Source organism: Cyanobium sp. CH-040 (assembly GCF_024346135.1).
GTDB lineage: Bacteria > Cyanobacteriota > Cyanobacteriia > PCC-6307 > Cyanobiaceae > NIES-981.
On the sequence record NZ_JAGQCJ010000012.1, the window covers coordinates 1 to 54,873 of the forward strand.

55 protein-coding genes and 1 tRNA gene (1 of these 56 only partly in view) are annotated in these 54,873 nt (G+C 70.4%); 31 read left to right on the forward strand and 25 right to left on the reverse strand.

What is annotated here, in order from left to right:
• Positions 1-112: 112 nt before the first annotated feature.
• Positions 113-361, forward strand: a complete 249-nt coding sequence (locus KBY90_RS11045) for a hypothetical protein (RefSeq protein ID WP_254968691.1) — start codon at positions 113-115, stop codon at positions 359-361.
• A gap of 28 nt (positions 362-389) precedes the next feature.
• On the opposite strand, the gene KBY90_RS11050 is transcribed toward KBY90_RS11045, so the two are convergent.
• Positions 390-821, reverse strand: coding sequence for an AraC family transcriptional regulator (locus KBY90_RS11050; protein ID WP_254968693.1), 432 nt, complete (start codon positions 819-821; stop codon positions 390-392).
• 232 nt (positions 822-1,053) lie between these two features.
• Between KBY90_RS11050 and KBY90_RS11055 the strand changes: the two genes are divergently transcribed.
• Positions 1,054-1,536 (forward strand): DCC1-like thiol-disulfide oxidoreductase family protein, encoded by a 483-nt coding sequence (locus tag KBY90_RS11055; RefSeq protein WP_254968694.1) that lies wholly within the window; start codon positions 1,054-1,056, stop codon positions 1,534-1,536.
• Here the strand turns inward: KBY90_RS11055 and KBY90_RS11060 are convergent.
• Positions 1,526-3,694 (reverse strand): glutamine synthetase III, encoded by a 2,169-nt coding sequence (locus KBY90_RS11060; protein WP_254968695.1) that lies wholly within the window; start codon positions 3,692-3,694, stop codon positions 1,526-1,528. The genes KBY90_RS11055 and KBY90_RS11060 overlap by 11 nt on opposite strands.
• 208 nt (positions 3,695-3,902) lie before the next feature.
• Between KBY90_RS11060 and KBY90_RS11065 the strand changes: the two genes are divergently transcribed.
• Positions 3,903-6,326 (forward strand): glycogen/starch/alpha-glucan phosphorylase, encoded by a 2,424-nt coding sequence (locus KBY90_RS11065; RefSeq protein WP_254968791.1) that lies wholly within the window; start codon positions 3,903-3,905, stop codon positions 6,324-6,326.
• Between the two features lie 228 nt (positions 6,327-6,554).
• Positions 6,555-7,238, forward strand: a complete 684-nt coding sequence (locus KBY90_RS11070) for a phosphoribosyltransferase (protein ID WP_254968696.1) — start codon at positions 6,555-6,557, stop codon at positions 7,236-7,238.
• A 2-nt stretch (positions 7,239-7,240) separates the two neighbouring features.
• On the opposite strand, the gene KBY90_RS11075 is transcribed toward KBY90_RS11070, so the two are convergent.
• Positions 7,241-9,130 carry an NAD-binding protein gene (locus KBY90_RS11075; protein WP_254968697.1) on the reverse strand — a complete coding sequence of 630 codons (1,890 nt, stop codon included), beginning with the start codon at positions 9,128-9,130 and terminating at the stop codon, positions 7,241-7,243.
• 152 nt (positions 9,131-9,282) lie between these two features.
• On the opposite strand from KBY90_RS11075, the gene KBY90_RS11080 reads away from it, so the two are divergent.
• The 5 genes from KBY90_RS11080 (at position 9,283) to KBY90_RS11100 (ending at position 16,776) form a co-directional block, all read left to right on the forward strand.
• Positions 9,283-11,799 carry a glycogen/starch/alpha-glucan phosphorylase gene (locus KBY90_RS11080; protein WP_254968699.1) on the forward strand — a complete coding sequence of 839 codons (2,517 nt, stop codon included), beginning with the start codon at positions 9,283-9,285 and terminating at the stop codon, positions 11,797-11,799.
• 31 nt (positions 11,800-11,830) lie between these two features.
• The gene (locus KBY90_RS11085; protein ID WP_254968700.1) at positions 11,831-11,956 is read left to right on the forward strand and encodes a hypothetical protein; all 126 of its coding nucleotides are present in this window, start codon (positions 11,831-11,833) and stop codon (positions 11,954-11,956) included.
• A 111-nt stretch (positions 11,957-12,067) separates the two neighbouring features.
• Positions 12,068-14,485, forward strand: a complete 2,418-nt coding sequence (locus tag KBY90_RS11090) for a phosphoketolase (protein ID WP_254968701.1) — start codon at positions 12,068-12,070, stop codon at positions 14,483-14,485.
• A 135-nt stretch (positions 14,486-14,620) separates the two neighbouring features.
• On the forward strand, positions 14,621-15,376 hold the full coding sequence (locus KBY90_RS11095; protein ID WP_254968702.1) for a phycobilisome rod-core linker polypeptide: 756 nt from the start codon (positions 14,621-14,623) through the stop codon (positions 15,374-15,376).
• 128 nt (positions 15,377-15,504) lie between these two features.
• A complete protein-coding gene (locus tag KBY90_RS11100) occupies positions 15,505-16,776 on the forward strand; it encodes an OFA family MFS transporter (protein WP_254968703.1) in 1,272 nt (423 codons plus the stop codon).
• 9 nt (positions 16,777-16,785) lie between these two features.
• Here KBY90_RS11100 and KBY90_RS11105 read toward each other — a convergent pair whose 3' ends face one another.
• The 5 genes from KBY90_RS11105 to KBY90_RS11125 form a co-directional block, all read right to left on the reverse strand.
• Positions 16,786-17,430 (reverse strand): hypothetical protein, encoded by a 645-nt coding sequence (locus KBY90_RS11105; protein ID WP_254968704.1) that lies wholly within the window; start codon positions 17,428-17,430, stop codon positions 16,786-16,788.
• 36 nt (positions 17,431-17,466) lie between these two features.
• On the reverse strand, positions 17,467-18,105 hold the full coding sequence (locus KBY90_RS11110) for a TMEM165/GDT1 family protein (protein ID WP_254968705.1): 639 nt from the start codon (positions 18,103-18,105) through the stop codon (positions 17,467-17,469).
• A gap of 19 nt (positions 18,106-18,124) precedes the next feature.
• Positions 18,125-18,571, reverse strand: a complete 447-nt coding sequence (locus tag KBY90_RS11115) for a universal stress protein (protein ID WP_254968706.1) — start codon at positions 18,569-18,571, stop codon at positions 18,125-18,127.
• Between the two features lie 90 nt (positions 18,572-18,661).
• Positions 18,662-20,746, reverse strand: a complete 2,085-nt coding sequence (locus KBY90_RS11120; protein ID WP_254968707.1) for a cation:proton antiporter — start codon at positions 20,744-20,746, stop codon at positions 18,662-18,664.
• Between the two features lie 58 nt (positions 20,747-20,804).
• The gene (locus KBY90_RS11125; RefSeq protein WP_254968708.1) at positions 20,805-21,461 is read right to left on the reverse strand and encodes a ParB-like protein; all 657 of its coding nucleotides are present in this window, start codon (positions 21,459-21,461) and stop codon (positions 20,805-20,807) included.
• Positions 21,462-21,889: 428 nt separating this feature from the next.
• Between KBY90_RS11125 and KBY90_RS11130 the strand changes: the two genes are divergently transcribed.
• Complete coding sequence (locus KBY90_RS11130) at positions 21,890-22,099, forward strand: DUF2811 domain-containing protein (protein WP_254968709.1); 210 nt, start codon at positions 21,890-21,892, stop codon at positions 22,097-22,099.
• A gap of 149 nt (positions 22,100-22,248) precedes the next feature.
• On the opposite strand, the gene KBY90_RS11135 is transcribed toward KBY90_RS11130, so the two are convergent.
• The 6 genes from KBY90_RS11135 to KBY90_RS11160 all read right to left on the reverse strand — a co-directional run bounded on the left by KBY90_RS11135 (position 22,249) and on the right by KBY90_RS11160 (position 26,794).
• Positions 22,249-23,952, reverse strand: coding sequence for a GMC oxidoreductase (locus KBY90_RS11135; protein WP_254968711.1), 1,704 nt, complete (start codon positions 23,950-23,952; stop codon positions 22,249-22,251).
• A 90-nt stretch (positions 23,953-24,042) separates the two neighbouring features.
• Positions 24,043-24,119: transfer RNA gene (locus tag KBY90_RS11140), tRNA-Met, on the reverse strand.
• An 83-nt stretch (positions 24,120-24,202) separates the two neighbouring features.
• Positions 24,203-25,174: an asparaginase gene (locus tag KBY90_RS11145; protein ID WP_254968712.1), complete on the reverse strand. Its 972-nt coding sequence runs from the start codon at positions 25,172-25,174 to the stop codon at positions 24,203-24,205.
• Between the two features lie 22 nt (positions 25,175-25,196).
• Positions 25,197-25,760 (reverse strand): CGLD27 family protein, encoded by a 564-nt coding sequence (locus tag KBY90_RS11150; RefSeq protein WP_254968713.1) that lies wholly within the window; start codon positions 25,758-25,760, stop codon positions 25,197-25,199.
• Between the two features lie 4 nt (positions 25,761-25,764).
• The gene (gene rsfS / locus KBY90_RS11155) at positions 25,765-26,166 is read right to left on the reverse strand and encodes a ribosome silencing factor (protein WP_254968714.1); all 402 of its coding nucleotides are present in this window, start codon (positions 26,164-26,166) and stop codon (positions 25,765-25,767) included.
• Entirely contained in the window at positions 26,159-26,794 is a 636-nt protein-coding gene (locus KBY90_RS11160) for a DUF3318 domain-containing protein (protein ID WP_254968715.1), read from the reverse strand. The genes rsfS and KBY90_RS11160 overlap by 8 nt, the downstream gene beginning before the upstream one ends.
• A gap of 118 nt (positions 26,795-26,912) precedes the next feature.
• Here KBY90_RS11160 and carB point away from each other — a divergent pair, with 118 nt between their 5' ends.
• From carB to KBY90_RS11175, 3 genes are all read left to right on the forward strand, one after another.
• The gene (gene carB / locus KBY90_RS11165; protein WP_254968716.1) at positions 26,913-30,236 is read left to right on the forward strand and encodes a carbamoyl-phosphate synthase large subunit; all 3,324 of its coding nucleotides are present in this window, start codon (positions 26,913-26,915) and stop codon (positions 30,234-30,236) included.
• Between the two features lie 26 nt (positions 30,237-30,262).
• A complete protein-coding gene (locus KBY90_RS11170) occupies positions 30,263-30,967 on the forward strand; it encodes a DUF3386 domain-containing protein (RefSeq protein WP_254968717.1) in 705 nt (234 codons plus the stop codon).
• A gap of 77 nt (positions 30,968-31,044) precedes the next feature.
• A complete protein-coding gene (locus KBY90_RS11175) occupies positions 31,045-32,373 on the forward strand; it encodes a sodium:alanine symporter family protein (protein WP_254968718.1) in 1,329 nt (442 codons plus the stop codon).
• On the opposite strand, the gene KBY90_RS11180 is transcribed toward KBY90_RS11175, so the two are convergent.
• Genes KBY90_RS11180 through KBY90_RS11190 form a run of 3 tightly spaced genes read right to left on the reverse strand, consistent with a single transcriptional unit; the run spans position 32,348 to position 34,714 of the window.
• A complete protein-coding gene (locus KBY90_RS11180) occupies positions 32,348-32,569 on the reverse strand; it encodes a DUF6447 family protein (protein ID WP_254968719.1) in 222 nt (73 codons plus the stop codon). The two genes, KBY90_RS11175 and KBY90_RS11180, sit on opposite strands and share 26 nt — an antisense overlap.
• A 22-nt stretch (positions 32,570-32,591) precedes the next feature.
• A complete protein-coding gene (locus tag KBY90_RS11185) occupies positions 32,592-32,939 on the reverse strand; it encodes a hypothetical protein (RefSeq protein ID WP_254968720.1) in 348 nt (115 codons plus the stop codon).
• Positions 32,940-32,950: 11 nt separating this feature from the next.
• Positions 32,951-34,714, reverse strand: coding sequence for an ABC transporter ATP-binding protein (locus KBY90_RS11190; RefSeq protein WP_254968721.1), 1,764 nt, complete (start codon positions 34,712-34,714; stop codon positions 32,951-32,953).
• A 34-nt stretch (positions 34,715-34,748) separates the two neighbouring features.
• Between KBY90_RS11190 and KBY90_RS11195 the strand changes: the two genes are divergently transcribed.
• Genes KBY90_RS11195 through folP form a run of 3 tightly spaced genes read left to right on the forward strand, consistent with a single transcriptional unit; the run spans position 34,749 to position 36,591 of the window.
• Positions 34,749-34,955 (forward strand): RNA-binding S4 domain-containing protein, encoded by a 207-nt coding sequence (locus tag KBY90_RS11195; RefSeq protein ID WP_254968722.1) that lies wholly within the window; start codon positions 34,749-34,751, stop codon positions 34,953-34,955.
• A 26-nt stretch (positions 34,956-34,981) separates the two neighbouring features.
• Positions 34,982-35,725, forward strand: coding sequence for a triose-phosphate isomerase (gene tpiA, locus KBY90_RS11200; RefSeq protein ID WP_254968723.1), 744 nt, complete (start codon positions 34,982-34,984; stop codon positions 35,723-35,725).
• 14 nt (positions 35,726-35,739) lie between these two features.
• Positions 35,740-36,591 (forward strand): dihydropteroate synthase, encoded by an 852-nt coding sequence (folP, locus tag KBY90_RS11205; protein WP_254968792.1) that lies wholly within the window; start codon positions 35,740-35,742, stop codon positions 36,589-36,591.
• On the opposite strand, the gene KBY90_RS11210 is transcribed toward folP, so the two are convergent.
• Positions 36,572-36,739, reverse strand: coding sequence for a hypothetical protein (locus KBY90_RS11210; protein ID WP_254968724.1), 168 nt, complete (start codon positions 36,737-36,739; stop codon positions 36,572-36,574). The two genes, folP and KBY90_RS11210, sit on opposite strands and share 20 nt — an antisense overlap.
• Positions 36,740-36,764: 25 nt before the next feature.
• Positions 36,765-37,553 carry an alpha/beta fold hydrolase gene (locus KBY90_RS11215; protein ID WP_254968725.1) on the reverse strand — a complete coding sequence of 263 codons (789 nt, stop codon included), beginning with the start codon at positions 37,551-37,553 and terminating at the stop codon, positions 36,765-36,767.
• 99 nt (positions 37,554-37,652) lie between these two features.
• Between KBY90_RS11215 and KBY90_RS15185 the strand changes: the two genes are divergently transcribed.
• Positions 37,653-37,895 carry a DUF3175 domain-containing protein gene (locus tag KBY90_RS15185; protein WP_396122575.1) on the forward strand — a complete coding sequence of 81 codons (243 nt, stop codon included), beginning with the start codon at positions 37,653-37,655 and terminating at the stop codon, positions 37,893-37,895.
• Positions 37,896-37,974: 79 nt separating this feature from the next.
• Here KBY90_RS15185 and KBY90_RS11220 read toward each other — a convergent pair whose 3' ends face one another.
• Complete coding sequence (locus tag KBY90_RS11220; RefSeq protein WP_254968726.1) at positions 37,975-41,991, reverse strand: magnesium chelatase subunit H; 4,017 nt, start codon at positions 41,989-41,991, stop codon at positions 37,975-37,977.
• A gap of 104 nt (positions 41,992-42,095) precedes the next feature.
• Here KBY90_RS11220 and dapB point away from each other — a divergent pair, with 104 nt between their 5' ends.
• The 5 genes from dapB to KBY90_RS11245 all read left to right on the forward strand — a co-directional run bounded on the left by dapB (position 42,096) and on the right by KBY90_RS11245 (position 45,513).
• The gene (dapB, locus tag KBY90_RS11225) at positions 42,096-42,992 is read left to right on the forward strand and encodes a 4-hydroxy-tetrahydrodipicolinate reductase (RefSeq protein ID WP_254968727.1); all 897 of its coding nucleotides are present in this window, start codon (positions 42,096-42,098) and stop codon (positions 42,990-42,992) included.
• A gap of 13 nt (positions 42,993-43,005) precedes the next feature.
• A complete protein-coding gene (locus KBY90_RS11230) occupies positions 43,006-43,653 on the forward strand; it encodes a hypothetical protein (RefSeq protein ID WP_254968728.1) in 648 nt (215 codons plus the stop codon).
• 103 nt (positions 43,654-43,756) lie between these two features.
• Positions 43,757-44,011: a high light inducible protein gene (locus tag KBY90_RS11235; protein WP_254968729.1), complete on the forward strand. Its 255-nt coding sequence runs from the start codon at positions 43,757-43,759 to the stop codon at positions 44,009-44,011.
• A 72-nt stretch (positions 44,012-44,083) separates the two neighbouring features.
• Positions 44,084-45,292 (forward strand): FAD-dependent monooxygenase, encoded by a 1,209-nt coding sequence (locus tag KBY90_RS11240; protein ID WP_315858733.1) that lies wholly within the window; start codon positions 44,084-44,086, stop codon positions 45,290-45,292.
• Between the two features lie 8 nt (positions 45,293-45,300).
• Complete coding sequence (locus KBY90_RS11245; RefSeq protein WP_254968730.1) at positions 45,301-45,513, forward strand: DUF2949 domain-containing protein; 213 nt, start codon at positions 45,301-45,303, stop codon at positions 45,511-45,513.
• A 13-nt stretch (positions 45,514-45,526) separates the two neighbouring features.
• Here the strand turns inward: KBY90_RS11245 and KBY90_RS11250 are convergent, their stop codons facing one another.
• Positions 45,527-46,045: an adenine phosphoribosyltransferase gene (locus KBY90_RS11250; protein ID WP_254968794.1), complete on the reverse strand. Its 519-nt coding sequence runs from the start codon at positions 46,043-46,045 to the stop codon at positions 45,527-45,529.
• Between the two features lie 125 nt (positions 46,046-46,170).
• On the opposite strand from KBY90_RS11250, the gene KBY90_RS11255 reads away from it, so the two are divergent.
• From KBY90_RS11255 to KBY90_RS11290, 8 genes are all read left to right on the forward strand, one after another.
• The gene (locus KBY90_RS11255; protein WP_254968731.1) at positions 46,171-46,710 is read left to right on the forward strand and encodes a DUF3038 domain-containing protein; all 540 of its coding nucleotides are present in this window, start codon (positions 46,171-46,173) and stop codon (positions 46,708-46,710) included.
• Between the two features lie 5 nt (positions 46,711-46,715).
• Positions 46,716-47,378 (forward strand): DUF4335 domain-containing protein, encoded by a 663-nt coding sequence (locus KBY90_RS11260; protein WP_254968733.1) that lies wholly within the window; start codon positions 46,716-46,718, stop codon positions 47,376-47,378.
• 67 nt (positions 47,379-47,445) lie between these two features.
• Positions 47,446-47,694: a hypothetical protein gene (locus KBY90_RS11265; protein ID WP_254968734.1), complete on the forward strand. Its 249-nt coding sequence runs from the start codon at positions 47,446-47,448 to the stop codon at positions 47,692-47,694.
• On the forward strand, positions 47,691-48,065 hold the full coding sequence (locus tag KBY90_RS11270; RefSeq protein ID WP_254968735.1) for a hypothetical protein: 375 nt from the start codon (positions 47,691-47,693) through the stop codon (positions 48,063-48,065). Before KBY90_RS11265 ends, KBY90_RS11270 begins: the two co-directional genes overlap by 4 nt.
• A 249-nt stretch (positions 48,066-48,314) precedes the next feature.
• On the forward strand, positions 48,315-49,151 hold the full coding sequence (ppk2, locus tag KBY90_RS11275) for a polyphosphate kinase 2 (protein WP_254968795.1): 837 nt from the start codon (positions 48,315-48,317) through the stop codon (positions 49,149-49,151).
• 243 nt (positions 49,152-49,394) lie between these two features.
• Complete coding sequence (locus tag KBY90_RS11280; protein ID WP_254968736.1) at positions 49,395-49,727, forward strand: hypothetical protein; 333 nt, start codon at positions 49,395-49,397, stop codon at positions 49,725-49,727.
• Between the two features lie 8 nt (positions 49,728-49,735).
• Positions 49,736-50,908, forward strand: a complete 1,173-nt coding sequence (locus KBY90_RS11285; protein WP_254968737.1) for a glutaredoxin domain-containing protein — start codon at positions 49,736-49,738, stop codon at positions 50,906-50,908.
• Between the two features lie 77 nt (positions 50,909-50,985).
• On the forward strand, positions 50,986-51,120 hold the full coding sequence (locus KBY90_RS11290) for a hypothetical protein (protein ID WP_254968738.1): 135 nt from the start codon (positions 50,986-50,988) through the stop codon (positions 51,118-51,120).
• Between the two features lie 42 nt (positions 51,121-51,162).
• Here the strand turns inward: KBY90_RS11290 and KBY90_RS11295 are convergent, their stop codons facing one another.
• From KBY90_RS11295 to KBY90_RS11305, 3 genes are all read right to left on the reverse strand, one after another.
• Positions 51,163-51,528, reverse strand: a complete 366-nt coding sequence (locus KBY90_RS11295; protein WP_254968796.1) for an AbrB family transcriptional regulator — start codon at positions 51,526-51,528, stop codon at positions 51,163-51,165.
• Between the two features lie 110 nt (positions 51,529-51,638).
• Entirely contained in the window at positions 51,639-52,160 is a 522-nt protein-coding gene (locus KBY90_RS11300) for a thermonuclease family protein (protein WP_254968740.1), read from the reverse strand.
• Positions 52,160-52,624: a hypothetical protein gene (locus KBY90_RS11305; protein WP_254968742.1), complete on the reverse strand. Its 465-nt coding sequence runs from the start codon at positions 52,622-52,624 to the stop codon at positions 52,160-52,162. Before KBY90_RS11305 ends, KBY90_RS11300 begins: the two co-directional genes overlap by 1 nt.
• Positions 52,625-52,911: 287 nt before the next feature.
• On the opposite strand from KBY90_RS11305, the gene KBY90_RS11310 reads away from it, so the two are divergent.
• Positions 52,912-53,619 carry a hypothetical protein gene (locus KBY90_RS11310; RefSeq protein ID WP_254968744.1) on the forward strand — a complete coding sequence of 236 codons (708 nt, stop codon included), beginning with the start codon at positions 52,912-52,914 and terminating at the stop codon, positions 53,617-53,619.
• Here the strand turns inward: KBY90_RS11310 and pta are convergent.
• Positions 53,594-54,873, reverse strand: the 3' portion of a protein-coding gene (gene pta, locus KBY90_RS11315) for a phosphate acetyltransferase (protein WP_254968745.1). 823 nt of this gene lie beyond the right edge of the window; 1,280 of the gene's 2,103 nt are visible here — the last part of the coding sequence; the start codon falls outside the window, past its right edge; its stop codon occupies positions 53,594-53,596. The genes KBY90_RS11310 and pta overlap by 26 nt on opposite strands.

Here is a 54,873-nt window from a genome sequence, read left to right on the forward strand (position 1 = left end):
GGCAGCTGCAGCTGCAGCTGCCGCCACAGGTCGTCGACTCCACGCACGCCCAGGGGCGACAGCGCGGCACTCGTTAGCATCGGGGCCTGCCCTTTCTCGATCTCCCCATTCCATGATCATCCTCAAGGTCACCAACGCCTCTGATGTCGTGGCCAGCAGGATCGGTCGCTTTCTTGCCGACCTCACCCCCAGTGGATTCGATCAGGGGAAGGTGGAGGAAGAGCTGATGAAACAGCTGGTCGAACAGATGCGGGCACAAGGATTGCAGGGAGAAGTCGCCTCGGTGCAGGGTCTCGATCTGCACAACAACGTGATCACCGTGGACGACAAGGTGAAGGTGCGGCGACACCGCACGATCTGATCAGGCCGATCTGATCAGGGCGATCGGATCAGGAAGGCAGCACCAGTCGATCGGCGCTGGGATGGAGCCGGCGGAAGGCCCGGTCTTCCGCGGCCCGCCTGCAGGTGAGCAGAAACAGCGGCATCTCGATCCCGAAGGTGCGCTCGAACAGCTCCACGGTTCTGCCGCCCTCACCCAGGCCGCAACTGCGGATGGCCTTCCGGAGACCCTGCTTCGGCTGTTCGGTGATCGTGTGGAAGAGGCGGTTGAGGCGATGCTGCAGCAGGGCTTCGGCGGGGGTCATCCCTCGCGTCTGATCAAAGCAGAAGTCCAGACAGTCCTCGCTGATGCCCAGATGGCCGGCCACATCGCTGATGGCGATGGGCTCGCGGAAGTGACGGGCGAAGTAATGGAGCGTGCGGCTCACCACCATGGGTCCGGAATGGCCGGCCTCCGGACAGTTTCTGGGTACGCTGCGCATCGCTCGACTCCACGACTGGGGATCACCCTCCCCAGCAGACCTCCCTGTCTTAGGTGCGCTGCGAGTGGCGCGATTCGGAGGGCGGGGTTTCGGCACAAATTGCACCATTCGACGTCGCCACGCAGCACCATCTGCAATCTTGCGCAGCAAAACAACATGCCGAGGTTGACGATCTGTCGCTCGCAGGCCGCTGGCGGGTGCTCCAGGATGGGCTTCATCCTGACTCCTCCCCATGCCGGACGCGGCGCCGCTGAGGCCTCCCGGCAGCCAGCCGGCGGCCAGCCCCAGCCCGGCTGCAGGCGCCGCTCCGGTACTGGTGTTCGACGGCGGTTGCCCCTTCTGCCGTCACTTCGCCGAGCTCAGTGAACTGCGTGGCGGCATCCCAAACCTGCAGATCCGCGACGGCCGCAGCGACCACGGCCTGAGGCTCGCCCTGGCCCGGCGCGGCTACCGGCTGGGCAACGGCGCGATGCTGCTCCCGGAGGGTGCGCCGGACGGCCAGGTGCTCCATGGCGCCGAGGCCATCCAGTGGATCTGTGCCCGCTTGCGGCCCAGCGACCAACTGCTGCGCCTTCTCGCCTTGCTGCTGGCCACGCCGCCGCGCTCCCGGGCGCTCTATCCGCTCCTGCTGATGGCCCGCCGTCTGGCCCTGGGGCTGAAGGGCCTGCCGGTGGAGCCCGAGGGTCCACCGGCAGGGACGGGCCTCAGCGGATGAACAGCATCTCCTGGTAGGAGGGCAGGGGCCAGCTGGCGTCGTCGATCAGCAGCTCCAGTCCGTCCACCGCCTCACGGATGGCGTTCATCCGCGGCATCAGCACATCGGCGCAGTAGCGCAGATGCGCTTCCACCCCGTGGGGAGCCTGCTCGATGGCGTCCTCGAGGCTGAGGCAGCCGCTCACCAGCTTCTGGTTGAGCTCGGCCATCTGGCTCACCAGCGAGCGGTCGGTGGGGATGCCCAGGGCTTCCTGGTTCTTCAACGACACCGCCAGCTTGTCCAGACAGGCCATCACCACCGGATACACCTGGGTGCGGGCGATGCGCACCGCCAGACGGGCCTCCACCTCGATGGCGAGGATGTACTGCTCGGCATACACCTCGTAGCGGCTTTCCAGCTCCGTGGGCGTGAGCACCCCGGTGCGCTCGAACAGATCCCGGATCTCCGGCCGCTTGAGCACCGGCAGGGCGTCGGCGGAGCTGGGCAGGTTCTCCAGTCCCCGCTCCTCCACGGCGAGGCGGTGCCATTCGGCCGAATAGCCATCACCGCCGAACACCACGGCCCCGTGGTCGTCCATGGTGCGCTTGAGCACGGCGAAGGCCGCTTCCTCCAGGGAGGAACCGCTGCCGAGCTGGTCTTCCAGCTGATCGGCGATCCAGGCCAGCGAGTCGGCCAGGATCGTGTTCAGCACCACCAGCGGGCCGGCAACGGACTGGCCGGAGCCCACCGCCCGGAACTCGAAGCGGTTGCCGGTGAAGGCGAACGGGGAGGTGCGGTTGCGGTCGCCGGGGTCCTTGTTGAGGTCGGGCAGGGTGTCGACTCCGAGCGACATCAGGGCCGCCTTGGCCGAACCCTCCAGCTTGCCGCTCTTGATCTGATTGAACACATCCTCGAGCTGGCTGCCCAGGTACACCGAGATGATCGCCGGCGGCGCCTCGTTGGCACCGAGGCGATGGTCGTTGCTGGCGGTGGCGATGGCGGCGCGCATCAGCGGGCCGTAGCAGTGCACCCCCCGGATCACCGCCCCGCAGAACAGCAGGAACTGGAGGTTTTCGTGGGGGGTGCTGCCGGGATCCAGCAGGTTGCCCTGGGTGGGATTGCCGATCGACCAGTTGACGTGCTTGCCGCTGCCGTTGACGCCGGCGAAGGGCTTCTCGTGCAGCAGGCAGGTGAAGCCGTGCTTCTTGGCCGTGGCCTTGAGCACGGTCATGGTGAGCTGCTGGTGGTCGGTGGCCACGTTGGCGGCCTCGAAGTAGGGCGCGATCTCGAACTGGCCCGGCGCCACCTCGTTGTGGCGGGTCTTGGCGGGCACGCCGAGGCAGTAGAGCTGGCGCTCCACGTCCTGCATGAACACCTGCACCCGCTCGGGGATGGCGCCGAAGTAGTGGTCGTCGAACTGCTGCCCCTTGGCCGGCGGTGCGCCGAACAGGGTGCGGCCGGCCAGCTGCAGGTCGGGCCGCAGCGCCGTGAAGGCGGCATCAACCAGGAAGTATTCCTGCTCGGCGCCGCAGCTGGAGTTCACCGGGGCGATCTCCACTTCCCCCAGCAGCCGCAGCAGCCGCTGGGCCTGCTTGTTCATCGCCGCGTTGGAGCGCAGCAGCGGGGTTTTCTTGTCGAGGGCCTCACCGGTCCAGGACACGAACACGGTGGGGATGCAGAGGGTGACGCCGTTGGGCGTCTCCATCAGATAGGCGGGGCTGGTGACGTCCCAGGCGGTGTAGCCGCGGGCCTCGAAGGTGGAGCGGATGCCGCCGTTGGGGAAGGAGGAGCCGTCGGGCTCGCCCTGCACCAGCAGCTTGCCGGTGAACTCGGTGATCGCCTTGCCGTCGCCCTGGGGGGAGATGAAGCCGTCGTGCTTCTCGGCGGTGAGGTTGGTGAGCGGATAGAAGACGTGGGCGTAGTAGAGGGCGCCCCGGTTGGTGGCCCAGTCCTTCATGGCCTGCGCCACCACGTTGGCCACCGATGCATCGAGCTTGCTGCCCTCGGTCATCGAGCGCTGGATCGACTTGAACACCTCCTTGGGGAGGGCCGACTTCATTTTGTCCAGGCTGAAGACGTCCCGGGCCCAGAGATCCTTGAGTTCGCTGCTGGGCTCCACCTCCAGGGGGGGACGGGCGATGATGTCGCCGATCGCCTGCAGGCGAGACTGCGATGGCATGGGTAGCGGTTGATGCTGAACCCATACCCAACTCCCCGGAGCGCCCTTCCTGTTGCCGCCGTTGTTACCGGATTGGGACGGAGGCGATACGGGCGAGCCGGCGGCTGGGCAGAACTGCTCAGGGGTGGATTTCGGTAGTGGTTCAGGCAGCGCGCAACCCGGTCGCGCGGGTGAAGCTGGCTGATTGTCCGCCGTCAGCCGCTGCGCCATGGCCCTGGAGAGTTCCCCGTCGCCGCAAGGCCCCGCATCGGCCGGTCTGCACACCGACCCCCTGGCCGAGGCCATCCGCCGGCACCTCTTCTACAGCCAGGCCAAATCCCCCTCGCTGGCCACCCGGCACGACCACTACCGGGCGCTGGCCCTGGCCGTGCGCGACCGGCTGCTGCAGAAATGGGTCGACACCGCCGAGACCTACACCCAGAGCCACGTGCGCACCGCGGTGTACCTCTCCGCCGAATTCCTCCTCGGCCCCCACCTGGAGAACAATCTGGTGAACCTGGGCATCCGCGAGGAGGCCCTCGCCGCCTGCGCCGAGCTGGGACTCGATCTCGACACCCTGCTGGCGGAGGAACCGGAGCCCGGCCTGGGCAACGGCGGTCTCGGCCGCCTCGCCGCCTGCTTCCAGGAGTCGATGGCCACCCTGGAGCTGCCGGCCATCGGCTATGGGATCCGCTACGAGTTCGGCATCTTCCGCCAGCAGATCACCCCCGGAGGACAGCTCGAGAGCACCGATCCCTGGCTGGCGCAGGGCAATCCCTGGGAGGTGATCCGGCCGGAGTGGAGCTATCCGGTGGAGATCGGCGGCCAGACCGTGATCGGCGTGGCCTACGACACGCCGATCCTCGGGTACGGCGTCAACACGGCCAACACGCTGCGGCTGTGGTCGGCCACCGCGCCCGACGCCTTCGATTTCGCCTCCTTCAACGCCGGCGACTACGCCCGTGCCGTGCTGCGCAAGATGCAGTCGGAAACGCTCTCCAAGGTGCTCTACCCCAACGACGAGTTCGATCAGGGCAAGCGCCTGCGGCTCTCCCAGCAGATCTTCTTCGTGAGCTGCTCCCTGCAGGACATGTTCCGCATCCTCAAGGGGCAGGGCATGAAGCCCGAGCAGTTCCACCTCAAATTCGCCGTTCAGCTCAACGACACCCACCCGGCCATCGCCGTGGCCGAGCTGATGCGGCTGCTGATCGATGTGCACCATCTCGACTGGGACACCGCCTGGGAGATCACCACCGCCAGCCTCAGCTACACCAATCACACCCTGCTGCCCGAGGCGCTGGAGACCTGGGGGGTGGACCTGTTCGAACAGTTGCTGCCCCGCCAGCTGGAGATCATCTACGAGATCAATGCCCGCTTCCTGCGCATGGTGCGCATCCGCTATCCGGGCCATCCGGAGAAACTCAGCCGCGTGTCGCTGATCGAGGAAGGTCCCCAGCGTCGGGTGCGCATGGCCCATCTGGCGGTGGTGGGCAGCCACCACACCAATGGAGTGGCCGAGCTGCACAGCAGGCTCCTGAAGGAGCACCTGCTGGCCGACTTCGCCGAACTCTGGCCGGAGCGGTTCACCAACGTCACCAATGGCGTCACCCCGCGCCGCTGGATGGCGGTGGCCAACCCGGCCCTGGCCGCCTTCCTCGACGACGAACTCGGGGAGCGCTGGAGGCATGACCTCGACGCGCTCGCAGGCCTGAACGATCGGGCCGGCGATCCGGCCTTCCTGGAGCGCTGGCAGGCCGTGAAGGACCGCGGCAAGCGCCGCCTGATCCAGCACGTGCATGACCAGCTCGGCCTGCTGCTGGATCACACGTCGCTGTTCGACGTGCAGGTGAAGCGGATCCACGAATACAAGCGCCAGCATCTGGCGGCCCTGCTGATCGTGGAGCGCTACCTGCGCCTGCGCAATGGTGAGGACCTGCCGCCGCGCACCTTCCTCTTCGGTGGCAAGGCGGCACCGGGTTACGCCATGGCCAAGCTGATCATCCGCCTGATCGTGGGCATCGCCGAGATCGTCAACATGGATCCGGCGATGGAGGGCCGGCTGCGCGTGGTGTTCCTGCCCAACTTCAGCGTCAAACTCGGCCAGCTGGTGTATCCGGCGGTGGATCTCTCCGAGCAGATCTCCACCGCCGGCAAGGAGGCTTCCGGCACCGGCAACATGAAGATGGCCCTCAACGGCGCCGTCACGATCGGCACCCTCGATGGCGCCAACGTGGAGATCCGCGAGCGGGTGGGGGACGAGAACTTCTTCCTGTTCGGCCACACCACCGAACAGGTGGCCGAACTCGACCGCCTCGGCTATCACCCGATGTCGTGGATCGAGCGCGATCCGATGGTGCGCGAGGTGCTGGCCCTGATCGGCTCCGGCCAGTTCAGCGAGGGCGACCGGGAGCTCTTCCACCCGCTGCTGGCCAGCATCACCAGCCACGATCCCTTCAAGGTGATGGCCGACATCGCCGACTACCGCCGCGCCCAGGAGGCGGTGGATCGGGCCTGGACCGACCGCCCGGGCTGGGCGCGGCGCTCCCTCGCCAACACCGCCGCCTGCGGCTTCTTCTCCAGTGATCGCTCGATCCGGGAGTACGCGGAGCGCATCTGGAAGGTGGAGCCCGTGCCGGTGCCCGGCCAGGGGTGATCCTTTCCCTTCGGGGGAACCTCTCGGGAAGGGACGCGGCGCTCCAGCCCCGCTGGCCCCAGGATGGGACCAGCGAGGACTGGGCCCATGGACACGGATGTGGTGCTGCCCCTGGTGGCCGGCGCGGGGCTGATCCTGCTGATCGTGGCGGGCACCGTGGCGGTGTTTCTGCGCCCCAGCGACACCCCGCGGGACCGCTGACGGGATTGATGCTGGGAGCTTGCGGCGATGCCCACGTCCTTCCCGTCCGGTGCTGATCGCCGGTTCGAGCCGCCCCTCTGGGCCGACCGTCATCAGGCCGGCCTGGAACTGGCCCGGGCCTGCGGCCGGCTGCGCAATCCGGTGCTGCCCGTCGCCCTGGTGGCCTTGCCGCGCGGCGGAGTGCCGGTGGCGGTGGCCATGGCCGGCGAGCTGGGTTGCCCCGTGGTCACCTGGTCGGTGCGCAAGGTGGCTGATCCCGCCTTCCCCGAGGTGGCGATCGGAGCGGTGGCACCCGGAGGCGTGGCCGTGTGGCGCGATGGCGGCGCCGCCCGCCGCCATGAGCAGGCCGCCCGCAGCCGCGGCTGGCTGGCGCAGCAGGAACAGGAGCTGGAACGGCGCCAGCGGCTGTTCGGCGATCCACCGCCCGAGCAGCTGCGGGGCCGCCATCTGGTGGTGGTGGATGACGGCATCGCCACCGGCATGACCGTGGAGGCGGCGCTGCTGTCGTTGCGCCGCCTGGAACCCTCCCGCCTGGAGCTGGCGGTGCCGGTGGCCGACCGCGGCGTGGCGAACTGGCTTGGATCGCTGGTGGATCGCCTCACGGTGCTGGCCCCGGTGCACGACCTCACCGCCGTGGGCCTGTGGTACCGCCGCTTCGAGCAGCTCAGCGACGCCCAGGTGATCGACCAGCTCGCCCGGCTGCGCGGCTGAGGTCAGGCCTCCGTTCTGGTGGCCCCATCCCCGGCCGCAGGCACCACCTGGCTGCGCACCCCCAGGTGATGCAGGTCCTGGGCCAGCAGCTCGCTGATGTCCAGGTCGAGGCGGGGAGTGTGGTGCTCCCGGCCGTCGAGCAGGGGCAGCACCTCGCCGGGCTGGCGGCCCAGCCAGCGCGCCAGGCACTGCTGCAGGTTGAAGCGGCGCTCGGCGTCGGGCGTGCCGATCACCTGCAGGCGCAGGCACCAGGCGGGCGGGCGGGCCCGGCCCAGCTCCACCCGCCGCAGGGCGTCCAGGTCGGCCAGCACCGTGAGCTGGTCCCCTGCCGCCACGATCGATTCGGCCCGGGGCAGGCCCATGGCCGCGGCGCTGCGGGAGCGCCGCAGGGCCAGGCAGGTGAGTCCGTAGCCGTGTTCCAGGCGGGCCACGCTGCGGCCGCAGAGGGTGTCGTCGGCAGTGATCCGGTAACGCACCAGCAGGAGGGTGACACCGCGCACCCGGCAGACCCCCAGCACCACTTCCCCGAAGGCCGTGGCCACGATGGCGTCGGCCACCAGGTCGGTGGTGGAGATCACGGTCATCCCCCCGAGCAGATCCCCCAGCTGCTCCGCAGCGCCCATCGAGGCGGCGAGCACGGCAAGGCGGGCCTGCGGCCAGCGCTGCTGCAGGGCCAGGGCGGTGTGCAGGTTGCCCAGCAGATCGGCTGACAGCACGCCCAGCGCCGCGGCCGGCCGCTGCTGCAGCAGGGCCAGACCCTCCGCCAGCCCCAGGGAGGGGACGCCGGCGCCGGAGTCCTGCTCGCTCACACGCACGACGGCGCAGCGCTCGCGCTCCAGATCCCGCTGCACCCGGTCGGCCAGCGCTCCCCCCTCCACCAGCAGCACCACGGGGCGGTCGCGCCGGGGCGGCCGCGGCCGGCGCACGCCGAGGCGATCGCGCAGCAGCCACTCCAGGATCACCGCCACCAGGGCGGAGGTCAGCAAGGTGCCCACCAGGGCGTAGAGGAGGGTGCCGCCGATCAGCCAGCCGCTGGCCTCGCCAATGCTGCGCTGCTCGGTGAGGAACACCGCCACGGCGTCCACGTACTCGCCCTTGAGCAGGGCCAGGGTCACGAACACCCCCTGCCGCCAGCCGTGGGGCCCGGCGAACAGCTGCAGCCCGGCCAGCAGCAGCGCCAGCACGGCGCCGGCCAGGATCCACTGCAGCCGGGAGCGGCGCCGCAGCCATCCCCGCACCCTCGCGGCAGCCAACGACCACTCGCTCCTGAGCCATCTCCGCCCTGCCGCCGGAGGCACCGGCGCCCCCGGCGCCACACCGCGGCCCACCAGGGCCAGGGGTGTCACCAGCAGCGGCGGCTCCGCGGCGGCTGCCAGCTGCAGCGGGCGCTGGTGACGGCGGTCGTCCAGACGGCCTTCGATCAGGCCGTAGGTCTGACCCTCCACCTGGAACAGGGCCGCCTGGCGGCTGGGCCGCAGGGCCGCGGTGATCGCCTCGGCCGTGAGCAGCACCGGATCCAGCACGGCGATGCCGGGCAGCTTCTCCTCCAGCAGCGCCGCGAACTCGGCCTGCTGGCTGGAGGAACGGGCGACGATCCGGGCCTGCGGATTGAGCAGCCGCACCTGCAGAGCTGCCTCGAAGTTCACCGTGCTCCGGGAGCTCAGCAGCAGCACGCTGCGCGCCTCCTCCGCACCGGCCGCCCGCAGCACATGGGGGAGGCGCATGTCACCGAGCACCAGGTGGGGATCGAGGCGCTGCTCCAGCTCGGGATCAGCCCAGCTGGGCCGCTGCAGGTCGAGGATGCGCAGGGGCACATCGAACCGGCTCAGGCGCCGGAGGCAGGCCTGGCCCAGGGAGCCGAGGCCGCACACCAGCACCGGTGGCGTCGCCATCAGGACCGCCAGCCAACGGCGTCAGGCTATGGCGCCAAGCCCGGCAGGCGGCAGGCCCCGGAGGTGACCGGGGCTACAGGCCGGCCCGGGTGCTGTTGATGCGCCCTTAACCCGGGCTGCACAGGGTGGGAGAAACGCCCTGCCATCCAGCCATGACCAGCACGCCTCAGCGCGCCGGCCTGCCCGTCCCAGCCAGCTACGGCGACCCCCAGCGCAACGGCCTCACCGCCGCCGATCTGTTCGACGGCATGACCGAGCACCTCTTCTACACGCTGGGCGTCCGGGCCCAGGGGGCCAGCGTGCACGACCTCTACATGGCCCTCAGCCATGCGGTGCGCGACCGGCTGATGACCCGGCACCTGGCCACCAAGGACCAGCTGCGCGTCGGTGAGGCCAAGGCGGTGGCCTACCTCTCGGCCGAGTTCCTGATCGGCCCCCAGCTGGGCAACAACCTGCTGATGCTGGGCATCCGCAGCGAGGCCGAGGAGGCGGTGCGGCGCTTCGGCGGCCCGGGCCTGGAGCAGTTGCTGGCCGTGGAGGAGGAGCCCGGGCTGGGCAACGGCGGCCTCGGCCGGCTGGCCGCCTGCTACCTGGAGTCGCTGGCCAGCCTGGAGTTCCCCGCCAGCGGCTACGGCATCCGCTACGAGTTCGGCATCTTCGACCAGCTGATCCGGGACGGCTGGCAGGTGGAGATCACCGACCAGTGGCTCAAGGGCGGCTGGCCCTGGGAGCTGGTGTATCCCGACCAGAGCCAGTCGGTGGGCTTCGGCGGCCATGTGGAGAGCTACCGCGATGAGGCAGGCATCGAGCGCCGGCGCTGGCTGCCGGCCCACCGGGCCCTGGGCATCCCCCACGACGTGCCGGTGCTGGGCTACCGGGTGAACAGCTGCGACCGCATCCGCCTGTGGCGCGCCGTGGCCGCCGAATCCTTCGACGTGCACGCCTTCAACGCGGGTGATTTCCAGCGGGCCGTGCAGGAGAAGGTGGCCAGCGAGACCCTCTCCAAGGTGCTCTACCCCAACGACGGCACCGACCAGGGCAAGCGCCTGCGGCTCGAGCAGCAGCACTTCTTCGTGAGCTGCTCGCTGCAGGACATGCTGCGCAACCTCGACCAGCGCGGCGCGCCGGTGCAGGCCTTCGCCGAGCGCTGGGCTGTGCAGCTCAACGACACCCATCCGGCCATCGCCGTGGCCGAGCTGATGCGCCTGCTGGTGGATGAACGCCTGCTGGCCTGGGACGAGGCCTGGGCGATCACCACCGCCGCGATCGCCTACACCAACCACACCCTGCTGCCCGAAGCCCTGGAGCGCTGGGAGCTGGGCCTGTTCGGCTCCCTGCTGCCGCGGCACCTGGAGATCATCTACGAGATCAATTCCCGCTTCCTGCAGCAGGTGCGCCTGCACGCCCCCGGCGACCTGGACCTGCTGCGGCGCGTGTCGATCATCGAGGAGAACGGCCCCAGGGCGGTGCGCATGGCCCATCTGGCCACCGTCGCCGCCCATCACGTCAACGGCGTGGCGGCGCTGCACAGCGAACTGGTGAAGAGCGATCTCTTCCCCGACTTCGCCGCCCTCTGGCCGGAGAAGTTCACCAACGTGACCAACGGCGTGACGCCGCGGCGCTGGCTGGCCCTGGCCAACCCGCCCCTGGCGGCCCTGCTGGGCGACACCATCGGCGACGACTGGCCGGCCCACGGCGAGCGCCTGCGCGACCTCGAGCCTCTCGCCGGCGACAGCAACTTCCAGCAGCGCTGGGCGGCCTGCAAGCTGGAGTGCAAGCGCCGGCTGGCCGGCGTGATCGCCGAGCAGTCGCAGGTGCTGGTGGATCCCACCTCCCTGTTCGACATCCAGGTGAAGCGGATCCACGAATACAAGCGCCAGCACCTCAATGCCTTGCAGGTGGTGCTGCAGTACCTGCGCATCAAGCACGGCGACACCGAGGGCATGGTGCCGCGCACCGTGATCTTCGGTGGCAAGGCCGCGCCGGGCTACTGGATGGCGAAGCTGATCATCCGCTTCATCAACGGCATCGCCGCCACGATCAACGCCGATCCCGACAGCCGCGGTCTGCTGAGCGTGGCCTTTCTCGCCGACTACAACGTGAAGCTGGGCGAGCGGGTGTACCCGGCCGCCGATCTCTCCGAGCAGATCTCCACCGCCGGCCTGGAGGCCTCCGGCACGGGCAACATGAAGTTCGCCCTCAACGGCGCGATCACCATCGGCACCCTCGACGGCGCCAACGTGGAGATCCGCGAGCGGGTGGGGGCGGAGAACTTCTTCCTCTTCGGCCACAGCACCGAGCAGATCGCCGAGCTGCGCCGCAACTACCGCCCCTGGGAATGGGTGGAGCGGGTGCCGCTGCTGCGCGAGGCCCTGGAGCTGATCGAGCGGGGCCATTTCAGTGACGGCGACACCGAGCTGTTCCGGCCTCTGGTGCAGAACATCGTCGGCGGCGACCCCTACCTGCTGCTGGCCGACCTGCCCGACTACCTGCGCACCCAGAGCGAGGCCTCGCGCCTGTGGGCCGACCCGCCGGCCTGGCAGCGGGCCTCGATCCTCAACACCGCCCGCAGCGGTTTCTTCAGCTCCGACCGGGCCATCCGCGAGTACGCCGAGCGGGTGTGGGGGGTGCAGCCCCAGCCGCTGGCCATGGGCTGTGGGGTGCATTGATGGCCGCACCCCGGCGGAGATCCGCTCCGAGGTGCCCGACCTGCTGGTGTTCCGCGATGGCTGCCCGGGTGGCGAATCACCCCAGGCCGTCGACGCCAGCGTGGACCGGATGATCGCGCGGGTGCGAGGAGTGGGGGAACAATGTCAGCCGCTCTGAGGTCAGCCGCCCCGCCGGTCTGGCTGCTGTGCGTTAACCCTCACCCACCGATCCATTAGGCCGCTCTTAATTCAGGGTGGTCAAGATGCGGACAGCAGGACGTACCACCCCATGACCTCCACCTTCCAGTCCGTCTCCCTGGTTGCCTCGACCCCGGCCAGCACCGAGGAGCTGCAGAACATCGACGCCTGGTGGCGGGCTGCCAACTACCTGGCGGTGGGGATGATCTACCTGCGCGACAACCCGCTGCTGCGGGAGCCGCTGCGCCCCGAGCACATCAAGAGCCGGCTGCTGGGGCACTGGGGGTCGAGTCCGGGGCAGGCCTTCATCTGGGCCCATGCCAACCGCCTGATCCGCCAGCGCGACCTGGACATGATCTACCTGTCGGGTCCGGGCCACGGGGCCCCCGGCGTGCTGGCCCCCACCTACCTGGACGGCTCCTACAGCGAGATCTATCCGGACAAGTCGCGGGACGCCGAGGGCATGCGGCGCTTCATGAAGCAGTTCTCCTTCCCGGGCCACATCGGCAGCCACTGCACCCCGGAAACCCCCGGCTCGATCCACGAGGGCGGCGAACTGGGCTACGTGCTCTCCCACGCCTGCGGGGCGGTGTTCGACAACCCAGAGCTGATCGCGATCGCCTGCGTGGGCGACGGCGAGGCCGAGACCGGGCCCCTGGCCACCAGCTGGCACATCAACAAGTTCCTCAACCCGATCAGCGACGGCGCCGTGCTGCCGGTGCTGCACCTCAACGGGTACAAGATCGCCAACCCCACCCTGCTGGCGCGCATCCCCCGCGAGGAGCTGGCCAGCCTGATGCGCGGCTACGGCTGGGAGCCCCTGTTCGTGGAGGGCCACGAGCCCATGGCCATGCACCAGGCCATGGCCGCGGCCATGGACGAGGCGGTGGGCCGCATCCAGCGGATCCGCGCCGAGGCCCGAGCCAGCGGTGAGGCGGTGCGGCCCGCCTGGCCGATGATCGTGCTGCGCTCCCCCAAGGGCTGGACCGGTCCCCAGGCCCTGGGCGAGAAGAAGATCGAGAACTTCTGGCGCGCCCACCAGGTGCCCCTGGCCGCCCCCCAGAGCGATCCGGCCCAGCTGCAGATGCTCGAGGACTGGATGAAGAGCTACCGGCCCTGGGAGCTCTTCGACGCCAACGGCACCCTGGTGCCGGAGCTGCAGGCGCTTTCCCCCGAAGGCCCGCGCCGCATGGGCTCCAACCCCCATGCCAACGGCGGCCTGCTGCGCCACAAGCTGCACCTGCCGCCGATCGAGACCTACGCGGTGCCGGTGGAGGCCCCCGGAGCCAGCGAGGCGGAGAACACCTACCCCCTGGGCGAGCTGCTGCGCGACGCCATCGGCCTCAACCCCGATTCGCTGCGGGTGTTCGGTCCCGATGAAACGGCCTCCAACCGCCTGCAGGCGATCTACGAGGTGAGCAAGAAGGTGTGGATGGAGGACTTCCTGCCCGAAGACCTCAACGGCAGTGAACTGGCCCGCTCCGGCCGGGTGGTGGAGATGCTCAGCGAGCACACCCTGGTGGGAATGATGGAGGGCTATCTGCTCACCGGCCGCTACGGCTTCTTCCACACCTACGAGGCCTTCGCCCATGTGATCGCCTCGATGTTCAACCAGCACGCCAAGTGGCTGGAGAGCTGCATCCACCACGCCCCCTGGCGGGCGCCGATCGGCCCCTGGAACTGCCTGATCTCCAGCACGGTGTGGCGCCAGGACCACAACGGCTTCACCCACCAGGATCCCGGCTTCATCGATCTGGCCGGCAACAAGAGCGGCGAGGTGGTGCGGGTGTACATGCCCGCGGACGCCAACTGCCTGCTGGCGGTGGCCGAAGAGGCGCTGCAGGAGCCGAACGTCTGCAACATCATCGTCAGCGACAAGCAGAAGCACCTCCAGTACCTCACCCTGGAGCAGGCCCGCGCCCACGTGGCCAAGGGCATCGGCCTGTGGAGCTGGGCCAGCAACGACGACTGCGGCACCGAGCCCGACGAGCCCGATGTGGTGATGGCCTGCGCCGGCGACATCCCCACCAAGGAGACCCTGGCGGCGGTGGAGATCCTGCGCCGGGAGATTCCCAGGCTGAAGATCCGCGTGCTCAACGTGGTGAAGCTCTTCGCCCTCACCACTCCCGAGGAGCATCCCCATGGCCTGAGCGATCGGGACTTCGACAGCCTGTTCACCACCAGTCGCCCGGTGATGTTCAACTTCCATGGCTATCCGTGGCTGATCCACCGCCTCACCTACCGGCGCACCAACCACAGCAACATCCACGTGCGCGGCTACAAGGAGAAGGGCAACATCAACACTCCCCTGGAGCTGGCGATGAACAACCAGATCGACCGCTACAACCTGGTGATCGATGTGATCGACCGGGTGCCGGGACTGGGCTCACGCTGTGCCCACGTCAAGGAGCGCATGAAGGAGGCGATCCTCCACCACCGTGCCTATGCCCACGAGCACGGCATGGACGATCCGGCCATCACCCACTGGCGCTGGGGCATCCACGGCTGATGCCGGTTTCTCCCCAGTTGCCGGTGAAGACCTCCGCATCTGCCGGTGAAGTTGTGTGAGGGATGACCGGGGTGGCGACCAAAAGGGCGGCGTCAGGTCGATACCGTCCGGCGTGATGGAGATCCTTGCCATTCCATGTCCCTGCCCCTGCTCGACAGCCGTCCGACGGCGATCAACGCCCGTGTGGCCAGCTTCCTGCCCGCGGGTGACGAAACCCCCCGCCAGGCGGGGGCCAGCCTGGCGGGAGGCACCGAGGCCAGCGACGGCCTGATGGAGCAGGCCTACCGCCAGATCTTCTTCCATGCCTTCAGCGTGGATCGGGATCCGGTGCTGGAGATGCGCCTGCGCAGCGGTCAGATCAGCGTGCGTGGCTTCATCCGCGGTCTGCTGCTCTCCGACAAGTTCCGCAACGACTTCTACCGCTGCAACAGCAACTACCGCGTCGTCGAGCAGATCGTCGGCCGCGTGCTGGGCCGGCCTGTGTATGGCGAACAGGAGCGCATCCGCTGGTCGATCGTGATCGCCGAACAGGGATTGCCGGCCTTCGTGGACGCCCTGCTCGATTCCCCGGAATACCTGGAAGCCTTCGGCGAAGACCAGGTTCCTTACCAGCGCTCGCGGGTGCTGGCTGGCCGGGCCGTGGGCACCATGCCCTTCAACCAGCAGGCCCCGCGCTACGACGCCTACTGGCGTGACGTGACCGCCCGGCGCGCTCCGGCCGGCGGCTCTCCCTGGACCGTGGGCGTGCCGCGGCCGGCCTGGCTGGCGGGCCAGCCCACCCCCCAGGTGCGCAGCCTCTGGCAGGGCATCGTGGCCACCGGTGGCTTCATCCTCACCGGCCTCGTGCTCTGGACCGCCGCCGCGATGCTCAGCACCGGCGCCCAGGGCTGAGCCCCGAGGGCCGTCCGTCAGCGGATGCTCTCCGGGCGTGGTGAGCGGCGAGCCCCATGCCTACGGTCCGGGCAGAGGGGTTCGCCGCGATGGGATCGTTCGCATCGGAAGCGGAATCCCTGCCTGCCATGGCCGCCGCTGGCAGCGGCCGGAACCGCCTGTTCGGCCTGCCGGCGGCCACCGGCCGCTGGCTGCTGCTGCCGCTCGGCACGGTGGCCCACCTGTGCATGGGCACCGTCTACGCCTGGAGCGTCTTCCGCCAGCCCCTGGAGAAGGCCCTGAGCCTCGGGGCCACCCAGAGCATGCTGCCCTACACGGTGGCGCTGCTCTGCTTCGCCCTGCTGATGCCGGCGGGTGGCCAGCTGATGCCGCGGCTGGGCCCTCGCCGCGTGATGCTCGTCGGTGGCGCGGTGATGGCGCTGGGCTATCTGCTGGCCAGCCGCAGCCAGTCCCTCGGCCAGCTGGTGCTCTCCTACGGCGTGATCGTGGGCAGCGGTGTGGGCCTGGCCTACGGGGTGCCCCTGGCCGTGGCGGCGCGCTGGTTTCCCGATCGGCAGGGCCTGGCGATGGGGCTCGTGGTGCTCGGCTTCGGGCTCTCGCCGCTGATCACCGCCCCGCTGGCCCATCGGCTGATCGCCACCCAGGGTCTGGGCAGCACCCTGCAGCTGCTGGGCGTGGCCTTCCTGATGCTGATGGTGACCGTGGCCCTGACCATGGTCCTGCCGCCGGCCGGCTGGCAGCCGCCACCGGCAACCCGGCGCCGGGACCGGTCCGCCGCCGCGGCTGGCCAGGCGTCCGCCTCGGCCATCACCGCACCCGCCGCAGCCGCTTTGCCCCTGCGCAGCAGAACGTTCGGGGGGCTGTGGCTGTGCTACGGGCTCGGCGCCCTGCTGGGCCTGAGCGCCATCGGCATCTCCAGTCCCGTGGGGCTGGAGGTGATCGCCATCGATCCGGCCACGGCGGCGGCCTGCATCTCCCTGTTCGCGGTGTTCAACGGCGCCAGCCGGCCGCTGTTCGGCTGGCTCTGCGACCGCCTTCGCCCCTGGCAGGTGGCCACCCTGGCCTACCTGCTGGTGCTGGTGGGCAGCCTGATGATGGCGGGCGCCGGTGAAGGCGACCTGCTCACGTATCTGGTGGCGTTCAGTCTGTTCTGGGCCAGCCTCGGCGGCTGGCTGGCGATCGCGCCGGCCACCACCCTGCGCTGCTTCGACCCGCAGCGCTATGCCCAGACCTACGGGCTGGTGTTCACCGCCTACGGGGCCGGTGCCCTGCTCGGCACCCTGATCACCGGTCAGCTGCGCGACTGGTTCGGCTGCTACACCAGCGCCTTTCTGCCGATGGCCGCCGTGGCCGCTGTCGGCATCGTGCTGGCCAGCCTGCTGCTGCGGGCCAGCCGCTAGCGCGGTTGCCTAGCTCTGCAGGGAGGGGAACGTGGCGCGCATGCGCTCGCCCAGTTCCGCCGCCACGCGGCTGCGGAACTCCGCCGCGGCCTCGGCGCCCAGCACCGGGTAGCTGCCGTCGGCGTTGCCCTCACCGCGCAGCGGTTTCCAGCTGCTGCTCTCGCGCTGCCGGAGGTCCTCCAGCGGCGCGTTGAAGTCGTACTCCAGGGTGCGGCCCCCGGCGGTCGCCGCGGCCACCAGCTCCTCCCGCACGGCCACCAGATCCCGGGCCTTGAGGGTGTCGGGCAGACCCAGCACCGGCTGCAGCTCCTCCAGCAGCCGCAGCTCCTCCTCCAGCAGGACCGGCCAGGCCCCCTGCTCGCCCTCCGCCAGCCCCTGCTCCTGGGGGCTGGCGCGCATCGCCTCCAGGTGGAAGGCCAGCCAGCGGTAGTGGGATTTCTCCTGGATGGTCTTCTTCATCCCACCCTTGCCCCCGGTGGGGCGCTTGGGCAGGGCCGCCTCGGCCCTGCGCAGGAAGGCCCGGTCCTCGGGTTCGAGGTTGATGGCGCCCCAGCGGTGGCGGTAGTCCCAGAGCTCGGCGTAGCGGCGCACGTCCTCGGGTGCCCAGCCCAGCCCCTGCAGCTCATCGGCTCTGCTGATCTCGTCCTTGGCCACCGCCGGGTCTCGTGTCGCTGGCAGGCAGCGTAGGGGTCAGCCCAGAGCCTGCCCCAGGGCCGCCAGACCGAACAGCAGGAACAGGCCGCCGCTGAGGCGGTAGAGCAGCCGTTCATCCACCCGCTGGCCGATCCAGCGGCCCGCTCCCACCGCCAGTCCCGTCACCAGGGCATGGCCGGCCAGGGTGCCGGCCACCAGCCCCGGGAAGGTGAAGGTGGGCGCCGCCGCCAGCACGACCGTGGCGAACTGGGTGCGGTCGCCCATCTCGGCGATGAACACCAGGCTGAAGGCTTCCCAGGTGACCGGCCAGGGGCGGCTGATCACCCGGCGGCGCTCGGCGGCGTTCACCGCCTGCTCGGCCTCCACGGCTTCGTCCTGGGCGGCATCACGCCCCAGGGACTGGGCCTCCAGCAGCAGCTTGACGCCGAAGCCCAGGAACAGCACGGCCGCCAGCCAGGGCAGCAGGGCTTCCGGCAGCAGCTCGCGCAGCCCGAAGCCCACGCCCAGCGACAGCAGGGTGACCAGGGCCAGGGCCACGAAACTGCCCAGAAACACCCAGCGGCGCTGATGGCGCGTCGCCAGGATCAGGGCCATGAAGAAGGTCTTGTCACCCAGCTCGGCCAGGGTGATGGCGCCGAAGCTGGAACCGAAGGCCGCCAGGGCGGGATCGCTCACGGATGCTGCCTCCGACGCCTCAGCGAACCACCAGCACCGGGCAGGTGCTGGCGAGCAGCACCCGCTGGGTCTCGCTGCCGATCAGCAGCCCTTCCAGCCCCCGCCGCCCGTGGGACCCCATCACGATCAGGTCGCAGCCGGCGGCGCTGGCCTCTTCGAGGATGGCCCTGTGGGGCAGCGGATTCATCAGCACCACCTGTTCCGCCTCCACGCCGGCCTTGGCGGCCGTGGCCATCGCGTCCTGCAGGATCGCCTCGGCCCGCCTGGAGGCTGCCTCCACCAGGGCCTCGATGGTGCTGGCCTCCACCATCTCGCCCACGCCCACCAGGCTGATCGGGTAGTTGTTCTGCACGTGCAGGAACCGCACCCGGGCCCCGAGCGCCGCGGCCAGATCCACGGCCTGCGCCACCGCCCGGCCTGAGATCTCCGAGCCGTCGGTGGGCACGAGCAACTGTCGGTAGGTCATCGCGGCACCAGCGTCCCACCCCGGTTTAGTCCAGCGGGAGGTCCCTGACAGCCATGGGCCGCGGGGCCCCGTTCGTAGGGCCGCAGGGTTTCAGTGCAGCGGATCGCTGATCACCAGCGTGGGTGTGCCGAGGTGGCGCAGCAGCCGGCTGGTGAGATCGCTGGCGGGTATCGGCAGACCGGCCACCAGACGCCGCTGGGAGCGCAGGATCACCAGGTCGTGGCTCCTGCTGGCGGCCTCGATCGCGCTCTCCACGCCCTGCTGGCTGCGCAGCACGATCTCGAGCGGCACCGGCGCTGCAGCCCCACTCCCGCCGGCGGAGGAGCCGGCGGGTTGCCACTGCCCCAGCTCCAGCTCCAGTTGCTGCCGCTCCTGGCGGCTCAGGCGCGGATCGTGCAGGTGCAGCAGCGTGATCGAGCCCCCCAGCGCCATGGCCAGGCGGTGGGCCAGCTGGAACTGCTCCATGGCCCCCGCGGTGAGGTCCTTGATCGGCACCAGCAGGCGGCGCAGCTCCGCGGGCGGGCGGGGCAGGTGGGCCACCACCACGGGGCAGGGAGCCTGCCGGCAGGTGGCGTCCACCAGGTCGCCGAAGAGCCAGCGGTCCAGGCCGCTGGGCGGTGTCATCCCCATCAGCACCAGATCGCTGGCCTGCTCCACCGCCACCAGGGCGATGCCACCGGCCACGTCCGGATCCACCCGCAGCAGCGCACGGCAGGGCACCCGCCAGGTGCCGGCGATCGCCTCGGCGCGCTGCAGCAGGCCACGGGCCTTGGCGATCGCGCTGGCCAGGGCGGGCAGACTCTGGCCTCCCGCCTCCGCCTGCCGCGGCGACACCACCGCCAGCGGCAGCAGCAGGCCGGACTGGTCGGCGTCGCCGCCGGTGAGCAGCCGGGCCAGCTCCATCAGGGAGGCTTCGGTGTCGGGATTGGACACCGGCACCAGCACGCGCAGGGCGCGGCGCACCAGGGCCCGCTGGCCGCCCTCGGCGATGGTGAGCCGGTCCGCCTTCGCCCGCCCCAGCCGGGGCATGGCCACCGCAGTGAGATAGGGCCCCAGGGTAGCGGTGACCACCATCATCGCCAGCACGCTGTTGAGCACCGTCTCGTCCAGCAGACCGGCGCGGAAGCCCACGAAGGTGGCCGCCAGGGTGGCCGCCACCTGGGGAATGGAGAGCGACCAGAGGGTGAGCACCTGGGGCCTGTTGTAGGCATAGAGCCGGCCGGCCCACCAGGAGGCCAGCCCCTTCGAGGCGATCAGCCCGCCGATCAGCAGCAGGGCGAAGGGCGAGCCGGTGAGCGTGCCGGCGAAGGCAGGCAGGTTGAGCAGCAGGCCGAGGCTGATGAAGAAGAAGGGGATGAACAGGGCCGCCCCCACGAAGATCACCTGCTCCTTCACCCGCCCCTCCGGCAGCACGCCGTTCACGGCCAGACCGGCCAGGAAGGCGCCGACGATCTTCTCCACCCCGGCCAGCTCCGCCCCCATGGCGGCCAGGAACAGGGCCATCAGCACCGCCAGGAACAGCTGGCTGTCGTTGTTCACGCTGCGCTTCACCAGCAGCCGGCCCAGGCGCCGCGTCAGCACCAGCACCAGCCCGCCGAACAGCATCACCCGCAGCGGCAGGGCCACCAGCTCCAGCGGCGAGGCCTCGCCCCGGTGCAGCCCCATGCACAGGGCCAGCAGCACCAGCGCAGCGATGTCGGTGAAGATCGTGCCGCCGATGGCCACCACCACCGACTCCTCGCGCACCTCCCCGTAGCCGCGCACGATCGGGTAGCCCAGGGGCGTGTGGGACGAGAGGATCGAGCCCAGCAGCACGCTGCTGAGCAGGGAGTAGCCGAAGCCCAGCCCCAGCAGCAGTCCCGTGATCAGCGGCAGGGCGAAGGTGAGCAGGCCGAAGCGCAGCGAGCGCTGGCGGATGCGGGCGAACTCCACCAGGTCGATCTCCAGCCCGGCGATGAACAGCAGATACACCACGCCCAGGTCGGCGAACAGGCGCACGATCTCGCTGCCGGGGCTCACCCAGCCCAGGGCGTGGGGGCCGATCAGCACCCCCGCCACCAGCAGGCCCACCAGGTCGGGCAGCCCCAATCGCCGGATCAAGGGTGGCACGAGCATGCTCAGCCCCAGCAGCAGGGCGAACAGCGCCAGGGGGTTGTCGGCGAGAAAGGCGGTCAAGCCGGCGGGGGGCGAGATCCGCCCAGCTTGGCTGGGCCGGAGAGGATCGTCCTGGGGCTCAGCGCAGGCCGGTCCAGCCGGCCAGATGGGAGGCGGCCGTGGAACGGGCCAGCGCCCGGGCCGAGGGCAGGGCCGGCTCCAGGCGGGCCGAACTGAAGGGCGGCAGGGGCCGCCGACGCAGCCAGGCGCCCCAGCGGAACTCATGGAAGGGGATCAGGGGGGCCGGCTGCACCACCCCTTCGCGCTTGAGCTTCCACACCAGGCTGCGGTAGGGGTCGTCCTGCAGCCCCAGCAACGTCTGCGGCAGCGCCTCGGGGTGCAGCGGACCGAGCCCGCGGCCGTCGTAGAGGTACAGCCAGCCCCGGCGCTGCAGCTCCGCCAGCACGGCACCGCGGTCGTCGCTCTCCAGCTGCAGGGCGACGTAGCCGAAGGCGGTGGCCTCCGGCATCAGTTCCAGCAGGGCCCGCAGGCGGTGATGGCGGTCCACCATCCACAGGGCGCCGTCAGCGCTGCGGACCAGGGGCACGGGCTTGCTGCCGAGGTAGTCGCGCCGCTCCCGGGAGGTCTCGGTGCGGAAGTCGGCCTGGCGGCTGCGCACCTCGGCCAGCCCCACGCACAGCTGGGTGGGCTGGAGGCTGGCGATCGGCACCTCCAGCAGGAGCTCGTCGTCGGGGGGAGGAGGGAGCGGCTGGAAGGGGGGAAGGCGTAGGGCCATTCCGCCATCCTCGCCTGCCCGGCCCAGGCAGCGCCGCCTGGCCGGTGCCGCCGTGCGCTGCGGCTGTTCGCCCGTCTCGCTGCCCTGGCCGGCGGCGACCGCACACCAATGATCAGGTCTGCTGATCATTTCTGGATTTCCCCATGTCGGCGGCGTTTTCCCCGGTGGTGCAGGGACTTTTCCCCAGGCGACCGATCCAGCGGGCCGGTGGCGGCGCCCGGGCTGGGGAAAGCCGGCCCCTGGCCTCCTCGGCCTTGACAGCCCCGGGGCGCGGCTTTGCGCCGCTCCCGGCTTCTACCCCGCCTGCCCTGAACCCTGATGCCGCAGCCAGTCTCAGGGATGACAGGGATGAGTCCGCGGTCGCGCCGCGGTTTTGACGACCCCCCCGGGGCTGTGGCGTACTGGGGCCTCCCCAGGACGGACCGCCGATGCCCGAGCCCACCCCCGACGTGGCCATCAGCCTCGAGGCCGAGGTTCCGGAGGTGCTGTTCGAGGGCATGCGCCGCTTCATCGACCAGCACCCCCAGTGGGATCAGTACCGGCTGGTCACCTCCGCCCTGGCCGGTTTTCTCTTCCAGCACGGCTGCAAGGACCCCTGCGTGCAGCAGCACTACCTCAACGGCCTCTTCCTGCGCTGAGGCCGGCGCTGCGGCGAGGCAAGAAAAAAGCGGGGGAGCCATCCCCCGCTCGTGTTCTCCCTTGCCCGACCCGTTGAAAGGTCGCCTCGCCATTGTGCGCACCACCCCCGGGGTGGTTTGTGGCCACCGACACCGGAACCGGGTTGCCGTCAGGGAGCGCTGACGCCGCCCGCATCCTCCAGGCGGTGACCATCCCCGCGCCGCAGCCGTTCGGCGGCGGCGGCGCAGGCCCGCCAGGCGATCGCCATCAGGGTGAGGGTGGGGCTCTGCCAGCCGGCGCTGGGCCAGCAGGCCCCGTCCACCACCAGCAGGTTGGGCGCCTGCCAGCACTGGTTCCAGCGGTTCACCACCCCGGCCTCCGGCCTGGCGGCCATGGGTGCCCCGCCCAGCTCGTGGATGTAGTAGCCGGGGGGCGGCGCCTCCGGGCTGACGGCGTGGCTGTTGCGGATCCAGGGCTCCAGCAGCGGCAGCACGAACAGCTCCTCCACCGGCCGGATGGTCCCTCCGGCCGCCGCCACCACCGCATCCATGCGCGCCTGCATGTGCCGCACCATGGCCCGTTCGTTCTCCCCCCAGGCCATGGCGATGTGGGGAACGGGCAGCCCCCAGGCGTCGACCCGGTCGGACTCAAGCGTGACCCGATTGTCGGGATGGGGCAGCACCTCGCCATGGCCGATCAGAAAGCCACTGGCCTCATCGGGCCGTCGCTGCAGCAGCCGGGGTGGATCGAAGCGCTGCACCGCCGCCCACAGCCCGTAGCCGCGATGGAATCCCTCGGCGCCGGAGTGCTCCAGGTTGACGCTGTTGGGGATGAAGCAGCTGCCGGCACCGGAGAGTTCCGCCGGCTGCGCCGGCGCCTCCACCCCGGGCAGGGAGAAGAAGCGGCTGGTGGAGACGTGGTCCATCAGGTGGCGGCCCAGGCCCGCGCCGGGATCCACCAGGCCACCGGCGCGCTGGCGCTCCTCGGAGTGCAGCAGCACGCGCAGGGTCTCGATCGTGGAGGCGCAGAGCACCACCAGGGGGGCTTCGAGCAGCTCCCGGCCGCCGCTGCGCCCGTCCACCACCACCACCCCGCGCACCCGCCGCTGGTCGCGATGGAGCAGCACATGGCTCACCACCACCTCGCTGCGCAGCTGGGTGCGGCCCGTGGCCAGGGCCCGCGCCAGGCTGCTGCCGGGGCTGGCGGAGCGGGGCCAGTGCCGGCCCCGGTGCAGGCGCACGCCGCGGGAGTGGATGAAGGGCAGCCCCAGTTGCTCACGCACCGCCACCGCCAGCCGGCGTTCGCCGGGGGTGAAGGGCAGCGGCGGGGCGTAGCGGCCGTCGGGCAGCTGGGGCAGGCCGTCGGCCGCACCGTGCACCCCCAGCAGGGCTTCCAGCCGGTCGTAGTACGGGGCCAGATCGGCGCCGCTGATCGGCCAGCCGGGGCTCTGGCCATCACCCTCGCCGGCCCTGAATTCGTAGTCGCTCAGCCGCAGGGTGATGCCGCCCCAGGTGAGGCTGCGGCCGCCCACCTGGCGGCCCCGCGTCCAGAGGAAGGGCCGGTCCGCCGGCGTGGTGTAGGGGTTGCGGCGCTCGTCGACGAACAGCTCCGGGTTCTGCTTCCAGAACCCCGGATGGTGGCGCTGCAGCCGCTGCTTGCCGCTGGCCAGGTTGGCGACGCGGCGCAGGCTGTTGAGCGGTTCGCTGCCGAAGGCCCGCTCAGGCTGCAGCCGCGGCCCCGCCTCCAGCACCAGCACCCGCAGCCCGGCCTCCGCCAGCGCCATGGCCGCCACGCCGCCGGTGGCTCCCGAACCCACCACGATCGCGTCGGGGGGTGGGGCCTGGTCCGACGCCGCGGCTGAATCTGGAGCCATGGCTGACGTTGTCTCAGCTGGAGAGGCTGGCATCCGGGCTGCGCAGCCAGCAAAAAACCCCGACAGCGGTGCTGCCGGGGTGGAGGTAAGTGGTGGCGGGGGCGAGATTTGAACTCGCGACCTTCGGGTTATGAGCCCGACGAGCTACCAGGCTGCTCTACCCCGCGGCGGCTGGTGAATCATACCAGCGAGGTGTCCCCCGCTACCGCTGCGTGGGCGGCCCCGCCCACGGCGCAGCTGCGCTGCCGGTTCAGTCGAAGCGCAGCTCGCCGAGCACCTCCAGCCGCAGGTGCGGGGCCGGCACCAGGAAGCGCTGGCGCAGCTCCTCGAGGGTGAGGGGCGTGAGCCAGTCGAGCTGCTCCAGCAGGTGCAGGGCCACGGCATGTTTGGCCCGGGCGGCGCCGTCCTCCACCTTGATCGCCACGCCCAGCCCCTCGCCCACGCGGCTGAGGCACTGGATGCCCTCGGCGCCGCCCTTGCTGAGCACCTGGCCGTGGCCGCGGCGCATCAGCTCGGTGTCGAAGCGCCCCTCGCCGGCCACCAGGTCGGGGTGGGCCAGCATGGCGCGGTTGAGGCGCTCCAGATCGGGCTGCTCGCCGGCGCCCAGGTGCGCGAACAGCAGGGCCATCTGCGCGAGCCGCAGGCGCAGGGTGGGGGCGCCGCAGTCGTCCCGGGCGGTCACCAGCTCGGCCGCCGGCAGGCCTAGAAACTCGGCCACACGCTTGAGCACCTCCCGCTGCAGGGGGTGGTCCACCTGCAGGTAGCTCTCGGTGCTCCAGCCCAGGCGACGGCAGGTGGCCAGAAAGGCCGCGTGCTTGCCCGAGCAGTTGTGCTCCAGCGGACTGGTGCACCCGTCCGGCACGGGGCACTGCAGCTGGTCGGGCTCCAGCTCGGCGCTCCAGAGCAGCTTGAAGGCCTCGCGGGCGTGTTCGGGCGTGCCCGCATGGGAGGCGCAGGCGATCGCCAGGCCCCTGGTGCCCACCTGGCCCTGGTCGGCGGCGCCGCTGGCCACGAAGGCGGTGGCCTGGAAGGGTTTGAGCGCCGAGCGCACGAAGCTCAGCCGCTGGGGGTCGCCGGCACGCATCAGCACGCGGCCGCGGGCGTCGCTCACGGCCGCGTGCACCCGGTGGTGCGACTCGGGGATGCCCTCGCGCAACAGCCGCACCTCCAGCGGCGGGATGTCGGTGCGGGTGGCGGCACCGAAGCTGGAGGAGAGGCTCATGGGCAGGGCCGGCAGCCGACGTTCACCGAGCCTGCCAGAGCTGGGTTCCCAGCAGCAGGGCTCCGCCCAGCGCCATCAGGCCGGAGGCGCCGGCCATGGCCCGCTGCAGCCGGGCCAGCACCGGCCGCACCTGGTGGCGGGCCACCAGCAGATCCTGCTGACGCCAGCTCAGGGGTTTCTCCCACACCTGGCCGTCGTACCAGCCGGATTCCTCGTATTCCACCCGCTCGCTCATCAGCCGCTGGTGGATGCTGCGCCAGCCCAGCCACTGGCGCAGCAGCATCAGGGTGGGCAGGACGATGGCCGCCACCGCCCCGGCGAGCACCATCTGCACGGGGTGGTGGCGCAACACCCAGCTGCCGCTGCCCACCAGCACGGTGAGCGGCAGGATCAGCAGCCAGCTCAGGGCCAGGGGGCGCAGCAGGCCGGCGGTGCTGCCGGCGGGCCAGGCGAAGAACCAGGAGTCGCGCAGTTCCTGGTATTGCTGCAGGGGCCTCTGGGCAGCAGGCACGGGACAGGAATCGGCCGGGGCGCCGGGAAAGTCACCGGTGGTGCCGGGGCCAGTGGTGCCGGGGGCGTCCCCCATGGGCTCAGCTGCTGGTGGCCTGGGCGGAGCCTAGGTAGCGCTCCTGCTGGCCGTGGCCCCAGAACGACTCCAGGTCGTAATACTCCCGCTCCTGGGGCATGAGCACGTGCACGATCAGCTCGCCGTAATCCAGCAGCACCCAGCGGCCCTCGGCCTGGCCCTCCCGCCGCAGCGGCAGGCGCCCGGTCTCCTCCTCGATGCGCTCCTCCACCGAGCGGGCGATGGCGCGCACCTGCACGTCGGACAGGCCCGAGCAGATCACGAACCAGTCGGCCAGGGTGCTCACCTCGTCCACCCGGATCAGGCGGATGTCCACGGCCTTGCGGTCGTCGCAGGCCTCGGCCGCCAGCCTGGCCAGGGCGGCGCTGGCCGGATCGGGCCGGCCGGCGGCGGGCGCCTCAGCCATAGACGTTCTCGCTGGTGACGGACTGGCGGGAGCCCTGCTGCTGGGCCATCTCGGCGCGGGCGCGGCTGGCGCTCTTGCGCAGGGCCTCGAGGCGGTCGTCGTAGAAGGCCCGCTTCTTCTTCTTGCGGGTCTGCTCGGCCAGTTCCTTGAGGGCGCCGCCCAGGCTCTTGTAGGCGTTGGGCAGGGTGTAGCCGAAGCGGCAGGCCAGATCGATCGCCCGCTCGTCGGCGGCGATGGCATCGGCCAGGCGCTTCTCGGAATTGTTCTTGAGGTAGAGGCGGTAGCCGGCGAAGCCCGAGAGCCCCAGGGCCATCAGCAGCAGGAGGCCGTCCTGCACCCAGAGCTCGCCGATGGCACCGCCCAGACCGATGGCCAGCGCGGCCATCTCCCAGCCGTCACGGGGCACGGCATCGTTCTGGATCCGGCCCACCTCGTGCCAGAAGAGGAGGTTGCGATGGTCGAGCGCCAGGCCGTCCCAGGTCTCCAGATCCACCTGGATCTCGATCTCATCGCGGCCGATCTCCTCGATGGTGATCAGGGGGGGATCGACCGAGGCCGCGGCTTCCACGAACACCCAGCTCTGCATTTCCGGTGGCAGCAGCCCCTTGAGGCGCTGGAGCTCGCTCATGGACGCGGGGGATACAACCCGACCACGTTAGCGACCCGGAACGGGGAGCCCGAGTCCCGCGCCACCTTGCGGCGCGGGCGATCGTGCCAGGCTGGGCCGGTTTGGCCAGCCCTCGCCCATGCCCCGCCGCACGGACCTGCGTCGCATCCTGCTGCTGGGATCGGGGCCGATCGTGATCGGCCAGGCCTGCGAATTCGACTACTCCGGCACCCAGGCCTGCAAGGCCCTGCGGGCCGAGGGCTACGAGGTGGTGCTGGTGAACAGCAATCCAGCCTCGATCATGACCGATCCGGACATGGCGGATCGCACCTACATCGAGCCGCTCACCCCCGACGTGGTGGCCCGGGTGATCGAAACCGAACGGCCCGACGCCCTGCTGCCCACCATGGGCGGCCAGACGGCGCTGAACCTGGCCGTGACCCTGGCCGAGAACGGCACCCTCGAGCAGTACGGGGTGGAGCTGATCGGCGCCAACCTGGCGGCGATCCAGAAGGCCGAGGACCGGCTGCTGTTCAAGGAGGCGATGGAGCGCATCGGCGTGGCCGTGTGCCCCTCCGGCATCGCCCAGTCGCTCGATGAGGCCCTGGCCGTGGGCGAGGCGATCGGCAGCTACCCGCGCATCATCCGGCCCGCCTTCACCCTGGGCGGCAGCGGCGGCGGCATCGCCTACAACCCCGAGGAATTCGAGGCGATCTGCAAGAGCGGCCTGGAGGCCAGCCCCGTCTCCCAGATCCTGATCGAGCAGTCGCTGCTGGGCTGGAAGGAGTTCGAGCTGGAGGTGATGCGCGACACCGCCGACAACGTGGTGATCGTGTGCAGCATCGAGAACCTCGACCCGATGGGGGTGCACACGGGCGATTCGATCACCGTGGCCCCGGCCCAGACCCTCACCGACCGCGAATACCAGCGCCTGCGCGACCAGGCGATCGCCATCATCCGCGAGATCGGCGTCGACACCGGCGGCAGCAACATCCAGTTCGCGGTCAACCCCGCCAACGGCGACGTGATCGTGATCGAGATGAACCCGCGGGTGAGCCGCAGCTCGGCGCTGGCCAGCAAGGCCACCGGCTTCCCGATCGCCAAGATCGCCGCCCGCCTGGCGGTGGGCTACACCCTCGACGAGATCGTCAACGACATCACCGGCGCCACGCCGGCGTGCTTCGAGCCCACGATCGACTACGTGGTTACGAAGATCCCGCGCTTCGCCTTCGAGAAGTTCCAGGGCAGCCCGGCGGTGCTCACCACCTCGATGAAGTCGGTGGGTGAGGCGATGGCGATCGGCCGCTGCTTCGAGGAGTCGTTCCAGAAGGCGCTGCGCTCCCTGGAAACCGGCCATGCCGGCTGGGGCTGCGACCGCCCCGATCCCGCCTGGGATCCCACCGAGCTGGAGCGGGCCCTGCGCACCGCCACCCCGGAGCGGATCTTCGCCGTGCGGGCCGCCATGGTGGCCGGCCGCAGTGATGCCGAGATCCACCGGCTTTCGGCGATCGATCCCTGGTTCCTGGCCAAGCTGCGCGGCATCGTCGACGCTGAAACGCGCCTGCTGCGCGGCCGCAGCCTGGCGGATCTCGATGCCGGCGCCCTGCTGGCGCTCAAGCAGCTGGGCTTCTCCGACCGCCAGATCGCCTGGGCCAGCGGCAGCGACGAGCTGGCCGTGCGGCGCCACCGCCAGGGCCTCGGCATCAACGCCGTGTTCAAGACCGTGGACACCTGCGCGGCTGAATTCGCCTCCCGGACCCCCTACCACTACGCCACCTACGAGCGGCCGCTGGAGCGGATCAACGCCGCCGGTGAGCTGGAGCTGGCGCCCCCGGAGGACGAGGTGCAGCCCGAAAGCCGCCGCAAGGTGATGATCCTGGGGGGTGGCCCCAACCGCATCGGCCAGGGCATTGAATTCGACTACTGCTGCGTGCATGCCTCCTTCGCCCTGCGCGACGCGGGTTTCGCCACGGTGATGGTGAACAGCAACCCGGAAACGGTGTCGACCGACTACGACACCTCGGACCGCCTCTACTTCGAGCCGCTCACCCTCGAGGACGTGCTCAACGTGATCGAGGCCGAGAAGCCCGAGGGGGTGATCGTGCAGTTCGGCGGCCAGACGCCCCTGAAGCTGGCGATCCCGCTGCTGCGCTGGCTGGAGTCGCCGGAGGGCCGGGCGACCGGCACCCGCATCTGGGGCACGTCCCCGGAATCGATCGACTCCGCCGAGGACCGGGAGCGCTTCGAGGCGATCCTGCGCCGGCTGGAGATCCGCCAGCCCCGCAACGGCCTGGCCCGCAGCGACGCCGAGGCCCGCGCCGTGGCCGACCGGGTGGGCTATCCCGTGGTGGTGCGCCCCAGCTATGTGCTCGGGGGCCGCGCCATGGAGGTGGTGTTCGATGAGAGCGAGCTCAACCGCTACATGGCCGAGGCGGTGACCGTGGAGCCCGATCACCCGGTGCTGATCGACCAGTACCTGGAGAACGCCGTGGAGGTGGATGTGGACGCCCTCTGCGACGCCACCGGCACGGTGGTGATCGGCGGGGTGATGGAGCACATCGAGCCCGCCGGCATCCACTCGGGGGATTCGGCCTGCTGCCTGCCCACCGTGAGCCTGAGCGAGGGGGCCCTGGCCACGATCCGCCAGTGGAGCAAGAAACTGGCCCTGGCCCTGGAGGTGCGTGGCCTGATCAACCTGCAGTTCGCCGTGCAGCACCATCCGAAGGAGGGCGAGCGCGTGTTCATCATCGAGGCCAACCCCCGCGCCTCGCGCACGGTGCCGTTCGTGGCCAAGGCCACCGGCGTGCCCCTGGCCAAGCTGGCCAGCCTGGTGATGGCCGGGCGCTCCCTGGCGGAGCTGGGCCTCACCGAGGAGCCTGTGCCGCCGCTGCAGACGGTGAAGGAGGCGGTGCTGCCGTTCAAGCGCTTCCCCGGCTCCGACACCCTGCTGGGGCCGGAGATGCGCAGCACCGGCGAGGTGATGGGCATCGCCGCCGGTTTCGGCATGGCCTTCGCCAAGGCCGAGCTGGCGGCCAGCGAGGCCCTGCCCGCCGCCGGCACCGTGTTCCTCTCCACCCACGACCGTGACAAGCCGGCCCTGGTGCCCGTGGCCCGCCGGCTGGCCGAGCAGGGCTTCTCGCTGATCGCCACCGGCGGCACCGCCGCCGCCCTGCAGGCCGAAGGCCTGGAGGTGGAGCCGATCCTCAAGGTGCACGAGGGCCGGCCCAACATCGAGGACGCGATCCGCTCGGGCCGGATCCAGCTGATCATCAACACCCCCATCGGCCGGCAGGCCGCCCACGACGACCGCTATCTGCGGCGCGCCGCCCTCGACTACGCCGTGCCCACCGTCACGACCCTGGCCGGCGCCCGCGCCGCCGTGGAGGCGATCGGCTCCCTGCAGCGCAACGCCCAGCTGCCGGTGCACGCCCTGCAGGACATCCACCCCGGCCGCGCTGGTTAGGGTTTGGCTCCCCTGCCGCAACGGCCTTGACCGCCACCCCCGCCAGCCCCGCCGCCGTCATCCCCGCCCCCGGTGCCGACGCCACGGCGGCCTTCCGCGCCGCCTACGAGAACCGCTACACCTGGGACCCCGGCTTCGGCGGCTACCGGGGTCGCTGCGTGTGGGAGCAGCCCGGCGCAGCCGGGGAACCGGGCCGCCGCATCGAGGGCTCCTTCGTAGTGGGCGCCGATCTCAAGGCCCAGGTGGAGGGCATCGACGACCCCGAGGTGCACAAGGCGATCGCCTCCCAGCTCTGGGAGGTGGCCATCCACCGGGTGCGCCGCAGCTTCGAGCAGACCCACGGCGAGAACACCTTCACCGCCGGCGACACCGACCCCGTGGGCACCGAGGTGATCGTGGGCGGCAGGAACGCCGGCGACCGCTACCGCATCAAGGACGACGTGGTGACGATGGTGCACCGCCACATCCACGGCACGGTGGTGACGATCTTCACCGAGAGCGTCACCCACACCGGCAGCGGCTACCTGAGCCACAGCTACACCAGCCGCTACGCCGATCCCGCCAGCGGCGAGCCCAAGGGCGGGCTGAGCCGGTTCAGCGACACCTTCGTACCCCTGGTGGAGGGCGGCCCCTGGGTGCTGGCCGAACGGGTGGTGGACACCGAGGCCTTCGGCGACACGCCCGCCGGCCGTCAGGTGTTCCGCTTCGAGGGTCTCGAGCCCCTGGGCTGAGGCCCGGCGCCCGGCGGCGGAGGCTGGCCAGGCCGCCGCCGCCATGACACCATCGGCGCCAACGGCGCTGTATTCCCTTGGAGCTGCTGGATCAGTTCAATTCGCTGGTGTGGGGTCCGCCCACCCTGTGGCTTCTTGGTCTCACGGGTGTGTACCTGATGGTGGGGCTGCGCTTCATGCCCCTGACGCACATCGGCTACGGGTTCCGCCAGGCGGTCGCCTCGATCCGCTCCAGCAAGGGCGAGGGGGACGTCACCGCCTTCGAAAGTCTCTCCACGGCCCTGGCGGCCACCATCGGCACCGGCAACGTGGCAGGGGTGGCCGGCGCCATCGCCGTGGGCGGACCCGGATCGGTGTTCTGGATGTGGCTGATCGCCCTGGTGGGCATGGCCACCAAGTACGCCGAATCACTGCTGGCGGTGCACTACCGCGAGGTGGATGCCCTGGGCGAGCACGTGGGTGGACCGATGTACTTCATCCGCAACGGTCTGGGCCCCCGCTGGGCCTGGCTGGGCACGCTGTTCGCCATCTTCGGCACCCTGGCGGGCTTCGGCATCGGCAACGGCGTGCAGGCCCACGAGATGGCCCTGGCGCTGAACAAATCCCTGGGTGTGCCCGCCATCGTCACCGGGGTGGTGATGGCTGCGATCGCCTTTGCCGTGCTGATCGGCGGCATCGAGCGCATCGGCAAGGTCACCGAGGTGGTGGTGCCGGTGATGGCAGCCGTCTACGTGGGTGGGGCCCTGATCATCCTGCTCGCCCACCTCAGCGAGATCCCGGCCGCCCTCGGCCTGATCCTCAACGACGCCTTCACCGGCCAGGCGGTGGCCGGTGGCTCCCTCGGGGTGGTGATTCAGCGCGGCATCGCCCGGGGCATCTTCTCCAACGAGTCCGGCATGGGCACCGCTCCCATCGCCCAGGCCGCAGCCCGGCCCGGCGATCCGGTGCTGCAGGGCACCGTCGCCATGATCGGCACCTTCATCGACACGATCGTGATCTGCACGATGACCGCGCTGGTGATCGTGATCAGCGGTCTCTACACCAGTGGTGAGAGCGGTGTGGCCCTCACCATGAGCGCCTTCGATCAGGAGCTGCCGGGTTCGGCCTGGCTGGTGACCTTCGGCACCGTGTTCTTCACCGGCACCACGATCCTGGGCTGGGGGTACTACAGCGAGCGCTGCCTGGAGTTCCTCGTGGGCACCGGCGCCATCAGGCCCTTCCGGCTGCTGTGGGTGGCCGTGGTGGTGGTCGGCGCGGTGGCCACCGGCGGCGTGATCTGGACCATCGCCGACATCCTCAACGGTCTGATGGTGCTGCCCAACCTGATCGGCCTGCTGCTGCTCTCGGGCACCGTGTTCCGGCTCACCCGCGCCTACGACTTCAAGGCAGGGGAGCGATCTGCTTGAGCTTCTCGTTCAGCTGCATCGCCATCGACTGCCGCCCCACCGCCAGCACCTTGAGGGTGTCCTCGTGCATGCGCAGCTGGGCGTCGGCCACCTGCATGCCGCGCACCAGTTCCTTCACCTCATCGGGCAGGGAGTTGAGGTCGTAGCGGTTGCCCTCGAAGGTGAGCACGGGGGGCTGCTGGGCGTTGGCGTCCATGAAGGGGGACCGTCGGTCCCGCTCAGGATACGGATCCCCGCTCACCGCCATCCTCCGGCGGCGCTCCTGGCGGCAGCTGGGGCAGATCGAGCGCCGGCCGCTTGAACACGAACATCAGCAGCGGGCCCACCTGGGGCGCCTCCACCAGCTCCCAGTTCTCCCGCCCCAGGGCGTTGAGGAAGAACTGCAGCTGCTCGGCCGGGTGCCGCGGCCGCCGGCCCGCGCCGCGGTACTGCTGAGGGAATTCGCGCTCCAGGAATTCCGGGCTGAGGGCGCCGCCCAGGCGCCGGCTGTCGGCCTCCGGCGAGGGCGGCTCGGGCGGCGAGCCGCCGCTCACATCGATGTGGATCACCCGGTATTCCCAGGCCATCGGCGGTGCGTTCAGGGATCGAGCTGGATGAACTGGCGCCGGCAGAGCTCGCGGTAGCGGCCGCCGCTGGCCATCAGCTGATTGTGGCTGCCCTGCTCGACGATGCGGCCCCCGTCCAGCACGACGATGCGGTCGGCCTGCTGCACGGTGGCCAGGCGATGGGCGATCACCAGCACGGTGCGGCCGGCCATCGCCCGGCGCAGCCCCTGCTGCACCGCCTCCTCCGCCTCGGCATCGAGGGCGCTGGTGGCCTCATCGAGGAGCAGCAGAGCGGGATCGCCGAGCACGGCCCGGGCAATGGCCAGGCGCTGCAGCTGCCCCCCGGAGAAGTTGCGGCCCCGCTCCTCCACCCGGCTGGCGTAGCCGTCGGGGAGGGCCTCGATGAAGCCGTCGGCGTTCGCCAGCCGGGCCGCCTGGCGGATCCGCTCGCTGTCGGCCGGCCGGCCGAAGGCGATCGCCTCCGCCACCGTGCCCGAGAACACCTGGCTCTGCTGGGGCACCAGCGCCACGGCCCGGCGCAGCTCGGCGGCGCGCAGGTCGGCCAGATCGCGGCCGTCCAGCAGCACCCGGCCGCCCTGGGCCACGTTGAAGCGCAGCAGCAGGGAGAACAGCGTGCTCTTGCCCGCCCCCGAGGGACCCACCAGCGCCACCACCCGGCCCGGCTCGATGCGCAGGCTGAGGTCGTCCAGCACCGGCTGGCGCGGGTCGTAGCCGAAGTGGATCCGCTCCAGCACCAGTTCCCCGCGCACGGGGCCGAGCGCCACGGCGGTGGCCCGGTCGGGCGGCTCCACCGGCTCCCGTTCGATCGCCCGCAGGCGCTGCAGGGAGGCCTGGCCCTGCTGCAGCTCGTTGAAGTTGGTGGTGAGATGGGAGATGGGATCGATGAGCATCAGCAGGGCCGCCACGTAGCTGCTGAAGCCCTGGGCATCGAGCTGCCCGGACTGGATCCGCCAGGCGCCCAGCAGCAGCACGGTGAGGATGCCGCCGGCCTCGAGGAAGCCCACCACCGGGTGCTGCAGCGCCAGCAGGCGCAGGGTGCGGTAGCGGGCCCGGCGATGCAGTTCCACCTCGGCATCGAAGCGCCGCTGCAGCCAGGCCTCGGCGGCGAAGGCCCGCACCAGCGGCAGCCCGGTGATCGCCTCGGCGAGCAGGCCCGCCAGCTCGCTCACCTGGCGCTGGCTGCGCTCCGCCGCCGCCATCACCCGCGCCCCGAAGCCGCTCACCAGCAACGCCACCAGCGGTGCCAGCAGCAGGGTGGCCAGGGCCAGGGGCCAGTCCAGCCAGAGCATGTAGCCCAGCACCGCCAGGAGCTGCAGGCTGCTGGGGGTGGTGTCCTGGATCGTCTTGTAGATCACCTCCCCCACCCGGTCGGCGTCCTCGGTGAGGCGGTAGGTGAGGTCACCCGCCGAGAGCTTGTCGAGGGAGGCGAACTCCAGGCGCTGCAGCCGTGCGAACAGCTGCTGGCGCAGACTCTTGCTCACGCTCAGCGCCGGCCCCGCCAGCAGGGTGTCCTGGCCGAACTGGGCGGCCTTCTGCACCAGGAACACCAGCAGGGCCAGCAGCACCGCGTTGCGGGTGGCGGCCAGATCGCCGGCGCCGATGGCCGGGATCAGCCGGCCGGCCAGGGCGGCCAGCAGCGGCCAGCAGAGCACATAGATCAGGATGCACCCGCCCCCGGCCGCGAGCCTGCGCCGGTGCGGCCGCAGCAGGGGCCACAGCCGGCGCACGCCGTCCCGCAGGCTGCCGCGCACAGCGGCCGGTGAAGGTGCGAGCATCGCGGCACGCTAAGGGCCGCCGGGCTCCGCTCCCTTGAAGCTCGATCAGTTCCTCAAGTTCCACGGCCTGGCGGCCACCGGCGGCGAGGCCAAGCTGCGCATCCAGCGGGGGGACGTGCGCGTCAACGGGACCATCGAGCTGCGCCGGGGCCGGCAGCTGGCGCCCGGCGATGCGGTGAGCGTGGATGGCCGCGAGCTGCTGTTCACGGGCCGCCAAGGGGCGCGGCAGGCGCCCCATTAGCGTTTGGAACTGCTGTCCGCAAGGCAATGGTGCGCAAGGCCGTCATCGCAGGCAACTGGAAGATGCACATGACCTGCGCCGAGACGCGGGAGTTCGCCGCCGCCTTCCGGCCCCTGATCGCCGACCTGCCGGCCGGCCGCGAGGTGGTGCTGGCGCCACCCTTCACCGCCATTCCCACCCTCTGCCGCCACCTGGCCGGCACGGGCGTGGCCATCGCCGCCCAGAACGTCCACTGGGACGATCAGGGTGCCTACACCGGCATGATCTCGGCGCCGATGCTGGTGGAGCACGGCGTCAGCCACGCGATCGTGGGCCACAGCGAGCCGCGCAAGTACTACAGCGAGACCGACGAGCAGATCAACCTGCGGGCCCGCACCGCCCAGCGCCACGGCCTGATCCCGATCCTGTGCGTGGGCGAGAGCCTCGATCAGCGCGAAGCCGGTGAAACCGAGCGGGTGATCCACCGCCAGATCGAGCAGGGGCTCGAGGATGTGGATCCCGTCCGGCTGATCGTGGCCTACGAGCCGATCTGGGCCATCGGCACGGGCAAGACCTGCGCCGCCGATGAGGCCAACCGGGTGTGCGGGCTGATCCGCGGCTGGGTGGGCAACCCGGAGGTCACCGTGCAGTACGGCGGCTCGGTGAACACCGCCACCATCGACGAGTTGATGGCCCAGAGCGACATCGACGGCGTGCTGGTGGGTGGTGCCTCCCTCAAGGCCGAGAGCTTCGCCCGCATCGCCAACTACCAGGTGCCGGCGCGGGTGTGACCCGCCCGCTGGTGATGGGGGTGCTGAACCTCACCCCCGATTCCTTCAGCGATGGCGGCCGCATCGCCGGCGTGGAGCCGGCGGTGCATGCGGCCGCACGGATGCTGCGGCAAGGGGCCGACGTGCTCGACCTCGGGGCCCAGAGCACCCGTCCCGGAGCCGAGGAGGTGGGCCCTGAGCGGGAGCTGGAGCGGCTGCTGCCCGCCCTGGCGGCGATCCGGGCCGCCCACCCCGGGGCACGCCTCTCCGTGGACACCTTCCATGCCGCCGTGGCCGAGGCGGCCCTGGACGCCGGTGCCGACTGGATCAACGACGTACGCGGCGGCAATGTGACCGGGGCAGCGGTGGGCGGCCCGGCGGCCGGCAGCCTGCGCGACCCGGCGATGCTGCCGCTGATCGCCCGTTGCGGCTGCCCCTATGTGCTGATGCACAGCCGCGGCGACAGCCGCTCGATGGACGCCCTGGCGGTGTACGGCGACGTGGTGGCCGAGGTGCACGCCGAGCTGGAGGCCGCCACCGCCACGGCCCTGGCGGCGGGAGTGCGGCGGGAGCGGATCGTCTGGGATCCGGGCCTGGGGTTCGCCAAGACCAGCGAGCAGAACCTGGCGCTGCTGCGGCGGCTGCCGGAGCTGGCGGCGGCCGGCTATCCCCTGCTGGTGGGCCCCTCGCGCAAGCGCTTCATCGGCGCGGTGCTGGACGAGCCCCGCCCGCGGGCGCGCCTGTGGGGCACCGCGGCGGTGTGCGCCCTGGCGGTGGCCGGCGGCGCCGCGGTGCTGCGGGTGCACGATGTGGGCCCGATCGCCCAGGTGACGCGGATGGCAGCGGCGGTGGCGGGAGTGACTCCCGTCAGTGCGCCTCAGCCCTGAGCCCCGCCCGCGCCGACACCTGGGCCTCAGAGGTCACCTCGCGCAGAACCGACACGATCGCCACCTCCCCCGACACCCCGGTCGAGACCCGCTGCTCCTGCAGGTCGATGAGGTGCTGAACCGGATCCAGGGCCTGCACGCTCCGCAAGCATGGAGCACCGCCATCACCTGCCTCAGCCTTTGAGGAACTCCAGGATCAATCCGTAGAACTCCTCAGGGCGTTCGATGAAGACCCCATGGCCGCTGGCGGGGATCACGCTGAGCTCGGCCCCTGGGATATGGCTGCAGAGGTATTCAGAGCCTGCCATGGGAGTGAGCAGATCATGCTCCGCAGCGATGATCCGCACAGGGCAACCGATCCGACTCAGCAGTGCCCGTGTATCGAAGACGCGCAGGGCCTCGGTCTGGGCGACATAACCCTGCTCAGTCATCGGATAGGGGTGATTGACAACTGAGCCGATGTAAGCCTCTACTCTCGCTTTGTCCTCAAGAAAGGTCCGGTCGAACAATACCGGCAGATAGTTTCTGGCCCTCACTTCAAGCGGCACTCCACAGCCGTAGAGGGCAATCTGCTGGGTTGTCGCCAGTTGTGAGATCACTGAGAAGGTTGGTTCGCTGCAGGCGATCACCAGCCGATCGACAAACTCGGGAGCCGTGGCTGCGATGATCTGGGCTATGTGCCCACCCATCGAGTGGCCCACGAGATGGGCCCTGTGAATGCCGAGCTTCGCGCACAGCGTGAGCGTGTCTTGGGCCAGCATCTCCAGTCGATAAGGCCCCTCGGGAACGCTGCTCTGACCGCAGCCGCGGTTATCGAAGACGGTGACCCGAAAATCGTTCGCCAAGCGTTGCGTCTCCCACATTCCGTGATCGGCGCTGAGGCCTGAAATCAGCACCACATCGGGCCCGCTGCCGACTTGCTGGTAGTAGAGATCAAGGTCTCCGATCCGCGTGTGCGGCATGGTGTGGATGCCTCGACTGTCTCGAGAGTGTATGCAGGCATGATGGTTCCTGCAGATGTCATGCACGATCGCTAAGGGCTCGGCGGAAACCCGCCAGGGCTGCAAGACAACCCCTTCGCCGCGGCCATGGCGATGCTGAATTTCTACTTCAACCGGGCGGGAGGGGATCTCAGGCCTGAGCGTCGGCAGGTGCTGGAACAGGCGAAGCTGGAGTTGCGCGCGCTGTATGGGCGTTACAGCCCTACTGACGCCCGGGGGGACCACAGGGATCCGTGCTGGTGGCAGCAGGTGGATCCCTGGCCATGGCCGCGCTGGTCGGTCTGTCGGAGGCCTACCGCTTAGAGAAGGTGTAGACAGCCACCTCAATCAGCCTGCTGGTGAGTGGGCTCGGGGATGAGGACAAGAGGGGCTGAGCTCTCTCTCACCCCTCGCTCACCCCCTCGATCCTGTCCTCGATCTCCTGATACAGCGCCTGCAGCTGGGCGATGTTCTCGTCGCTGGTCTCCCAGTAGCCGCGGCCGTTCACCTCCAGCAGGGTGCCGACGATGCGGCGGAAGCTGTGGGGGTTGAGGTCCATCAGCCGCTGGCGCATCTCCGGGTCGTTGATGAAGGTGTCGTTGGCCTCCTCGTACACGAAGTTATCGACCGCGCCGCTGGTGGCACTCCAGCCCAGGGTGAAGTTGAGGCGCTTGGCCACCTCGCGCACACCCTCGTAGCCGGAATTGAGCATGCCCTCATACCACTTGGGGTTGAGCAGCTTGGTGCGCGAATCCAGCCGAATCGTTTCGCTGAGCGTGCGCACCTGGGCATTGGCGGTGGTGGTATCGGCGATGTAGCTCGCCGGCGCCTTGCCGTCGTCGCGCAGGCCCTGGATCAGCTTGGTGGGGTCGGAGTCGAAGTAGTGGCTCACATCGGTGAGCGAGATCTCGGCGGAATCCAGGTTCTGGAAGGTCACGTCGGCGGTCTTCATCGCCGCCTCGAACACCTCGCGCTTCTGGTTCATCTCGCCGGGGTTGTCGGCGTTGAAGGCGAAGGTCTTGCGGGAGAGGTACATCTCCTGCAGTTCGTTCTCCTCTTCCCAGGTGCTGTTCTCCACCGCCAGGTTCACGTTGGAGCTGTAGCTGCCGCTGGCGTTGGAGAACACGCGGGTGGCGGCATCCCGCAGGGAGATGCCATCCTTCTCCGCCTGCTCCTGGGCGTGCTTGCGCACGAAGTTCATCGCCAGCGGCTCATCGGCCTCGGCGGCCATCTTCACGCCCTGGTCGATCAGGGCCATCTGGTTGATGAACAGGTCGCGGAACACGCCGCTGCAGTTCACCACCACATCGATGCGGGGACGGCCCAGCTCCTCGAGGGGAATGAGCTCCAGCTTGTTCACGCGGCCGAGGGAATCGGGCACGGGCTTGACGCCGATGAACCAGAGGATCTGGGCCAGGGATTCGCCGTAGGTCTTGATGTTGTCGGTGCCCCAGAGCACGCAGGCGATCGTTTCCGGCCAGGTGCCCTGCTCGGCCTTCTGGCGCTCGATCAGCTTGTCCACCACCCCCTTGGCGGCGGCGATGGCGGCCCTGGTGGGGATCGCCTGGGGATCGAGGGCGTGCAGGTTCTTGCCGCTGGGCAGCACGCCGGGGTTGCGGATCGGGTCGCCACCGGGTCCCGGCAGCACGTATTCGCCGTCGAGGGCCTTGAGCAGGCTCTCCATCTCCATGTCGGCGCACACCTGCTCCAGGCAGAACTGCAGGTAGGCGAACAGCTTGTCGAGCTCAACGGAATCGACGCTCACAAAACCCGCGCCGCAGCAGGCCCGCAGCCAGGGACTGGGCAGCTTGACGTTGAAGCGGGCCAGCAGATCGAACAGCCAGCCGAAGTTGCGCCGCAGGGTGACCCGGCCGTCGCTGCCGGTGACGCTGCGCACCATGGCGCCTACGGCGGCGCGGCTGGTTTCGGTGATGCGGCGGTTGAGTTCCACATCGGCCAGCACGCCCTCGTCGTTGCCCTTGTAGACCTCGCCGATCGTGCGACCCAGGCTCTCGGCCAGCAGCCCCGGCAGCGAGCGGATGCCCTCCTCCTCGCGCTCGAGGGCGGCGATGTTCACCAGGGTGGCGATCGCCTCTTCGGCGGTGGGGGGCTTGCCGATGGTGTGCAGGCCGCAGGGCAGCAGCCGGCTCTCGATCTCCATCAGCTGGCGGTAGACCGCGCCGATCACGGCGTCGCGGGCATCCAGATCCAGCTGAGCGGCATCCTCCTCCGGCAGGGCCACATCCTTGTCGAGGTTGCACTGGCGGGCCGTTTCCACCACGGCGTTCACGATCTGCACGCCGCGGGAGCTTTCGCGCAGCTGCTGGTAACTGCCCACCAGCTCGCCCAGCTCCTTGAGCCCCTTGTAGAGGCCGGCGTTCTCAGCCGGGGGCGTGAGATAGCTGATCGTTTCGGCGTAGCCGCGCCGCTTGGCGATCGTGGCTTCCGAGGGATTGTTGGCGGCGTAGTAGTAGAGGTTCGGCAGGGCGCCGATCAGGGAGTCGGGGTAGCAGGTGTCGCTCATGCCCATCTGCTTGCCGGGCATGAACTCCAGCGAGCCGTGGGTGCCGAAGTGCAGCACCGCGTCGGCGCCCCACACCTTCTCCAGATAGGTGTAGTAAGCGGCGAAGCCGTGGTGGGGGCTGGCGCTGCGGGAATAGAGCAGCCGCATCGGGTCGCCCTCGTAGCCGAAGGTGGGCTGCACGCCAACAAACACGTTGCCGAAGTGGCGGCCGTAGATCAGCAGGTTGGTGCCGTCGGAATTGAGGTTGCCGGGGGGCTTGCCCCAGTTCTCCTCGAGGCGCTCGGAATAGGGCGTGAGCCGCTCGTACTCCTCCACGCTCATGCGGTGGGCGATCGCCAGCTCCGGCGCCCCCTCCATCGCTTCGGGGTCCTTGAGCACCGCGTCCATCAGCTCCTTGCCGGTCTTGGGCAGGCCGCTCACGTCGTAGCCCTTGGCCGCCATCTCCTCCATCACCCGGTGGATGGAGCCGAACACATCCAGATAGGCGGCAGTGCCCACGTTGCCCTTGTCGGGCGGGAAGCTGAACACCGTGATCGCCAGCTTCTTCTCCTGGCGCGGCTTGATACGCAGGGAGGCCCAGCGGATGGCCCGCTCGGCGATGGCATCCACCCGGTCCTGCAGGGTGTGGGCCTTGCCGGTGGCGTCGTCGCGGCCGCTGAGCACGATCGGCTCGATGGCGCCATCGAGCTCGGGGATGGCGATCTGCAGGGCCACCTGCACCGGGTGCAGACCCAGGTCGCTCTCCTCCCACTCCTGGGTGGTCTGGAACACCAGCGGCAGCGCCACCATGTAGGGGCGATTGAGCTTCTTGAGCACCTCGATCGCCCTGGGGTGGTCCTGCCGGGCCGGGCCGCCCACCAGGGCGAAGCCGGTGAGCGACACCACCCCGTCCACCAGGGGCACCTCGGGGTTGAGGGGGTCGTAGAAGAAGGCGTTCACCGGCCTGGTGAAGTCGAGCCCGCCGCAGAACACCGGGATCACGGTGGCGCCGCGGTATTCCATCTCCTGGATCACCGCCACGTAGTGGGCCTCATCGCCGGTGACGATGTGGCTGCGCTGCAGCACCAGGCCGATCACCGGGCCCTTGCGGGCCTTCTCGCTGAGATCGGCGCGGCTGGCGCTCCAGTTCAGGTACTCCTTGATGTCCTCGAACATCGCAGGGGCCAGGGGATGCCAGATCCCCAGGTCGGGGAACACCACGGGATCGGCCACCTGCAGCTCGGGCCGGCCCTGCGCCTCGCCGCCGGCAGTGCGGGGAAACACGTACTTGTCCGCCAGCATCAGCAGGAAGTTCCTGAGGTTGTCCGGCGTGCCGCCCAGCCAGTACTGGAAGCTGAGCATGAAGGAGCGGGCGTCCTGCGCCTTCTCCACCGGCAGATACTTCAACACCGTGGGCAGGGTGTTGAGCAGCTTCAACATCGCGTCCTGAAACCCGGCGCCGCCGGCCTCCTTGCGCTTCTTCATGAAGCTGGCGATGGCGCTCTTGCTCTGGCCCAGCTGGGCCATGGAGAACGTCCCCAGCTTGTTCAGACGCATCACCTCCGGCATGGAGGGGAACACCACCGACGCCTTGAGGCGCTCGCGGTGGGGCGCCACGGCCTCCACCACCTTCTGGGCCAGGTCCTCGATGAAGATCAGCGAGGCGATGAACACATCCGCCTCGGCCACATCGGCGCAGAACTGGGCGTAGTTCTCCGGGTCGCGCAGTTCCTCGATCAGGTAGCCGCTCAGGTCGATCGCCAGCGGACCGTTCTGCTCGTTCAGGGAGGTGGCCGCCAGAGTGAGGGCGTTCTGGTACTGCGGCTCCAGCACCACGTACACGGCCTTCATCACCGCGCCGCTGTGGTCGCCTGCAGGGCTGACCCGGCGGTTGGCGGAGCGGACCTGCGTGAACATGCGCGCGTCTGGGCTGGTGTGGGCTGAGCTTACGAAGCTTGAACCCGTCCGCGAGCGTGCTGCATAGGCTCTGCAGCAAGGTTCTCCAGCAGCGCTCCTCCGCCATGACCAGCTCCACCGGCCCGTCCGGCACCACCGGCCCCGGGGCCGCGACCACGCCGCCGGCCCGTCCGATCGCCGTGGTGGTGGCCGGAGCCCTGGGGCGCATGGGCGCCGAAGTGGTCAAGGCGGTGACCGCGACGTCCGACTGCGAGCTGGTGGGCGCCGTCGACACCACCCCCGGCAAGGAGGGGGCCGATGTGGGCCTGGAGCTGGGGCTCGGCGAGCTGGAGGTGGCCATCACCTCCGACTTCGAGGGCTGTCTCTGCCAGGCCAGCCAGGCCGTGCGCACGGCCGGCCCGGGCCAGGGCGCCGTGCTGGTGGACTTCACCCACCCCTCGGTGGTGTACGAGCACACCCGCGGCGCCATCGCCTACGGCGTGCATCCGGTGATCGGCACCACCGGTCTCAGCCCTGAGCAGCTGGCCGATCTGGCCACCTTCGCCGGCAAGGCGTCGGTGGGCGGCGCCGTGATCCCCAACTTCTCGGTGGGCATGGTGCTGCTGCAGCAGGCCGCCGCCGCCGCCGCCCGCTTCTACGACTTCGCCGAACTCACCGAACTGCACCACAACCGCAAGGCCGATGCCCCCAGCGGCACCTGCATCAAGACCGCCGAACTGATGGAGGAGCTGGGCAAGAGCTTCAACGTCCCCCAGGTGGAGGAGCACGAGAGCCTGCCCGGCTGCCGCGGCGGCCAGCGGGAGAGCGGCCTGCGGCTCCATTCGCTGCGCCTGCCGGGCCTGGTGGCCCATCAGGAGGTGATGTTCGGCGCGCCGGGCGAAACCTATACGCTCCGCCACGACACCATCGACCGTTCCGCCTACATGCCCGGGGTGCTGCTCACCGTGCGCCGGGTGCGCCAGCTGCCGGGGCTGGTGTACGGCCTGGAGCGGCTGCTGTGAGGCGAGCCGGCCGATGCTGATCCCCCTGCGCCCCGGCGAACTCTCCCGCCTGATCCCGGCGGTGGCCACGGGCCCCCAGTTCAACTCCTGCAGCGGTTCGCCCCGCAAGCTGCTGCAGCGGGTGCTGATCTCGGTGATCGGCGGCGTGCTCACCCTGCTGATCAGCCAGACCCTGGCCTTCCGCAGCCAGTTCGCCCCGGTGCTGCTGGTGGCGGGGGTGGTGCTGCTGCTCTACGTGCTCTGGGGGCCGATCGTGGAGGCGGGCCGGCGCAACGCGACCCTGCGCCGTTACCCGGCCGCGGCGATCTTCGAGGGCCAGGTGGCCGATCTGTTCACCCGCGAGGTGGTGGAGGACCAGCGCGAGCAGGCCGACCGCAGCGGCCGCCTGCAGCTGGTGGAGAACCGCCGCACCTGGCTCACCCTGGAGCTCGAGGACGAGGACGGCTACCTCGGCCGGGTGCGCTTTCCCATGGAGAAAAAGCACCAGCTGATCCGGCGGGGAATGGTGGTGCGCACCCTGGTGCTCAGCGACCGCAAGGACTTCTCCCGCATCGGCGCCCTCACCGACGCCTGGCTGCCCCAGCTCAAGCTGTGGGTGGGCGACTACCCCTTCCTGCTGAGGCCGGCGTTCGAGGAGCTCTGCCTGCGGCGCCTGCGCTGAGGCCAGATGCCAGACCGGGGCGGGCAGGACTCCGCAGAAATCTTGAAGGGGCTGTCACAGTCCGCAACAATGCGTTACATTGCTTTCAGACCAGAGGACTCCCATGACCCAGGCCACCCCCATCGCTCCCACCGCCATCCGCGGCGCCACCGTCACCACCGAAGACGGCGGCCGCCTCAACGCCTTCGCCACCGAGCCCCGCATGGAAGTGGTGAGCCCCGAGCGTGGCTGGGGTTTCCATGAGCGTGCCGAGAAGCTCAACGGCCGCATGGCCATGCTCGGCTTCATCGCCCTGCTGGCCACCGAGTTCGCCCTCGGCGGTGAGGCCTTCACCCGCGGCCTGCTCGGTCTCGGCTGAGCCCTGAAACCAGCCCGCTCCGGGCTCTCATCTCACCCCCCGGCCGCAGCAGACTTGCTGCGGCTTTGTTGTGTGCCGCTGACCGCCGCCCCTCCCCGTCCCGCTCCCGCCGCCAGCCCGCAGCTGCCCGCCACGACCCTGCGGGCGCGGGTCTGCGGCGGCGGTCCCACCGGCGCCCTGAGCGCCCTGGCCCTGGCCGATGCCGGCTGGCGGGTTAGCCTGCACGACCCGCTCAGCGCCGGCCAGCTGCTGGAGCGCAGCCGCGCCTACGCCTTCAACCACTCCAGCCGCCAGCTGCTGGAGCGGCTCGGTCTCTGGGACGACCTGGCCGGCGCCATGGTGCCCTTCAGCCGGCTGGAGCTCCGCGACCTGGCCATCGCCGCCGGCGTGCCCTTCAGCACGGCTGACCTGCCGGGCCGCTGCCGTCGCTCCCCCTGGACGGCCGTGGGCTGGGTGGGCCTGCACGGGCCGCTGATGACGGTGCTGCTGGAGCGGCTGCAGCGCCATCCGGCGGTCGATCTGCAGCTGGGCACGACCGCCGCGCCGCCGCTGGAGAGCGATCCCGCGGACCTGGTGGTGGCCGCCGATGGCCCCCACTCCAGCTGCCGCGACGGCCTCGGCATCGGCCTCTGGCAGCTCGCTTACCGCCAGGCCTGTCTCACCGCCCAGGTGGAGTTGCGCGGCAGTGACGACGACCAGGCCTGGGAGCTGTTCCGGCCCGAGGGACCGTTCGCGCTGCTGCCCCTGGGCCGGGGACGCTTCCAGCTGGTGTGGAGCGCCCCTGCCGCCCGCTGCCGGCAGCTGGAGAGCCTGAGCGCCGACGCCTTCCTCGACCGCCTGGCCGGCGCCCTGCCCGACCGCTTCCAGCCCGATGCCCTGCTGGATGAGCCGCGGGCCTTCCCGGTGGCCCTGCAGCTGGCCCGGCGGCTGGCCGTCGGGCGGACGGTGCTGGTGGGGGAGAGCGCCCACCGCTGCCATCCGGTGGGTGGCCAGGGGCTCAACCTCTGCTGGCGCGACGTGGCTGAGCTGCACCGCCAGGCCCGCCGCGTGGCCGCCGCACGGCTCGCGGCCGACCGCCTCCCGGCCGCCTACGCCTGGCGCCGCTGGCCCGATCTGCTGCTCACCCTGCTGGCCACCGATCTGCTGATGCGGCTGTTCTCCAACCGCGCCCCGCTGCTGCTGCCGCTGCGGCGCCTGGGCCTGATCCTGCTGGCCGCAGCGGCGCCGCTGCGGCGCCTCAGCCTCGGGGTGATGACCCTGGGGCCCTGCCGTCCCCTCTGAGCGCCGCCATGGTGCACAGCTCCAGCCCACTGCCACCGCCCTCGCCCGCCCTGCTGCGCTTCCTGCGCCAGGACCTCGAGCTCAGCGAGAACGCCCTGGAGCTGGGGCTGCGCCAGGCCCGCCAGGAGTCGGCGCCGCTGCCGGTGGTGCTCTGGCGCTACGGCCTGCTCAGCCTGGAGCAGCTGGAGCAGGTGCTGCAGTGGCAGGACGGCAACAGCTAGCGGCGGAGCGCGCTCAGGCGTAGATGATCAGCGACTCCACCGGATGCTCGGGGGGCAGGCGCCGGCGCCCCTCCAGGGCCGCCAGTTCGGCCACGAACCCGAAGCCGCAGAGGCTGCCGCCGGCCGCCTCCACCAGCTGCGCACAGGCGGCGGCAGTGCCGCCCGTGGCCAGCAGATCGTCCACCACCAGCACCCGCTGGCCGTCGGCCAGGGCGTCGCTGTGGATCTCCAGGCGGTCGCTGCCGTACTCCAGGGCGTAGTCCACGCCGGTGACCTCGCCGGGCAGCTTGCCGGGCTTGCGCACCGGCACGAAACCCAGCCGCACGGTGGTGGCCAGGGCGGTGCCCACGATGAAGCCGCGCGATTCGATGCCCACGATCAGGTCGGGCTGGAGCTGCTCGCAGAGATCGGCGAGGCGGCGGATCACCTCCTGCCAGCCCGCCGGATCGCGCATCAGCGGGGTGAGGTCGCGGAACAGGATGCCCGGCTTGGGGAAATCGGGCACATCGCGCACCAGGCGCCGCAGATCCACTGGTTCGGCCTGATCAAGCAGGTCGGCCTGATCCACCGTGTCGGCCTGGTCCAGAGGGGTGGCCGGATCCAGAGGCTCGCGCATGAAGGTGACGGTGGGAGGCGCAGGCTGGCATCATCGCAGCCATGCCCGACTCCTCCTCCGAGCCCCAGGCCACGCCGCTGTCGCGGCGGGGGCTGGAGCGGCTCGACCTGCTGCTGCTCAGCGCCGAGGCCCTCGACCTCAACGGCGGCGAGGCGATGGTGTGGATGAGCGAGCAGATGGGCTTCTCCGCCCTGTTCCCCAACCGGGTGGAGCTCTGGAAGCGCCGCTGCCACAATCCCCTGCGCCGCGCCACCCGTCGGGGCCAGCTCAAGCCGGCGGAGACCGATGCCCTGATGCGCATCCTCTGCGCCCTGGCCGACCGGCTCTACCCGCTGCTGCGGGCGCTGCTGGCCAGCAATGAGCCCGAGGCGGTGCGCCAGCGCCGCTGGGAGCTGTTCGAGGGGCGGCTGGCCGAGCTGGTGCGCGAGCGCATGAATCCCCGCCGGGTGGGCGTCCAGACCCTGCTCGATCCCCGGCGCGGCGCCCGGCAGCGGCGTCAGCTGATCCAGTCCCTGGCCCTCGGCGCCGGCACCGGGGGCTATGAGCGCCTGCGCGCCAGCCTGCACGACCCCGCGGTGTGACGTCCATGAAACAGACACTGCGCTACGACCAGGTGAGCTGCCGGTTGCAGGTCGAGGGCCTGCCCGATCTCTCCAGCGGCCAGGCCCAGGACGCCCTGGGGATCATCACCGGCTGGACGCTGCGCTGGCCGGGCCGTCCCGAGCTGGAGGGGCGCCGGGAGCACCTGCTTTCGCTGATGGCGGTGGTGCTCCCCTACGCCCGCCTGCTGATCAGCGGCGTCGGCCGCCCCGTCGGCGGCGCCGACACGCCGGTGAGCATCGCCCCCCGGCCGGAGGGGGGCCACCGCCTGCAGCTGCGCAGCAGCCAGCCGGACACGCCCCCCCTGGAGCTGGAGCTGGACGATGCCGAACTCGCCGATCTGGTGCGGGTGCTCGACGAGCTGCGGCTCGATCCCCGGCTGCAGGTGAAGCTCGACCTGCCGGAGCCCCGGCCGCTGCAGCCCCGGGAGGTGCTGGAGCGGATGCCCCTGGGGCGACGGCTGGCGGCGCCGGTGGGGGGCGCCCTTGCCCTCGCCCTGGCCGCCACCCTCGGCGCCCTGCTGCCTGAGCCGGCCCCGCAGCGGCAGACCACCGGTGCGCGTGAGACACCCTCTGCGCCGGGCTCCGCAGCGCCACCGTCCTCCCAGCAGCCAGCCACGGCCCCGCAACCCTCCGGCCCGCCCCGGTGATGGAGCCCAACCCGGCGAACCCTGACGGCTGCTTGACGGCCAGGATTGTGCACACAGACTGGCTGCCATGTCCCTGATGACCTGGTCGGAACTGCGCATCCGCGTCGCACGCCTCGGCGCGGCCCTCGATGTGGTGGTGCGCAGCGATCCGGAGGTGTGCGGCCTGAGCGGCGAGGGCTTTCACCTCTCCCTGCACCACGGCGGCCAGGGCGACTGCACGGTGGGCAATCTCAACCTGATCGACTGCCCCAACGAACTGGTGCTGATGGAGTTCGAGCGCTGGATGCGTGGCGCCGGCCATGTGCTGGAGGTATGACCGGTACCCGGCGCCGATCCCTGCAGCTGCCCCACACCGTCTCGGCGGATCGGCCGGCAACGGCACGTCGGCGGGGCGTCTCCCGCTGGCGGCTGTTCTGGACCGGCCTGCTCTACGTGGCCCTGGGCTCGGCGATGCTGGTGGGGCTGATGCAGCTGCCGGAGCGCCTGGATGCGTTTCTGCTTCTCAGCACATCCATTGCCAAGCTGATCGCCGGTCTGCAGGGTGTGGTGGTGGGGCTGCTGCAGCTGCTGGCCGTCGCGCTGGTGGTCCTGGTGGCCCTGCTGGCCCTGGTGCTGCTGGTGGGCGGCATGGTGCGACTGGTGCGCTGCCTGCTCCCCCGTCCGAGGCGCCCCCGGGTGTCGTCCTGACCACCCCATTCCCCCATTCCCGCCATGGGCAAAAGCGACTCCAAGAAGAAGACCAAGCTCAAGCTCAAGTCGGCGGATGGGGACCCCGGCGCCAGGACCTCCAGCGGCAGGAAGGGCACGATCAAGCTCCAGGGCCAAGGCAAGGGAGGCAAGCCTGACAAGGACGGCAAGGCCCGGAGCCTGGTGCGGGTGGTGCCCCGTTACGGGCCCCTCAGCGACCGCTACTACCCCTCCGCCCTGCTCGATGACATGAAGGGCGACAACAGCAACGGGGACGGATACAGCCCGGCCGAGGACGGTGGCTTCAGCAAGCTCGACCGCAAGTTCTACGAGAAGGAACTCACCCGGCTCCAGGTGGAGCTGGTGAAGATGCAGTACTGGATCAAGGCCACCGGCTACCGCCTGATCGTGCTGTTCGAGGGGCGGGATGCCGCCGGCAAGGGCGGCACCATCAAGCGCGTCACCGAACCGCTCAACCCCCGCGGCTGCCGGGTGGTGGCCCTGGGCACCCCCAGCGACCAGCAGAAGAGCCAGTGGTATTTCCAGCGCTACGTGGAGCACTTCCCCAGCGCCGGCGAGATCGTGATCTTCGACCGCAGCTGGTACAACCGCGCCGGAGTGGAGCGGGTGATGGGCTTCTGCACCCCCGAGCAGGTGGAGGAGTTCATGCAGAGCTGCCCCGAGTTCGAGCGCATGCTGGTGCGCTCCGGCATCACCCTGCTCAAGTACTGGTTCTCGGTGAGCGATCAGGAGCAGGAAGCGCGCTTCCAGTCGCGCACCGAAGACCCCACCCGGCGCTGGAAGCTCAGCCCGATGGACCTGCAGGCCCGGGAGAAGTGGGCGGAGTTCTCCCATGCCAAGGACGACATGTTCTCCCACACCAACATCCCCGAGGCGCCCTGGTTCACCGTGGAGGCCGATGACAAGCGGAGGGCGCGGCTGAACTGCATCTCCCACCTGCTCAGCAAGGTGCCCTACACCGACATGACGCCGCCGGCGATCGAGCTGCCGCCGCGCCCGAAGCACCCCAACCTGGAGCGGCCGCCGCGCTGGGAGCAGTTCTTCGTGCCCAACCGCTACCCCTGATCAGCCCCCCAGGCGCTGGAACCACAGGCCCGCCAGCTGCCAGCTGCTCCACAGGAAGATCACCAGGAACAGCCAGTTCAGCCAGGCGGGCCGCCGGGGAGGTTCTGGGGTCATGGAGGCGGGCGCGACCGGGATGCCGTGGATGCCTCCAGGCTGCCCCATCACCCCCGGCCGCCGGGCCGGCGTTCGTGACATTCCTTGACGCCGGCCGGCTGGCGACGACGTTCCCCTTAGTCTCCGCCCATGGGCAGTCCGATCGGCAAGGAAGAGTTCCTGCGCCGCGCGCACGAGCGCTTCGGGGACAAGTACGACTACAGCGGCATCGTCTACAAGAGCTTCAAGACCCCCATCAAGATCCGCTGCCGGTTGCACCCGGTGAAGGAGATCTCGATCACACCCGAAAAGCATCTGCAGACCACCGGCGGCTGCAAGTTCTGCCTGCGGGAGATGCGGGTGCGCATGCTTGAGCGAGAGCTCAACCGCGACAGCGCCGAGCGCCCTGCCCTGGGGTCCGGCCCTGCCCTCGAGTCCGGCCCTGCCCCGGTGTCCTGGCCGGCCGGCGACCGCCAGGTCTGATCCGGGCCATGGGGTGGCTTCGCCCGCGGCACGCCGCGCTCCTGGTCACCGGCCTGCTGGTGGCCCTGCTGACCCTTGTGGCGCCGGCACTGGCCCCGGCAGTGACCCCGGCACTGGCCCAGGTGCAGCCGGGCTCGGCCCAGCAGCAGCCGCTGGTGCTGAACGTGTTCGTGCGCCAGGGCTGCCCCCACTGCGACCACGCCAAGGCCTTCCTGCCGGAGCTGCAGCGCCGGCACCCGGAGCTGCAGGTGCGCCTGCGCTGGGTGGATGCCGACGCAGGCGCGCGCCAGGAGCTGCTGGAGCGCTCCCGTCAGGCCGGGGTCCAGGCACCGGGGGTGCCGAGCTTCGCCCTGGGGGAGGAGCTGCTGGTGGGCTTCGACAACCCGGCCGGCCGGGGCCAGGAGCTGCTGGCCCTGGTGGAGCGGCGCAGCCCCGTGGTGGGGGAGGTGCGCGCCGGACCGCTGGGCACCCTCAGCGCCACCCGTCTGGGGCTGCCGGTCTTCACCCTGGTGCTGGGGCTGCTGGACGGCTTCAACCCCTGCGCCATGTGGGTGCTGCTGTTCCTGCTGTCGCTGATGGTGCACTGGCGCGACCGGCGCCGCATGGCGCTGGTGGCCGGCATCTTCGTGCTGGTGAGCGGGGCGGTGTACTTCCTGTTCATGGCCGCCTGGCTGAACGTGTTCCTGGTGCTGGGCCTGAGCACCCCGCTGCGGCTGGTGCTGGCGGCGCTGGCGGTCACGGTGGGGGTGGTGAACCTGCGCGAGGCCGCCACCGCCCCGGCCACCTACACCTTCGCGATTCCGGAGTCCGCCAGGCCGGGCCTGTACGCGCGCATGCGCCGGGTGATCCAGAGCCGCTCCCTGCTGCCGGCCCTGGCCGGAGTGACGGTGCTGGCGGTGCTGGTGAACCTCGTGGAACTGCTCTGCACCGCCGGGCTGCCGGCCATCTACACCGCCGTGCTCAGCCAGCAGAGCCTGCCGCCGCTGGCCCACTACGGCTACCTGGGGCTGTACATCGCCGGCTACATCGCAGACGACGCGCTGATGGTGGCTCTGGCGGTGTGGGCCCTGAGCAGCAACAAGCTCACCGAGCGCGGCGGGCGCATCCTCAAGGGCATCAGCGGCGGGGTGATGGTGCTGCTGGCCCTGGTGCTGCTGCTGCGCCCCGGCTGGCTGTTCTGATGCTGCCAGCGACCCGTGACAGGGGGGATGCCACGCCGGCTGGAGATGCACACAATCGGGAGGCACGCCACAACCCGATGGTCCGTCTGCTTCCCGGAGTGATCACCGCCCTGATGCTGGGGGTGATGGTCACCACCGGCCCCGCCCTGGCCCACTGCCAGCAGCAGGGCGGTTCCCACAGCAGCGCCACCGGCAGCCAGGGTTACCGCTGAGGATCACCGGGGCCGGACTGCGGCCCCGGTCGCGGCTGCGGATCACTCGTCCTCGTCGGCGCCGCCGATGGGGATGAGCTTGATCTGCTTGCGGCCCAGCTTGATCTCGAATTCGTCGCCGGGCTGGAGCCCCAGCTGGGCGGTGTAGGCCTTGCCCACCAGCAGGTTGCCGTTGAACTGCACCTTGGTGACGTAGCTGAGCTTGCGGCCACCCTTGCCGCGGCCCTGGCCGGTTTCACCCAGGCTCACCCCCTTGGCCTCCAGCAGCGCCTCGTAGAAGGCCGTGAAGTTGAGGCGTTCACCACCATCCTTCTTGGTGCTCACGTAGCCGCACTCGCGCACGAGTTCGGACTTGGTGGCATCGCCGAGTTCCTTGACCTTGGCCAGCAGTTCCGCACCGGTGAGCATGGGATGGATAAGCAACCAGCAGAAGATAACGCTTGGCGCAACAGCGTCAATAGCGGGTTTCGCAGCCTCGGGGCTCATCCTCCGGTGTTGCCATCTGCCAAGCCATCTCCCTACTTCCGGCGGAAGTTCCAGGGTCTGGTGATGCCTCCCGGCACCTGCCAGACGCCAAGGCGATCAACCTGCGCGCGGGATTCGGCAGCGCGATAGGCCTGGCCATCGCACTGACCGAGATGACGGCGATAGACGAACGCCTGGCCGTCGGCCACCAGCGCCAGGTTGATGTTCTCCTGCGCGAACACCTCCGCCACCAGGCGTCCATAGCGGTCCCTGTCCTTCTCCTCCAGCCGCACCGGACTCCCCGGCGGCAGACGCCGCTGCAGGGCCCGGCGGGCCTGCCCGCCGTGGGGGCGCTGGGCCATCTCGGGAGCATCGATGCAGGCCAGCCTGACGCTGATCAAGGCGCTGCCGCGCTTCACCCGGATCGTGTCGCCATCAGCGATCGACACCACCCGTGCCGCGTCATGGCCGGCGACACAGGCGCCGGCGAGCAGGGCCGGGACCGCCAGCGCCCCCAGACCCCACCAGCGGGCCCGGGCCAGCGGGGGCGGGCTCGGCACGACCGGGGTGCTCATCAGTCGCGGGCCGCAGCGCAGGACGCCTCCCCCTCCCGCAGGCTGGCGGTGATGGCGGTGATCAGTTCACGGCCCTGTGCGGCCCAGTCCTGCCGGAGCTTGAACCCCAGCACCACGGAATCCCCGTCGCTGCGGCGCAGCACGAACACCTCCCCGAGGGAGGGAGCGGGGATCGGCGTGGTGAACGCCTCCCCCTCCACCATGCGCCCCAGGATCCGTCGCTGCAGGGGCGTGCCGTCCCGGCTCTGGCCCGCCAGGAACGCCACCTTGACGGTGTCACGCAGCTCCGCTGGGGTCATGCCGGCCTTGGTGTCGGTGACTTCCGGCGGAAAGCGCACGGCGGTGAGGCTGAAGCGCTCCTCACCGGCTGCCGCCCCGGGCGGGTGGGCCACCAGCAGAGCATCGAGTCCCACCGGCTGCGGTGCGGACAGGGGCAGCGGCGAGCGGAAGCAGAATCCGTGCATCGCGGTGGTGGACTGGGCCCGTGCAGGGCTCGCCAGGCTGAGCAAGAGCGCCGCGGGAACCAGGGCGGCGGCCGGCGCAGCCGCCCGGCACCATGCAAGCGGGGAACGGTGAGCAGCCATGGATCCGCAACGCGATCCAGGCCATCCTGCTGCCGGCGGCTGCCGCCAGCCCATACCGCCCTGCGGCGAAGGACGGCGACGCTGACGGGCTCGCTTCGACATAATCCTTTACATTTGCAGGGGCCGCCGTCGCGCCCGGTTCGCTGGATTGCCGCCAAGCTCCCGCCATGGACGCGCTCCATTCCCCCTGTTTCGTTCTCGCTCCCGCCGGCGAGCTGCCGCTCGAGCCCTCCGGCTGGGAGGAGCTCAGCCGGCTTCAGGCCCGCAGCATCGCGGCAGCGGAACGGCTGCGCCTGTTCCGCGTTCCGGGGGGGTGGAGTGGTTCCCTCGATGCCCTGGTCGATTCGGCAGGGGTCTCGGAGCGGCCCTTCTGCGATGCCCTCGTGCCGGCCATCGGGGTGGAGTCCCTGCACCTCGGCGTCTATGAGCTGCGCTGGCGCGGCTCGCCTGACGCTGTGGCGATCCCGCTCGCCGCGGGTGGCGCGTCCCGGCGGCTGGAGGCGATCCGCTGCCTCGATCGCCTGCCCCTGCGGGAGGTGGCCAACGAAGCCTGCTGGTTCTATCCCACTGAGGACGGGGCCTACCTGAGCTGGAGCAACCGCTGCGAGGTGCGCCTGGAGCCGGGGCATCTGCCTGACCGTCCCCCGACCCAGGCCCCGCTGGACTACCGCCACGAGCGGCTGCGCCTGCTGTGGTCGCTGATGGCGGACGACGAGGCGATGACCTGTGTGGGGCTCACCTACAACCGCCGCCGCATCGAGTGGCCGGTCGCCCTCGAGAACGGCGAGCCCAGCGCCGCCTGGACCTGGTTCAGCGTCGATTCCCGGGCCGAGCGTCCCTACCGGGAGATCAGCCGCTGCCAGCGGCCGCGCTGACGCCCTGGGCCTGGATGGCGGTAATCATGATGGTGCTCACGATGTCCTCCACGCTGCAGCCCCGGCTGAGGTCGTTCACGGGTTTCTTCAGCCCCTGCAGGATCGGGCCGATCGCGACCGCCCCGGTTTCACGCTGCACGGCCTTGTAGGTGTTGTTGCCGGTGTTCAGATCCGGGAACACCAGCACCGTGGCCCGGCCAGCCACGGCCGAACCCGGCAGCTTCTGCAGGGCCACGTCCGCACTCACGGCGGCGTCGTACTGAATGGGACCCTCGATCAGCAGCCCGGGCCAGGCCTCCCGGGCCAGGGCGGTGGCCCGGCGCACCTTCTCCACCTCCTCGCCCTGGCCGGAATCGCCGGAGGAATAGGAGAGCATGGCCACGCGCGGCTCCAGGCCCAGGTCCTGGGCGGTGCGGGCCGAGCTGATGGCGATCTGCGCCAGCTGTGCGGCGTCGGGCCGGGGATTGACGGCGCAGTCGCCATAGATCACCACCCGGTCGTCGAGCAGCATCACGAACACCGAGGAGATCAGCGCCACCCCCGGCCGGGTGCGGATCAGCTGCAGCGCGGGACGGATGGTGTGCTGGGTGGTGTGGATGGCGCCGGACACCATGCCGTCGGCATCACCGCACAGCACCATCATCGTGGCGTAGGTGGTGCCGTCCAGCAGGTGATCGTGGGCGATGTCGCGCGTGGCTCCCTTGTGCCGGCGGCAGGTGAGGTAGGTGTCGATGTAGTGCTCCATCCGCTCGCTGTGCTGTGGATGGATCACGCTGAGGGCATCGAGGTCGAGAGCGATGGCCTCCCGCCGCAGCACCTGTTCGATGGCGGCCTGCTCCCCCAGCAGGATCAGGTCGGCCAGCCCCTGGGCCTGCACCCGCGCCGCCGCCCGCAGAATGCGCGGCTCCAGGCTCTCCGGCAGCACGATCCGCTGCGGCGCCCCGCGGGCCCGCAGGGTGAGGCTGTGGTGCAGCATCCGCGCCGTCGGCTCCGGCGGCGGGGCCAGGTTCACCGCCTGCAGCAGGCGCTCCCCGTGACCATGGCGCTCGAAGGTTTCGATGCTCAGGTGAATCTTCTCGCGGTCATCGGGCCTGAGGCTGGTGTGGATGTCCCGCAGACGTGACACCGTGGTGAAGGTGTCGGTGGGCACCGCCAGGATGGGCAGCGGCTCCAGGAGTCCCTGGATGAGCCGGTCGATCGCCGGCTCGGGCTTCATGCCCGAGAGCAGGATCCCCGCGAGGTTGGGGTAGTTGC

What these genes read in the sequence shown, in the direction of transcription:
- folP (WP_254968792.1), top strand. Translation starts at nt 35,740, where the DNA reads ATGGGGGTGCTGAACCTCACCCCCGATTCCTTCAGCGATGGCGGCCGC.
- KBY90_RS11265 (WP_254968734.1), top strand. Translation starts at nt 47,446, where the DNA reads ATGTCCCTGATGACCTGGTCGGAACTGCGCATCCGCGTCGCACGCCTC.
- KBY90_RS11115 (WP_254968706.1), bottom strand. Translation starts at nt 18,571, where the DNA reads ATGACCTACCGACAGTTGCTCGTGCCCACCGACGGCTCGGAGATCTCA.
- KBY90_RS11290 (WP_254968738.1), top strand. Translation starts at nt 50,986, where the DNA reads ATGGTCCGTCTGCTTCCCGGAGTGATCACCGCCCTGATGCTGGGGGTG.
- KBY90_RS11100 (WP_254968703.1), top strand. Translation starts at nt 15,505, where the DNA reads ATGGCCGCCGCTGGCAGCGGCCGGAACCGCCTGTTCGGCCTGCCGGCG.
- ppk2 (WP_254968795.1), top strand. Translation starts at nt 48,315, where the DNA reads ATGAAGGGCGACAACAGCAACGGGGACGGATACAGCCCGGCCGAGGAC.
- tpiA (WP_254968723.1), top strand. Translation starts at nt 34,982, where the DNA reads ATGGTGCGCAAGGCCGTCATCGCAGGCAACTGGAAGATGCACATGACC.
- carB (WP_254968716.1), top strand. Translation starts at nt 26,913, where the DNA reads ATGCCCCGCCGCACGGACCTGCGTCGCATCCTGCTGCTGGGATCGGGG.
- KBY90_RS11280 (WP_254968736.1), top strand. Translation starts at nt 49,395, where the DNA reads ATGGGCAGTCCGATCGGCAAGGAAGAGTTCCTGCGCCGCGCGCACGAG.
- KBY90_RS11060 (WP_254968695.1), bottom strand. Translation starts at nt 3,694, where the DNA reads ATGCCATCGCAGTCTCGCCTGCAGGCGATCGGCGACATCATCGCCCGT.
- KBY90_RS11130 (WP_254968709.1), top strand. Translation starts at nt 21,890, where the DNA reads ATGCCCGAGCCCACCCCCGACGTGGCCATCAGCCTCGAGGCCGAGGTT.
- KBY90_RS11070 (WP_254968696.1), top strand. Translation starts at nt 6,555, where the DNA reads ATGCCCACGTCCTTCCCGTCCGGTGCTGATCGCCGGTTCGAGCCGCCC.
- KBY90_RS11285 (WP_254968737.1), top strand. Translation starts at nt 49,736, where the DNA reads ATGGGGTGGCTTCGCCCGCGGCACGCCGCGCTCCTGGTCACCGGCCTG.
- KBY90_RS11160 (WP_254968715.1), bottom strand. Translation starts at nt 26,794, where the DNA reads ATGAGCGAGCTCCAGCGCCTCAAGGGGCTGCTGCCACCGGAAATGCAG.
- KBY90_RS11270 (WP_254968735.1), top strand. Translation starts at nt 47,691, where the DNA reads ATGACCGGTACCCGGCGCCGATCCCTGCAGCTGCCCCACACCGTCTCG.
- KBY90_RS11145 (WP_254968712.1), bottom strand. Translation starts at nt 25,174, where the DNA reads ATGAGCCTCTCCTCCAGCTTCGGTGCCGCCACCCGCACCGACATCCCG.
- KBY90_RS11090 (WP_254968701.1), top strand. Translation starts at nt 12,068, where the DNA reads ATGACCTCCACCTTCCAGTCCGTCTCCCTGGTTGCCTCGACCCCGGCC.
- KBY90_RS11245 (WP_254968730.1), top strand. Translation starts at nt 45,301, where the DNA reads ATGGTGCACAGCTCCAGCCCACTGCCACCGCCCTCGCCCGCCCTGCTG.
- KBY90_RS11045 (WP_254968691.1), top strand. Translation starts at nt 113, where the DNA reads ATGATCATCCTCAAGGTCACCAACGCCTCTGATGTCGTGGCCAGCAGG.
- KBY90_RS11295 (WP_254968796.1), bottom strand. Translation starts at nt 51,528, where the DNA reads ATGCTCACCGGTGCGGAACTGCTGGCCAAGGTCAAGGAACTCGGCGAT.
- KBY90_RS11310 (WP_254968744.1), top strand. Translation starts at nt 52,912, where the DNA reads ATGGACGCGCTCCATTCCCCCTGTTTCGTTCTCGCTCCCGCCGGCGAG.
- KBY90_RS11220 (WP_254968726.1), bottom strand. Translation starts at nt 41,991, where the DNA reads ATGTTCACGCAGGTCCGCTCCGCCAACCGCCGGGTCAGCCCTGCAGGC.
- KBY90_RS11125 (WP_254968708.1), bottom strand. Translation starts at nt 21,461, where the DNA reads ATGGCCCTACGCCTTCCCCCCTTCCAGCCGCTCCCTCCTCCCCCCGAC.
- KBY90_RS11235 (WP_254968729.1), top strand. Translation starts at nt 43,757, where the DNA reads ATGACCCAGGCCACCCCCATCGCTCCCACCGCCATCCGCGGCGCCACC.
- rsfS (WP_254968714.1), bottom strand. Translation starts at nt 26,166, where the DNA reads ATGGCTGAGGCGCCCGCCGCCGGCCGGCCCGATCCGGCCAGCGCCGCC.
- KBY90_RS11065 (WP_254968791.1), top strand. Translation starts at nt 3,903, where the DNA reads ATGGCCCTGGAGAGTTCCCCGTCGCCGCAAGGCCCCGCATCGGCCGGT.
- KBY90_RS11135 (WP_254968711.1), bottom strand. Translation starts at nt 23,952, where the DNA reads ATGGCTCCAGATTCAGCCGCGGCGTCGGACCAGGCCCCACCCCCCGAC.
- KBY90_RS11180 (WP_254968719.1), bottom strand. Translation starts at nt 32,569, where the DNA reads ATGGACGCCAACGCCCAGCAGCCCCCCGTGCTCACCTTCGAGGGCAAC.
- KBY90_RS11050 (WP_254968693.1), bottom strand. Translation starts at nt 821, where the DNA reads ATGCGCAGCGTACCCAGAAACTGTCCGGAGGCCGGCCATTCCGGACCC.
- KBY90_RS11095 (WP_254968702.1), top strand. Translation starts at nt 14,621, where the DNA reads ATGTCCCTGCCCCTGCTCGACAGCCGTCCGACGGCGATCAACGCCCGT.
- KBY90_RS11190 (WP_254968721.1), bottom strand. Translation starts at nt 34,714, where the DNA reads ATGCTCGCACCTTCACCGGCCGCTGTGCGCGGCAGCCTGCGGGACGGC.
- KBY90_RS11185 (WP_254968720.1), bottom strand. Translation starts at nt 32,939, where the DNA reads ATGGCCTGGGAATACCGGGTGATCCACATCGATGTGAGCGGCGGCTCG.
- KBY90_RS11305 (WP_254968742.1), bottom strand. Translation starts at nt 52,624, where the DNA reads ATGCACGGATTCTGCTTCCGCTCGCCGCTGCCCCTGTCCGCACCGCAG.
- KBY90_RS11255 (WP_254968731.1), top strand. Translation starts at nt 46,171, where the DNA reads ATGCCCGACTCCTCCTCCGAGCCCCAGGCCACGCCGCTGTCGCGGCGG.
- dapB (WP_254968727.1), top strand. Translation starts at nt 42,096, where the DNA reads ATGACCAGCTCCACCGGCCCGTCCGGCACCACCGGCCCCGGGGCCGCG.
- KBY90_RS11230 (WP_254968728.1), top strand. Translation starts at nt 43,006, where the DNA reads ATGCTGATCCCCCTGCGCCCCGGCGAACTCTCCCGCCTGATCCCGGCG.
- KBY90_RS11150 (WP_254968713.1), bottom strand. Translation starts at nt 25,760, where the DNA reads ATGGGGGACGCCCCCGGCACCACTGGCCCCGGCACCACCGGTGACTTT.
- KBY90_RS11300 (WP_254968740.1), bottom strand. Translation starts at nt 52,160, where the DNA reads ATGAGCACCCCGGTCGTGCCGAGCCCGCCCCCGCTGGCCCGGGCCCGC.
- KBY90_RS11260 (WP_254968733.1), top strand. Translation starts at nt 46,716, where the DNA reads ATGAAACAGACACTGCGCTACGACCAGGTGAGCTGCCGGTTGCAGGTC.
- KBY90_RS11055 (WP_254968694.1), top strand. Translation starts at nt 1,054, where the DNA reads ATGCCGGACGCGGCGCCGCTGAGGCCTCCCGGCAGCCAGCCGGCGGCC.
- KBY90_RS11215 (WP_254968725.1), bottom strand. Translation starts at nt 37,553, where the DNA reads ATGCCGCACACGCGGATCGGAGACCTTGATCTCTACTACCAGCAAGTC.
- KBY90_RS11075 (WP_254968697.1), bottom strand. Translation starts at nt 9,130, where the DNA reads ATGGCGACGCCACCGGTGCTGGTGTGCGGCCTCGGCTCCCTGGGCCAG.
- KBY90_RS11080 (WP_254968699.1), top strand. Translation starts at nt 9,283, where the DNA reads ATGACCAGCACGCCTCAGCGCGCCGGCCTGCCCGTCCCAGCCAGCTAC.